This is a genomic window from Streptomyces sp. A01, assembly GCF_059026195.1.
The window spans coordinates 57,672-115,342 of the sequence record NZ_JBWLKN010000022.1 but is presented as its reverse complement, the minus strand read 5'-3'; the positions used below and the strand labels follow the sequence as shown (position 1 = coordinate 115,342).

Sequence of the window (57,671 nt, the reverse complement as noted above, 5' to 3'; positions counted from 1 at the left end):
CCATCTGATCGCGGCGGCCATCGCCAGCAAACTCGGGCGTCCCGTCCCACTCCATGAGATCGGCCTCGCCGACGCGGACCCCGCGCCCGAGGTGGGCCTCGCCTTCCCACGGGATATCGGCCAAGCGGTGCGCGCGGCGACCGATCTGTACCGGCTTGATCTCGCCGGTCGCCGAGGTGGTGGCGGTATCTGGCAGAGTCTGGCCGGATCGTTCGCTGTCACGGCGTACGCCACACCCGCCTCACGCTGGCTCATATCCCCGGCCGACAGCTCTGTCGCACGCGAGCCCAAATCGGCACAGGATCAGACAAATGGGGACGGTGTGCCGCAGCGCGTCGGCCACAGCGACGTGACGAAGTTACGCGAGGCCGCGGACGACGCCCGGCGCTGGGACTCCAAATACGGGGGTGGGGACTGGCGTTCCTCCATGGTCCCGGAATGCCTGCGGGTCGACGCGGCCCCTTTGCTCCTCGGCGCGTACAGCGACGAGGTCGGCCGCGCGCTGTTCGGCGCGACCGCCGAACTGACGCGGCTCGCCGGCTGGATGGCCTTCGACACCGGCCAGCAGGAGGCGGCGCAGCGCTACTACATCCAGGCGCTGCGGCTGGCGCGCGCCGCGGCCGACGTGCCGCTCGGCGGCTATGTGCTGGTGTCGATGAGCCTGCAAGCCACGTACCGCGGCTTCGCCGACGAGGGCGTTGACCTGGCGCAGGCCGCCCTGGAACGCAACCGCGGCCTGGCCACCGCCCGCACCATGAGCTTCTTCCGGCTCGTCGAGGCGCGCGCCCAGGCCAAGGCCGGGGACGGGCCGGCCTGCGGCGCGGCGCTGCGCGCGTCCGAAGGCTGGCTGGAGCGTGCACGACAGGGCGACGCCGACCCGTCCTGGCTCGACTTCTACACGTACGAGCGGTTCGCGGCCGATGCCGCCGAGTGCTACCGCGATCTGAAGCTCCCCCGCCAGGTCCGCCGCTTCACGGAGCGCGCGCTGGCCTGCCCCACCGAGGAGTTCGTGCGCTCGCATGGCCTGCGGCTCGTGGTGTCGGCTGTCGCCGAACTGGAGTCCGGAAACCTCGACGCGGCCTGCGCGGCGGGCACCCGCGCGGTGGAGGTCGCCGGCCGCATCTCCTCGGCGCGGACGACGGAGTACGTCCGCGATCTCCTGCACCGACTGGAGCCGTACGGCGACGAGCCGCGGGTCGTCGAGCTGCGCGAGCGGGCGCGACCGCTGCTGGTCGCCCCGGCGTGAGCCCCGCTCCGTGCCCGTGGACCCCGCTCCGGGAGCGGGGACGCAGTCACGAGCACGGTCACGAGCACGGGGACAGGAACGGCAACGAGAACGGGGACAGCGGCAGAGGCGAGGACAGGAACAGGCCGGGGACGACCACGGCTCGGATACGGCTTGGCCGGGCTCCGTCCCGGGCGGCACACGAGCGCATGCCCCGCACACGACTGGCACGCGCCCCGCGCACACACACTTGCCCCGCACCCGCACCCGTTCCCGCGCACGCCACGCGCACGCACACGTCCCGCACGCGTGCCTCGCGCACGGGGCCTCACGACCGGCGCACGCGCCCCACGCCGCGGGCGGCACAGCAGCCCGGCGATACATCGGCGGCGCATGCGGTACGGCATCCGCCGAATCGTGCGACGTGGGCCACCCCACATGCCCCGGTTTCGTACCAGCCCGCACCGCTCGGCCACACGCGCGACTCCCGCCGCACACCCCTCCGGAACCCAAGCGCCGCTTTGGTTTCGGCCGCTTGTCAGTGGCGCAGGTCATGATGGTGAGCGATGGGGTAGCGGGTGGGTGCCGTGGTGGGGATGGGCGGCGACCCAGCGAACTTTCTGAGCGGTCCGAGAGGTCTGAGGTGTCTGAGGGGGGCGAGCGATTCGAACGGTTCACGCTGTCCAGGCTGTCCAGGCCATACGAGACATCCAGGGCGCCTGAGGCGGCTGAGACTGCCGGGCCGACCCGGACAGCCGGCATGACCCAGCCGTCCGCCCGGGCTCGGATAGCTGAGGTAGCGAGGACGTACGGAAGAAACGAAAGAGACGACACGGACGAAAGAGACGAAGACGTAAGAACGGGAAGAGTCGGAAGGACCGGAAAGACAGGAAACAGCAGAGAGTCCGGCGGACCCGAAGGTTCCGGAGGCGCTGAGGAGGTGACGCGGTGAGGTACGACGCTGATGTGCTGGTGATCGGAGGCGGGATCGTCGGCTTGTCGACGGCGTACGCGATCACGCGCGCCGCCCCTGGCACACGAGTGATCGTGCTGGAGAAAGAAAGCGGCCCGGCCCGTCACCAGACCGGTCGCAACAGCGGTGTGATCCACAGCGGCATCTACTACCCACCGGGTTCGCTGAAGGCCCGCTTCGCGCTCCAGGGCTCGGCCGAGATGGTGAAGTTCTGCGCCGAACACGACATCCCGCATGAGGTGACGGGCAAACTGATCGTCGCCACAGAGCGGTCCGAGCTGCCGAGGCTGCATGCCCTGGCCCAGCGCGGCAGGCAGCACGGCATCCCGGTGCAGGAACTGGGGCCCGCCCAGATCGCCGCGTACGAGCCGCGGGTGCGCGGCCGGGCCGCGATCCACGTCGGTACGACGGGTGTGTGCGACTTCGGCGCGGTCTCCGCGCAGCTGGCCCGGCTCGCCCAGGACGCCGGCGCCTCGGTGCTCTACGGGTCTCAGGTCCGGGCCATCGGGCGGCGCGACGACGCCGTGGCGGTCCGCACGGCGGCGGGGGCCGTGCTGCGGGCTCGCGTGCTGGTCAACTGCGCCGGGCTGCACAGCGACCGGATCGCCGGGCTCGCGGGCGATGACCCCGGTATGCGGATCGTGCCCTTCCGCGGTGAGTACTACGAGCTGGCGCGCGGCCGCGCCGATCTCGTACGCGGCCTGGTCTACCCGGTTCCCGATCCCGCCTTCCCCTTCCTCGGCGTCCACCTCACCCGGGGCAGCGACGGCGGCGTCCACATCGGCCCGAACGCGGTGCCCGCGCTGGCCAGGGAGGGGTACGACTGGCTGACGCTCCGCCCCGGCGAGCTGGCCGGGACCCTGGCCTACCCGGGCGCCTGGCGGATAGCCCGCCGCCACTGGCGCTACGGAGTGGGCGAGCTGCGTCGCTCGCTCTCCCGCCGAGCCTTCACCGAAGCGGTGCGCAGGCTGCTCCCGGAAGTGACGGCTGACGATCTGATACCGGCCCCCGCGGGCGTCCGCGCCCAGGCGCTGTTGCGTGACGGCACACTCGTGGACGACTTCCTCTTCAAGGAGTCGGCCCGGATGGTGCATGTGCTCAACGCTCCCTCACCAGCGGCGACGGCTTCGCTGGTCATCGGACGCGAGGTCGCGCGGCGCGCCCTGAAGCAGCTGTAGGCAGGCGGCGAGGGCAGGGCGGAGGAGGGCCGCCGCTGGAGGAGGGAGCGGTGGGGGAACAGCGCGGGAGGCAGCTCAGGCGTTGCGGGCGAAACCGAGGGTGCGGGTGAAGACCGTGTCCTTCCGCACCAGTACGGAGACGTACAACATGTTCACGTCCCAGCCGAAGGCGTAGGGAAGACCACTGGCGGAAGCGGCCACCGCCTCGCCGCGTGCGCCGCCGCGTGCCGTGTCGACACCGGGCTCACCATGGTCGGCGGGCTGCCGCTCAAGGGCCTTCTTCCCGACGGTCTTCTCCCCGACGGTCTTCTCCCCGGCGGTCTTCTCCTGGAGAGACGGATTCCTGGGGACCGCTTCTCGCGGGATCGGGGCCACACCTTCCAGCGTCACGTCGCCGGTCCTGATACGGATCTTCGAGAGACGGACCACCACCCGCTGGTCCACCGTCTCGCTGTGGACGGCCAGCGCACTGCCGTCCTCGACCCCGAGGAGCCGGGTGTCCGAGGGCAGCTCGCGCGCCCACAGCCGCTTGCCAGTGGCCAGGTCGTAGGCGACGTAACCCCGCGCGTTCACGGCGTCATCTCCCTCGAAGTACCTCGCGACCAGCACGGAACCAGTGACGAGGGAGCCCTTGCGGGGGTCGATCCGTCGGCCTTCGCTGTCCTTGAGCGGAATGGTCCGCTGGATACGGCCCTTCGGCGAGTACGTGACCAACTCCGAGGCACCGCTCCCGTACAGCGTCAGCGGCTCCTCGGCGACGATGTGCCTGGGCATGGCGTCACAGGCGGCCTTCCCAGGACGTACGCGACCCAGGTGAACCGGGACCATACGGGCCAGAGCAGAACGGGCCGGGCTCACATGTACGGAACTCGCGCATACGGAATTCGCACGGGCCGAGGTCGGGCCGACCGAATCGGCGCGTGCCGGACTCAGGTGTACGGGGCTCGGGTGTACGGGGCGCGAAAGTACGGGGCTCGCGCCTACCGGACCGTGTGCCGGACTGGGGTGTTCCGGGCTCTGGCGGACCGTGCCGCGTGTCCAGCGCTGGTCGCCCGTCTCGGTCTCGTACACCGTGAGGACCGGCTGGTCGCCGGTGGCGGCGCAGCTGTTGACGACCGTGACGGTGACCGCGCTGTGCGAGGTCGGCGCCTGCTCACACCCGTCGTCCGCACCACGTGGCGGTCTCAGCGCGGGCAGTTCCTTCCCCTCGCGTGCCGAGAAGCGGTGGAACCGCGTCCCCACCTCGACGGCGAGCACCCGCGCGCCAACCGTGACCGTGACGTCCCCCGCAGCCACCTTGCGGTCCGCGCCCGGGTCCGGGTCCGGGTCCGGGTCCGGGTCCGGGTCCGGGTTGGGGTCCGTCAGATCCTCGGACCAGAGCACGGCACCGCTCTTCGTATCGATCGCGGCGACGACCGAGCAGTCTCTGAGTCCTGAGCCGGAGCCGGAGTCGGTGGTGGGGGTGGGGTCGGTGCCGGAGTCCGCAGCGGCGGCGTCGGGGCCCTTCAATGGGCTGTAGACCACGGCGCCGATGCCCCTCGCGTTCGTCTCGGGCGACATGGCACAGGGCTCGTCGGCACCCTTCGGGGTCTCGGCTTCCCACCTCTCCTCACCAGAAGCGATGCCATAGCCGCGTACTCCGCCCCTGGTGACGTGCGTCAGCGTGGTCCCATCGACCCATGTGCCCGCCGAGCCGCGCGACGCGCCGCCGATGGCCGGGCCTGCGCCGGCATCCGGGGTCTGCCAGCGCCGCTTCATCACGTCCCCTGGGAGATAGGTCTGGTGGCCATACGGCGGACCGCCGCTCGCAGGAGCGTCGTCCTCGTCCGGTCCACCGCCGGAAACATCTCCAGCGACGACAAGCAGGCCGGTCGCGATCGACCCCGCGACGAGCCCCGTGAGGAATCGGGTACGGCGGGGCCGCGACGGTGACAGGGCAGGCACCGGGCGCCGCTCGGGCGAGGGACTGAACCAGAGAGCCCCGCGCCGCCCGCCCCTCGATGACTGGTCCCGCTGCTGCCAAGCCATGCCTGTCCCCCGTACGCCCTGCTCCTCGCCACGCTTTTCGCACGTGCTCCTGACAAGCGCACGCATCGGGCGTCAGTTCACCTCACAAGCGCGTATTTGTCATAGGGGTCGTACGAAAACGGGTCGGGACGGCGCCCCGGCACTGGTCTCCGGTCACGCGGGCGGCGGCGGACTGGCGCCTTCCTCAAGACGGAAGCCGGGACTGCGGCCGGGGGCCGGGACAGCGGCCAGGGACCGGGACTGCGCGCGGGGGCCGGGGCTGAGGGCCGCAACCTTGAGGCCCGAAGGCTCAGGGCTCGGCCCGGGTCCGCCCCGCCCGCACCAACCCCCGCTCGCACCCCTCGGCAAGCCACCTGCTTCTCCCGAGGGCAACGGCGCTGAACTGCGCATCCGCCGGGCAACCGACCTCTCCCCAGCGCCGCGTGTGCCGCGTTCCATGGCCCGTAGAATCGAACCATTGTGTCCGAGAACCACACCGCCCCTGACGAGCGCGCGCCACACGACCCGCACGTGCTGAACGAGCCGAGCCGCGCCGACGACGTGCGCACTCCGGATCTGCCGACCGGCCCGGACGGCTCAACCGGCCCGGACGGCTCGACCAGCGCGCACGGCTCGACCGGCTTCGCCGCGCCAGCTGGCTCGCCGGCCCCGAAGGGCGCGACCGCCGCAGACGGTCCGACCACCCCGGCCGATCTGCGTCTGAGCCCGACCGACGAGGACGACGCGCACGGAGGGGACGGCGCGCCTGGACCGGTGGGACAGGCGTCGCAGGTCTCGGGACAGCTGTCACAGGTCTCCGGGCGTGTCCCCCGCTTCCCCGACGGCCCGGCCATCGACCCGGCTGGTTCACATCATGAGCGCCGCATCCGTTCCTTCCGCCCTCGTCGCGGCCGGGTGACCATCGGGCAGGGCGGGGCGCTGCGCCGCCTGTGGTCGACATGGGGCCTCGACATCGACGGACTGCACCACATCGACCTCGGCGACCTCTTTGGCGATCCCGATCTCCCGATCGTCCTTGAGATCGGCTTCGGCATGGGCGAAGCCACCGCGCAGATGGCGGCCGCGGACCCCGGTACCGGCATCCTGGCGGCGGATGTCCACACCCCGGGCCAGGGCAATCTGCTCGCCCTCGCCGAGCGCAACGGCCTGACCAACATCCGCGTGGCCAACGGCGACGCGATCATTCTGCTGCGCGAGATGCTCACTCCCGACTCGCTCTCCGGCCTGCGCGTGTACTTTCCGGACCCATGGCCCAAGAAGCGGCACCACAAGCGCCGGCTGATCCAGCCAGAATTCCTGGCGCTCGCCGCCGCCCGTCTGAAACCCGGCGCGCTGCTCCACTGCGCGACCGACTGGGAGCCGTACGCCGAGCAGATGCTGGAGGTCCTGACCGCCAGCCCCTACTTCGAGAACACCCAGGCCGACGGCGGCTACGCCCCGAGGCCGGACTTCCGCCCGCTGACGAAGTTCGAGGGCCAGGGGCTGGACAAGGGCCACCGAGTCCACGACGTCCTGTTCCGGCGCGTCCCTGGCGTGGAGGTCGTAGAAAGCACCGGGGCGCACGCCACCCGCGCCGGATCACACCTCCCACGTGCCGGTCGCACTGACACAGGCGCCGGGCACACCACGGCGGGTGCTGCGGAAACCGCCACGCCGGGCCCGGCCACCGGGAGCACAGGCACCTGGGCAACGCCCACTACGCACAGCCGCACAGTCACCGGCCACACAGGCGCCGATGACGCAGCCGCCGACGGCGCAGCCACGGACCGCGAGAACACCGATTCCGGACCGGACGGTACCGACGTCGGGGATGACACATAACGACTGCGGCCGTCCGGGCATAATCCCGAGAGTCACCACTGCTCCCTTCGTTAGGGTCGCCGAGTGCACCAGTCCCCGTCCCCTCAACAACCCGCTGAGCCGAATCCCGGAGGCCATGGGACCAACGCGGCTCACGCGACACGCGTGACCAGCGGGGCCGATGAACAGTACGGGGACTACGAGGAACACGGGGACTACACGCGGAACGGAGCGCCCGGACCCGGCGGGGCGTACGGTTCCCACAGCGCGCCCAGGGCGCCCGGCGGCGCAGCGCAACCAAGCAACTCCGGTGCCCCTCACAGCACCCCCAGCGCACACAGCGGGCCCGCCCCAAGCACCCCATACGTCGCATACGCCGCTATGCACGCCCCACCCGCCACACCGCCCGCCCACGGTTCACACGGCTCAGCCCACACCCACCCGGTGCCGACATACGAGCAGCAGCCACGCTTCGACGCCGTGCCCGAGCGCTCCGGCTGGCACTACCACCCACGCCGCGCGCTCCTGGACAACAAGCCTCTGCGCGCCACCGCGCTCGTCCTTCTGCTCTCCCTCTCCGGGCTGGTGATTTTCGCCCTCGTACGAGAGCAGACAGGCACCAAGGGGTTCCTGGTCGGCCTGGGACTCGCGATCCTGCCCGTCCCGTTGCTCATAGCGGCGTTCCGTTGGATGGACCGCGTTGAGCCCAAACCATGGCGGAACCTGCTCTTCGCCTTCGCCTGGGGCTCGTGTGCGGCAACGCTCGTCGCTCTGCTCGCGAACGGATTCGCGACCGACTGGGTGATGACGACGGTCGCCGAGTCATCCTCGGCCGACCGGGATACGTGGGGCGCGACGCTGGTCGCGCCCGTGGTCGAGGAGAGCGCCAAGGGTGCGGCTGTTCTGCTGCTCTTCCTCTTCCGGCGCCGCGATTTCAACGGTGTCGTCGACGGCGTCGTCATAGCGGGCATCACCGCCACCGGTTTCGCCTTCACCGAGAACATCCTCTACCTGGGCAACGCCTTCGTCAGCGACCAGGCGTTCGGCTACTCGGGCCTGCAATCCGTGACTGCGGCGACATTCTTCATCCGTGCCGTCATGTCCCCGTTCGCGCACCCACTCTTCACCGCGCTGACCGGTATCGGCTTCGGCATCGCCGCCACCCGACCGCCGTGGCAACGCACCCGCCGCGCGCTGATCCCGGCCGCCGCCCTGCTGACCTCGATGGTCCTGCACAGCGTATGGAACGGTTCGTCCACCCTCGGCGGCCACGGCTTCCTGGCGGTCTACGGCCTGTTCATGGTTCCGCTCTTCGGGCTGCTGACCTGGTTCACCATCTGGTCCCGCAACAACGAGCTGCGCACCGTACGCACCCACCTCCCGGCCTACCAGGCAGCGGGCTGGCTCACGCCGCCCGAGCCCACCGCCCTTTCCTCGATGCGAGCGCGGGCCATAGCGCGCGACCTGGTCCGGCGCTCCCAGGGTCAGGAGGCGGCGCGGGCAGTCGCGGAGTACGCCTCGTTCGCCACTTCGCTCGCCTTCCTACGCCAACGCGCCTACCGGGGCACGGCGGGACCGGACTTCATCGCACGCGAGCAGGAACTCCTGCACCACCTCTGGCAGCGCAAGGACATCGCCCAGCCGGCCCTCGCCCACGCCGCTCTGAGCGTCCCCCCGCCGCCTCCCCCGCCGTACTGGGGCCCGCGCCCGCCATACGACCCGCGCGCCCCGTACCCGCCCCAGTTCGGATACGGGCAGCAGATTCCGTACGGGCACCAGCCGCCCTACGGACAGCACGGTTGGTACGTCCAGCACCCCCCTCAGCACGCCCGGCCACACAACACCCACCCCACGCAACACCCACAGGCCACGCAGACGGCACAGACCCCACCCCAGCCACTCTCACCGCCGCACCCCCCAGGGGGCCATCCGTCAGGGCAACAGCCGTACGGACAGCAGCCGTCAGGGGATCAACAGGCAGGGCGTCAACAGGCGGGTCACCAACCAGCGGGTCATCAACCGGCGGGGCCGCCTCCGGAGCAGCCGCCGCGGCAGTGAACACGGCAAGCAGAGCAAGCAGACACAGGTCCCCAGGCCCGTTATGCACCGAAGATGACCGTTTCCCCCAAGCACCCCGTCAGTCTCCGCGAAATCGTCTGTAACCTTCCGCAGTCCCCAGGCGTGCTCAATACAGAAGTGGGGAGCACACGGGGGCAGCGGGGGACAAATGTCAGCACCATCGACACCATCACCATCACAACCAACTCAGTCACCACCATCAGCAGCACCACCGACAGCGCCACCAACGGCAGCACCAGCAACACCATCTGACTTCGACGAGTTCTACGCCGCCACGGCAAAGAAACTCGTGGCCGTTGTGTACGCCGCGACGGGTGACGTCGCCGAGGCCGAGGACGCGGTCCAGGAGGCATACGCCCGGGCATGGCAGCGCTGGGACCGCCTCACCTCCGAAGGTGACCCCACGCCCTGGGTCCGCACCGTCGCCCTGCGACTCGCGGTCAGCTCGTGGCGCCGGACCCGTAACCGCATGCTGGCCCACTTCCGTGATGGCCCGCCTGCCGATGTCTCCGACCTGGCCCCGGACCGGGTGGCACTGATCCATGCCCTACGTGGCCTCAAATCGGAGCAGCGCACCGTGATCGTGCTGCATCACTTGCTCGATCTGCCCATCGAGCAGGTCGCTCGCGAGACGGGCGCTTCCCAGGGCGCGGTCAGGACCCGCCTCAGCCGCGCCAGGAAGGCCCTGGGCGCCCATCTGTCGGATTCCGCCCCTGCGTGCGATCGCCAGCGCACCACCTCCCCGCGCCCATCCGGACCGCCCACCCATCCCACGAGGGAGGTGCCCACCCATGGTTGACCTGGAAGAACGGCTACGCGACATCGTGCGAGCCGCCGAGCCTGCCATACGGCTCGCGGGCCCTGAGGCCGCACGGGCGCGCGGTCGCCAGCGCCGCGCCCGACGGCTCGCGGCCACCACTGTCACCGCGGTCCTCACAACGGCCGCACTGGCCATCGGTTCTTGGCAACTGCTGCCGGGCGACGACGGGACGCGCACTCTCCCAGCCCACCGACCTGACAACGACGCCCCCCGGCCGTCCGCGTCCAAGCCCGCTCGGGCCACGCCATCGATCGCTGCGGACGCTCTCCTGCCACCGACCGGCGTGCCGTTCGCCGCTGAGGCCCACTGGCAGACCGCGAAGTCGTCCAAGGACCCTGCAGGCCGGACCAGTCCAGCCATGGGGCAACAGCTCCATGAGCAGGGGGAGCCACTCCTCGACATCTCCGCCGCCTGTCGCTTCGATGACGCCACCACCAAACACCTCGCACAACGCACGCGTTCCTACGCGGGGCGGGACTCGGAGCGGGCTCGGCACACGATCAACACGTATGCCAGCGAACGCGAGGCGAGCCAGGTGTTCAGAGCCCTGCAATCAGCCGTGGAACAGCACTGCACCCAGTCCGGCGCGGGTCCGACAGGCACACGGACACCAGGCTCACACACGCCGAACACACCGAAGACGGGGACGAACTCCGGCGAGGCGGCCTCCGGTCAACCGGGGACTGCCGGGAAACCACCCGTCAAGAAACCACCCGTCAAGAAGCCAGTCATCAAGACGTACGTCTGGCGGTCCGATAGCCAGCCAGCCGGCGCCCAGGTCTCTTTGATGCGCACCGGCACCCACGTCTCAGTGCTCCAGGCCCAAGGGATAAGCGATATGGGCTTGGAGTACTCGGATGGACCCGCCAACTACTGCATGAACGTCTCCCTCTGGCGGCTCAACCGCTCCGCCGCCCCCTCGCCGTCGCCCTACGAGAACAATCCGGAACTGGCGGAGAAGCGATGCTGACCCGCCCTTCCCTCATCACTCACAAGAGGCCCACCATGCCCGCCATCACCCGCTCCCGAGCCACCCGCCGCCTGCTCCCTCTCTACACCGTTGCGGCATCAACGCTGACGGTCGCGCTGCTCGCAGGCTGCCAGTCGGGCAGCCACTCCGACGGCAAGGCGGGAGCCGAGCTGGACGCCGCCAATGCCAAGCCCGCCCGAATATCCGTGACGAGCGCCAACGGCGACAAGCCAGTGGACCCGGACCACACCATCAAGGTGAACGCGACACACGGGACCCTCACCTCAGTGAAAGTCACCCCGACCGCCACCAACGCCGGCGCCACAGACACGGACACGGACACGGACACGCGAGCCAACGCCGTGAACGTGACGGGCGACTGGAACAAGGCCAAACAAGCCTGGACGTCCAACCGCACCATGACCCCGGGGATGACCTACTCCATCCGCGCCACAGCCAAGAACGCGGCAGGCAAAGAGGTCAGCCACACCTCGACGTTCCGCACCCGCGCCGCGCAGCTGTTCAACGGCGTCACCGTGACCCCGTCCAAGAAAGCGGTCGTCGGCACTGGCCAACCGGTCTCCCTGGCCTTCGATCACCCCGTCACCGACAAGGCCGCGGTCGAACGGCAGCTGTCGGTCTCCACATCACCCAGAACGGAAGGTTCCTGGGGCTGGGTGAAGGACCCCCTCACCGGTGTCGAACGCGTCGACTGGCGCCCCGAGAAGCACTGGGCCAAGGACACCAAGGTCACCCTCAAGGCGCGTCTCAGCGGCGTGAACACGGGGGCCGACCGCTACTTGCGCCGTGACATATCCACCACGTTCACCATCGGCAAGGCCCGCGTCTCCAAGGTCGACCTCAAGAAGCACACGATGACCGTCTACGAGGACGGCGAGAAGCGTCGCGTCATCCCCATCTCCGGCGGCAACCCCAGCTATCCCACGTGGAACGGCACGATGGTCGTCCTCGGCAAGGCCCCCATGGTCAACATGACCAGCGAGTCCGTCGGCATAGCGGACCCCTACGACAAGGACGTCCCCTGGGCCGTCCACCTCACCACCTCCGGCACCTACGCCCACGCCGCCCCCTGGAACGAAGGCAAGGGCTACTTCGGCCGCGTCAACATGAGCCACGGCTGCATAGGCATGTCCCGCGCCGACGGCAAGTGGTTCTACGACCAGGCCACCCGAGGCGACCTCGTCCAGGTCACCGGCTCCACCCGAGCCACCGTCGCCACCGGCAACGGGCTCGGCGACTGGAACCTCTCGTACCCGGAGTGGAAGAAACTCAGCGCGCTGAGCTAACCCTCCACTTCACGCACACCGGCAGTGCGGCTCCTCTTCGGACCGCAGCGTGACGCAGGCAGCCAGCCCTTCTGGTTCGAGCAGGAGGGGCTGGGCTGCCGGTGGAGTGATGAGAGCAGCGTCGAAGCGATGGAGGCGGGATGGCAGGGGTGTTCCGCTGAGGGTGGTGGTGCCTGAGAGGGCGAGGATGAGGAGTGTCTGGCCGGGGCTTGGGGTCAGAGGGGTCTCGGTATCGAGCAGGGAGACGGTGGCTGATGCCTGGCCTCTGCGGGTCATGACGTTGAAGTTGGTGATCGGGCCCCGGGTGAGGTGGCAGTGCGTGGGCGCGTCGCCCGGGAAGGTGAAGGGGACGTGTGGCCTGGTCAAGGAGTGAGGGGTGCCGTCGACGGTCAGGGTCATGCCGTGGCCCTGGACGACGGTGAGGGTGCGCTCGACGCCGGGCAGGGCGGAGTAGGGGCCGTCGCGGGTGACGTCGGCCAGGCTGATGCGCCAGGTGAAGTCCGTGAGGTTCGCGCCTGGCGGAGCGGCGGCGATCTCGCGGGTGATGCCGCCGCCGTTGCTCCAGGGCATGGAAGTGTGGTCCTCGGCCCGGAGGATCTGTACGGGCAACGCCGCTCTCCTACCTTCCGCCCCCTCCGGAGCGGAGTCGGGGCTGTGTCAGCTGTCTGTGCCAGGTGGCTCTTGGAAGATATTGCCGGAGGCTGTGTCGCAGGAATGAGCATGGAATGCGCAGTCATGAACTCTTCCGCCCGCGAGGCCACCGAAAACAGCGTGGCAAAGCTCTGGCGAGTGAATTGCGGGAGAGCCGGCCACAGCGAGCGTTGACCGTCCCCGCCGCAAGCCCAATGATCTCCGCATCCCGGGACCCGGTGCGCCACAGCACGCCACAGCACGCCGCCGCTCACCACCGCGGACCTCCATCGCACCACCGGATGAACGAGAGCGCCCGAGAACGAGAGAAGCGACTGCGCCAGCGAGCGAGCAGAGCGGAAGGCCAGAGACCGGAAGGCCGGAAAACTGGAAAGCCAGCGGCCGGAGGGCTAGAGAGGCTGCATGGCGCGAGCAGCCGTGTTGTAGGTGTGGAATACCGCCGCCAGTTGGGCCCGGCTACGGCAGCCGAGCTTCCGGAGGACGTTCGACACGTGGAACTTCACGGTGCTCAGTTCCACGCACAGCCGGTCGGCGATCTCCGGGTTGGAGAGCCCCTCCGCCACGAGCAGCGCGACGTCCTCTTCACGGCCGGTGAGCTTTCCCGAGGCGGGAGGAGGTGGCGTCGGGGCCTGAGGTCGCCCCGATGAGTGGGACAGCACCCAGGGCACCAGTTCGGGGGAGATCCAGCCGCGGCCGCTCAACACCTCGCGTACGGCTGAGACATAGCCGTGGTCGGGATCGTCGCGGTCCACGACGCCCGCCACCGAATGCCGCCACGGCGAGCGCCAGAACGGGTCGTGTTCGCCGTGGACCAGCGCGATCACGCGCATGCCAAGGCGGGCCAGAGACGGTTCCGCGGCCAGGGCCCGGGACTCCACCACGGCCACGTCGACGGCTGGCGTCGTGCGGCCCTTCTGGGCCCGGGTCCATGAGGCGACGCCCCAGCCGGGGGCGGACAGAGCGTCGCCCACGCGGCGGTGGAGCGACGGAGAACTGATGACAAGAACGATGCGACCCACGGCTTCCCCTTGCCTGCTGGAGTCAGGTCGGCGGCAGTGCCGCCGATATGCCTGAACAGGAGCTGCCGAGTAGTCGGACACTTCCATGAAGTAATCGCGCAATGGTCAGCCGACGTTGGTCAGACGCCGGGCATCACCAAGTACTGCGGCAGCCCAGTCGAGTAGCCGGAACTTAGCACATCCACTTGACACAGATCAGTGAGCCGACGCACTCCTCTGAGGCGGTCTACCCCACGCGTGTGCGCAATGCAGTAAATCTCGGCCGTAGACACGGGCAGCGATCGACGCAGGGTAATGACGCGGTAAGGAACGGGTAATGGCGAGGGGCCGCCCACCGGCTATGGACCAGTCGGCCCCATTTCGTGTGCACGCAAAGGGAATGCCCGGACCATTTCGGGTAGGTGCGCCGCTGCCTGAACGCCCGTCACCGCGCCGGTGCCCGGCTGAGCCCGCTCACGTGCCCCTCCGCGAAGCGGCTTCGTGGCGGTCGCGCGCGAGCCGGTGCTCTTCTGCGCGAGCGCAGCCAGCGAGCGCAGCCGGGTGGCGCTCAAGCCGTGTCTCAGGCCGAAGCCTCGGTCAGCGTCGCCAGTTCCGTAGCCGAGAGGGTGAGCTCTGCGACGGCCAGCAGGGCGGGCAGCTGCTCCACGGTGCGGGCGCTGGCGATCGGCGCGACGACCGTCGGCTGCGCCGCCAGCCACGCCAGTGCCACCGTCGCGAGTTCGGCGCCGTGCGCCTCGGCGACCGCGTCCAGGGCCGCGAGCACCCGCAGGCCACGCTCGGTCCGCAGATGCTTGGCGGCGCCCTCTGCCCGCACGCTCTCTACGCCTTCATCACCCGGCCGGTACTTGCCGGTGAGGAAGCCGGAGGCGAGCGAGTAGTAAGGAACGGCTGCCAGCCCGTGCCGCTCGGCCACGGCGGCCAGCTCACCCTCGTACGTGTCGCGGGAGACGAGGTTGTAGTGCGGTTGCAGCGCTACGTAGCGGGCCAGATTCTCCCGCTCGGAGAACTCCAGAGAAGCGTTGAGCCGCTCGGGGGAGATGTTGGAGGCAGCGATCTGCCGGACCTTGCCCTCGCGCACCAGGCCGTCGAGGGTCGTGATGATCTCCTCCACCGGCACCGACGTGTCGTCGTAGTGGGTGTAGTAGAGATCGATGTAGTCGGTACGCAGCCGAGCCAGGGACGCCTCGACACCGGCCTTGATGGCGGCCCCGGCCAGCCCGCGCCGCTGCGGATGACCGGCACCCACCTTCGTGGCGATGAGGACGTCGGAGCGGTTGCCGCGCGCCGTCAGCCAGTTGCCGATGATGGTTTCGGACTCGCCGCCCACGTTGCCCGGCACCCACGCCGAATAGACGTCGGCGGTGTCGATGAAGTTGCCGCCCGCGGCCGTATAGGCGTCGAGGACGTCGAAGGACTCGCGCTCGTCGGCACTCCAGCCGAACACGTTGCCGCCGAGCGCCAGCGGAAAGACGTCTGCCTCGCCGATGCGGCGCGAACCTGTACGCGTGATGTTTCCATGATCCGCCATGCGTAGATCAACGAACTCACGACGCCACATGTTCCAGCCGATCATCGCCGCGTTTCAGCCACATGGCACATGCCGCTCGCCGCACGCCACGTGGCGCATACCGCATCTGGCGGCGGCCGCTGCCCAGCCCCTACGGCTGCAAGCCGTGCTCGCGCAGCCAGGCCATCGGGTCGATCGGAGCTCCGCCGCCCGGCCTGACCTCCAGGTGCAGATGCGCCCCGGTGACATTGCCGGTGGCGCCGACCCGGCCGATGACGTCGCCTGTGGTCACCTCGCCGGACGTCCGCGTCATCGACGACAGGTGGCAGTACCAGACCTCGGTACCGTCCTTGAGCGTGAGGACGATGCGGTATCCGTACGAGCCTGCCCACCCGGCCTGCGTGATGGTGCCGCTGTGCACCGCCTTCACCGGAGTGCCGGTCGGGGCGGCGAAGTCCTGGCCGGTGTGGTTCGCCGACCACATGTCGCCCGCTTGGCCGAACGACGAGGTCAGCGTGTACGAGCCGACGGGGAGCGAGTAGCTCGCGGCGAGCTTGGCACGCCGCTCCGCCTCGGCCTTCCGCTTGGCCTCCGCTGCGGCCTCGCGCTTGGCCTCGGCCTCGGCGGCCTTCTTCTTCTCCGCCTCGGCGGCCTTCTTACGCGCCGCTTCCGCCGCCGCCGACTCCTGCGCCGCCTTCTCGGCCGCCGCCCGTTCGGCCGCCTCGGCCGCCGCCTGCTGGGACTCGGCCTGCCGCAGGATGCGGGTCCGCAGCGCCTCGCCCGCGTTGGCGGTGCCGTTCGCCGACTCCTCGGTGGTGAGGCCCGCCTGGGTCAGCGGGGTGCCCGCCGTGGGGTCGGCCTGACCGGGAGAGTCGCCGGAGTCGTCGGACACGAACGACCCGACGCCGGGAAGCTCACTGGCGTCGGGCACGGTGTCCATGACCTCGTCGGCGACGTGCGCGAGGTCGGGCATGGATATGGGGGTGTTCGGGCGTTCCTTGGCGGACGCCATGCCGCCCGCGCCGACCGCCGCGATGACGCCGACACCGAGCACGGCTCCGCTGCGCGCCATGGTGCCGCCGCGCTGCTTGGCCACGCGATGCCTGCCGCGAACGGGGGCGATGGATTCCGCGGTGGGATTCCACTCCTCCCAAGAGTCTTCGCCAGGGGGGCCGTCAAAACCGTCGTAGACGGGGGAAGTCTCTTCCAGGGCAGACGTGTTGGACGCCACGGGGGCGTGCTCCTTTCCTTCCTTCTCGCCTACCGGGTTAGCTGACGGGTTCGGAGCAGGAAGGTCTCCTACGGGCCTGGTTCAGCCCGATTCACCCCAAGGTGTGGTTCCCCGGTTCCCTTGGCACAGCTCGTGTGACCCATGTGCTGGTGTGACACATGTGGTGTGACACGTGGTGCTGCGCCCGCGGGATTCGGCGACGGCGCACGGTGCCGCCTCTTGCGACGACAGTGACAACCGCGCTGCGTTATCGAACGTTAATAGAGAGCACGGCGTGTTTCCAAGCGCTTCTCAGGAATAAACCACTCCCTTGACTGCACTACGGCATCGGTCTAGCGGAGGGGTCAAGATCGACTACACAACGCGACGGATAAAGCCTCGGGGTAGCCGAACTCACCGCAGTCGCCGTACCCGCCACCGCCGCAGCCGTCGCCGCACCCACCGAAATCTCCGTACCCGCCGAAGTCCCCGTACCCGCCGCAGTCCCCGTATCCGCCGCGCCCTCTCCCGTCGCAGGGCCCGCTCCAGTCGGTCGGCCAGTCCCTCAAGGGTCTTCTCCCGCTCCGCCGCCTCCCGGAAGGCGCCGATGACGACCGCGACGGCCTCCACCGCGCCCAGCCCCTTGCCCCGGACGCCCCCGATGAGGAGCCGGACCCCATGCGGGGTCTCCTGGACCGCGAACAGGTCCCCACCGACGCGCGCGTCAGTCTGCGCCGCCACATACCGGGCCGCGGTCCGCAGGCCACCGATCCGGGCCGGAGGACGAGGGCGTCGGCAGCACGGGGCGGCGACGAGTGGAAGGCCGGAAGAGGCCAGGGAGAGAGTCGTAGAAAGGGAGACTCATGGAAGGAGAGACTCGTACTAGAAAAGAGAGACTCGAAGAAAGGTTGAAAGGGACGCGGCGCCGCACTGCTACAGCCGCTCAGCTCGCGCGCCGCTACAGCACTCGTTCTACGCCGCTACAGCTCGACACCGAGGGCGCGGGCGTGCCGGTCGGCCGCCAGTTCGGCGGCCGCCTCGTCGAGGTAGACCTCGCACACCAGGCGGCCGTCCGGCGTCAGGTTGTGCTCAAGCTCCCACAGGACGAGTTCGTCACCGCCGACGAGCAAAAACGCGTGCTCGTAGAAGCGGCACCAGGTGGTGTCAGCGCCGCCGCTGCGGTGCCGGGGCTTGGAGGCGAGGGCGATGTCGTGCGCGAGAGCCGTCGTGAGCAGTTCGCGGACGTCATCACCAGGGCGGTCGGGATTCTCCGCGCGGCGCAGTACGCGGCGGGCGTGGTCGGGGGAATCGTCGATCGCGTACGCACGGCGCGGCGCGAAGGAACCAACGGGCGAACGAAGTTGCTCGGGCAACCAAAAGGGAATGCTGTCGATCTCGTCCCACATGGCGCCACCGATCCGCTCGTGCACCCGCCGCTCGGCGATCTCCAGTGCCCGCTCATCGGCGTACAGCTCGTACAGCACCTCGTCGTCGGACCACCCGTCGGACCACCCGCCGGACCACCCGCCGGTCCGGCCGTCGGCGGACGGCCACCCTTCGACCGGTCTCTCAGCACTGGACTCCCCAGCCGCCTCAGCCGCCGGCGCACCTCCGGAGGGCGCGCCTCCGCCCAGGCCCGTGTTGTGCTCCAGCTCCCACAGCAACAGGCTGCTGCCATCAGCGAGCAGGAACACATGCCGGTACGTGTTGCAGCCGACCGGGCTTGAGCGAGTGTTGGACTGGCGGCATGAGCGCAGCTCAGACTGGTGCATCAGTGCAGTACGCAGTCGTTCGAGCATCGCGTCGCCGATGTCGAAGCCGTTCTGGGCGCGGGCGAGCAGCCCCGCAAGCTGCCCGGCGGGAGTATCCCCGCCCAGTGGTGAATGCCTCATGTCTTCTCTCCTCCCGGCCATGTCCCGCCGCGCCCCCCAGCGACCAGCTCGTGCACTTACCGTAGCGGCACGAACACGGCACACGTGGGGCGTTTGCGGGAAGCCATCGCCGGAAGTCGCTCTTCCTTGGCCGCCACGCCCGCCGCTGACAGCCCCGGAGTGGGCGAGAGCCCGGCCGTACGCGAGGGCCGCACGCACTCAGGCGGCGGCCCCGGCGACGGCTCCGGCGGCCTCGCGGCAGGGCGCGGGACAGGTGTTTGCCCGTATCCTCGCGCAAATTATCAGCGCGGCGCGACGTAGAGGAGACACCTCCGCGGAGCTGACCGGCTCTGCGATCAACTCTGCCGATCAGCTCGGCCGTTCAGCTCTGCCGATCAGCTCCGTGGGCCTGTGTCGATCAGCCCCAGGTCGTACCGGCTTGCTCCTTGATCGTGACGTTGATGCGGTTGAAGAAATTGATCGTAGCGATCGTGAGAATGACGCCGGCGAGCTGCTGCTCGTCGAAGTGCTCGGCGGCCTCGTCCCAGATCTCGTCGGGGACCGGGTCCGCCCTGTCGGAAAGCCGGGTCGCCGCCTCGGTGAGCGCCAGCGCGGCCCGCTCGGCATCGGTGAAAAAGGGCGCTTCCCGCCAGACCGCCACGGCGGCCAGTCGCTCATCGCTCTCGCCCGTCTTCTTGGCGTTCAGTACGTGGCCGTGGACGCAGGCACTACAGCTGTTGATCTGGCTGGCGCGCAGCCCGATGAGCTCCTGCGTCCGCTCGGGCACCCCGGCCTTGTTCACGGCCTTGAGCAGGTGCTGGACACCCGTCATCGACTCAGGGATGACTAGTGCGGGGTTCTTCATCCGTGTCTGCATGATCATTCTCCTTCAAGGGCCAGTTCAAGGGCCAGTTCAAGGGGCCAAGAGGTCACGAGGTCAGGGATCAGGGATTCAGACCGTCAGGCGATCAGGCGGTCCGAGAGCCGTCGGGGTGCTTGTCACATCGGCCTGATCTGATCCGTCACCCCCCTGACGGAACGCGACGAGGAGATGTGACCGATGGACGACAACGAATTTCTGGCGCAGCACTTCGAGGCCCACCGCGGCCATCTGCGGGCGGTGGCCTACCGGATGCTCGGCTCACTCAGCGAGTCGGAGGACGCCGTCCAGGAGGCGTGGATCAAGGTCAGCCGCTCCGGTACCGACGGGGTCGAGAACCTGGGCGGCTGGCTGACCACGGTCGTCGGCCGGGTGTGCCTCGACATGCTGCGTTCTCGTACGTCGCGTCGTGAGGAGCCGCTGGGCTTCCATCTGCCCGACCCGGTCGTCAGCGGCGCGAACGGCCCGACCCCGGAGCACGAGGTGCTGCTCGCCGACTCGGTCGGCCTGGCGCTGCTCGTCGTGCTGGAAACCCTGGCTCCCGCCGAACGGCTCTCCTTCGTCCTGCACGACTTGTTCGCCGTGCCCTTCGACGAGATCGCCCCCATCGTCGGACGCACCCCAGCCGCGGCGCGCCAGCTCGCCAGTCGTGCCCGCCGCCGGGTGCGGGGAGCGGCCCCGTCCCCCGACGCCGACCTGACCCGGCAGCGTGAGGTTGTCGACGCCTTCCTGAGCGCCGCGCGCGGCGGCGACTTCGACGCGCTCGTGGCGGTTCTCGACCCGGACGTGGTGGTGCGGTCCGACGGTGGCGTGCTGAATCCGGGCGGCGTCGTCCGCGGTCGCGAGACCGTGGCCGGAGGGGCGATCCTCTTCGCTCAGCTCGCCGAGCTGACCCGGCCCGCGCTCGTCAACGGGGCTCCGGGAGCGGTGGCGTTCTCGGCCGGCCGGCCGATCTCGGTCGCGGCGTTCACGGTCGCGCGCGGGAAGGTCGTCGCCCTCGACATCCTTTCCGATCCCGAGCGCGTGCGCCGCCTCGATCTGACCGTGCTCGACAGCTGACGCCTTGACCGCCACCCCGCCCGCGGCACCGCCCCGGCGCTCCTCCCCCAGCCCTCCTCCGCTTTTTCCGTCCTACGGGCGGGTTTGTCCCGTCCTACGGGCGGGCCTCCGCCGAGCGGGCGGACATGACAGCCGGGTCGTCCGCGGCGGCGGGACGGCCCGTCCGGCGGGCATCGGCGAACGGACCGCCTGGGCCGAAGGCGAGCCGGGCGAACCGCTCGCCGACGCGCAGTTGCCCCGCCTCGTCCGGGTGCAGCTGGTCAGGGAGCGGCAGCTCGGCGAAGTCCTGCTCGCCGTACAGGTCAAGGCCGTCGAGGTAGGACAAGTTCCGGTCCCGAACCGCCCGTTGGGCGACGATGCGACGCAGTTCCTCACGGACCACGGTGAGCGTCAGCGCGCCGGTCGCGATGTCGTCAGGATCGCCGCACCCCCGGAAGCTGAGCTCGCTGATGTCGGGGTCCGGGTACATCGGGCCTGGGATCTCCTCGACGACGGGGGTCAGGAGCGGCGAGACGACCAGCAGCGGCGCCGTGGGATGCCCCTCCCGCACGGTGTCCAGGAAGCCGTGTACGGCAGGCCCGAGCGTCCGCAGCCGGAAGGCGTCCAGCCCGACGATGTTGATGCCCGCCTTCACGCTGATCAGGTCCGCCGGGGTGTCCCTGATCGCGCGGGCTGTGAACGGGTCGAGCAGCGCGTTGCCGCTGAGGCTGAGATTGACCAGCTCGGCCCCGGCCAGCCGGGCGGCGACGGCGGGCCAGGTGCCGGTCGGGCCGACCGCGCCCGCGCCCTGGCTGATGGAGCTGCCGTGGTGCACCCAGCGCGGCGGCGGGGGCTCGACGGGACGCGGCGGCCGTACGGGCGCGTCGGCGCGCAGCGCGACCAGTTCCACCACCGCGGCGTGCGGCAGCCACAGCTCGACATCCTGGTCGCCGCCGGGCAGCCCGTTGAACCCGTCGAACCGTACGACGCGCACCTCGTGGTCATCCCCGCGCCCGGCGCCCTCGCGCGGCGTGATGACCCGCCCGGCGGCCCTGCCGTCCACCACCAGGTCGTACACACCGGCGGACGGACCATCCGGCCCGGCCCCGGCCTCCCCGTCGTCGGCGCCGTCCAGCAGCGGGCCGCTGGGGAATCCGGCGAACGGCACCACATCGAGTTCGATGGCGGTGGCGGCCGTACGGAACGCCAGCCGCACCCCCGACGGCTGGGCCTCGGCCAACGCGCCGAAGTCATCGGGAAGCTGAGCCCGCGCCGCGGCGGGCAACCTGTGCGGCAGGACGCCCCGCCTGGTGGTCTCCAGCTCCAGCGCACCCCGGATGGCGACCGGCCCTTCGCCGGTGAGGGCGGTTGTGGTCCACATACTCAACGCTGCGCTCCAGTCTTCCCGCGAGGGCTCCCTGCCGAGCCGTAAGCCCTGTGCGTTCCAAGACAAGCCGGAGAACGGCACGGGAAGCAAGGAACACCGGAGTAGTCAACCCCCATGCGGCGAGGCCCGCGCACGCGCACGCGCGCGCTTTCGTCGCCAAGCTCAATCCGAACGCTGTAAGCGAGGCCCGCGCACGCGCACGCGCGCGTACAAGGCCGTCACCCAGCGTCTCGATCCGGGCCGCGTTCACGCGCACGCGCACGCGTACGAGCTCGTGGCCGGGCGCACGGGCCCCAAGGGCAGGAGGAACGAAGGCCGAAGGGAAGGAAGCAACGGTCACGCCAACGGGAAGGGAAGGCGACGGTCACGAAGGGAGGCAACAGACACGGCGAAGGCCGGACGCACACAGGCGTCCGGCCTCCGGTGTCCGAGTCACGCAGCGCCAGCAGCGAGGATAAGGACGGTCTCCACGCTACGGCCAGGCACTGACAACGCACGCGCCCTCAGCGGGCCACGGTCACCGTCATGAGGCAGACGTTGCACCACCAGACCCGGCCGTCGGCGTCCACGTCATCGCCTCCGCACGCCATGCACGGGTCCGTGGCGAAGTTCGCCGATACCCAGGCTCCCGACGACGATGCCCGGCGCGCCGCGGCCGTGCGCTCTTCGCCGTAGCAGTGAACGCACAACCAGACCTCTCGGCCGCGCAGCTTGATCGTCCGGGCGTCGCACTTCGGGCACAGCGCGAGTCCGAGGGGAACGTCCTCCGGAGCCATGCTCGACGGCAGCACGGTTGCCATCGCGATCCTCTCTACGCCGGTACGCGCCCAGTGCCCACACATCCGCTGCGACTGGTCCCGACCGGATTCCCCTGGAGGCTCCACCATTCGGCCTGTCCCGTTCCGTCGCAGTCGCCACATGGCCGTTCTGGGGGCATCTGGTCCTCGCTCGTGGTTGCCTCCCTATCTTGTCGGCGGGTGCGACGTCTGGGGGCTGATCTCGCGAAATGACTCATAAGTGGGGCCCGGACGGGCGGCGGGGCCACGCTGGGCCCGGCGGGTGGAGCGGTAGCGGCGGCCGACCCGCGCGTACGACAGCGCGACGGCTAACCGCGACGGGCCCCGGCGCGCGATGCCTTCCGGTGCATCGGTGTTCCGCGGGTAGTCGACCGCCTGCACCGGCGATGTCAGTGCGCTCGGCCATCCCTGGCTGCGTTCTGACCCGTCACCAGGACGGTACCGCTGCGTTCGCCGCAGGGTCAGCGATCGGCTCTCCACCGCTACGGTCGGGGGCCGTTGTGCTGTCCGGATACGGCGAAGCCCCCCTCCGCAGGCCGAAGGCCGACCATGCGGAAGCGCGGTGATCGGCGAGTGGGCATGGCTCGCCGGGGTGGACCCGGTGCGGGGACCCGGTGCGGCGCAGCAAGACGCCCCGGCCGCTGAAGTCCAGCCGGGGCGCCTAACGCGGGTCAACAGGGGGTTCCTGCCACCCGCATCGGTGGGCCATCAGGGGCTCGAACCCTGAACCAATGGATTAAAAGTCCACTGCTCTGCCAATTGAGCTAATGGCCCGCACCACGCAGCATAGCCCGGCGATCCCCTGAGCCCCGAGCGCATAAGGCATCGACGCTCGTTCACCGTCCCACCAGCAGCGGCTTCCGCGCACCGTGGGCGGCTCGCCGGGCCGCCGGTGGCCGCCCGGGAGCGGTCTCGCCCGCTCCTCGGCGGGCCTCGGGCACCTGTACGCGCGGGCGCACGCGTGCCCGATGTCACAGCCGCCGCCGCACCGCGCCGTCGCGCTGTCGGCGCTTCCGGTGCCCGGAGCGCGGCGCGAGCCCACGGAAAACAGGCAGGGCCCGTACGACACCACTGTGCCGTACGGGCCCTGCCGGACCATCAGAGGTCAGCCGTTGCGCTTCCAGCGCGGCTTGTCGTCGCGGCGGCCGAAGGAGCCGGTCTGGGTGCCGGTGCCTCGGTGCTCGTCACGACGGCCGTACGGGCGGTCGCCGGTGCTGTTGGCGGGACGGTGGCCGCCCGCGGGGCGCTCGTCGCGGCGGTCGCGGTTGAACGGGCGGTCGCCGCCGCCGGAGCGGTAGCCCCCACCGGTGGCGGGCCGGTCGTCACGGCGGACCCCGCCGGACGGACGGTCATCACGACGGAAGCCACCCGACGCCGGACGGTCGTCACGACGGTCGTCGCGGCGGAAGCCACCACCACTGCCACCGGAGGGACGCTCGTCACGACGGTCGAAAGAACGGCCACCCCGGTCATCACGACGGTCACGGTTGAACCCACCGGACGGACGGTCATCACGACGGAACCCACCCGACGCCGGACGGTCGTCACGACGCTCATCGCGGCGGAAGCCACCACCACTGCCACCGGAGGGACGCTCGTCACGACGGTAGCCGCCCGACGAACGGTCGTCGCGGCGCTCACGGCGCTCGAAGTTGCCCCGGTCGTCACGACGCTCGGACGACGCGGGACGGGTCGGGGCCTCGGTCGCGGGCTGCTCGGCCTGCGCGGGGACGGTCGCCGCGGCGGCCTCAGCCGCCTCAGTCTCGGCGGCCTCGGCACGCTCGGCCAGCGCGACGGCCGGGTCCTCGCCACGCTCGCGCGCGGCGCGCGCCAGCAGGCGGTCGGCCTCCTCGCGCAGCTCGGTCGCGCGGCGCTGCACCTGCTCCAGCTGGCGGGTGAGGTCCTTGACGTCGCGCTCGGCCTGCTTGGCCGAGTTCGACGCGGATTCCGCCTGCACCTCGGTGAGGGAGCGCGCGCCCGTGATGGTGGCCACGTCGTCGTCGAACGCGCCGGCGCCGCCGACGATGTGACGCGAGGCGTCGACGCCCGCGTCCTCCATCAGCCGGAAGATCTGCTTGCGCTGGTGCGGCAGGGCGAGGGAGACGACGACGCCGCTCTTGCCCGCGCGGGCCGTACGGCCGGAACGGTGCAGGTAGTCCTTGTGGTCACCGGCCGGGTCGACGTTGAGCACCAGGTCGATGCCGTCGACGTGGATGCCGCGGGCGGCGACGTCGGTGGCGACGAGGACGTTGACGTGGCCGCCCTTGAAGTCCTCAAGCACGCGGGTCCGCGCGCCCTGCGTCATGCCGCCGTGCAGCGCGTCAGCGCGCACCCCGGAGTCGACCAGCTGCTCGGCCACGCGGTCGGCGCCCATCTGGGTGCGGACGAAGATGATCGTGCGGCCCTTGCGGGCGGCGATGGCGGCCGTGACGGGCGCCTTGTCCTTCGGCTTCACGACGAGCACGTGGTGCGTCATGGTCGTGACCGCGCCCTGCGCCGCGTCGACCTCGTGCGTGACGGGGTTCGTCAGGTAGCGCTTGACGAGGGTGCCGATCTCGTTCTCCATGGTCGCGGAGAAGAGCATCCGCTGGCCGCCCGCGGGCACCAGGTCGAGGATCTCGGTGACCTCGGGCAGGAAGCCCATGTCGGCCATCTGGTCGGCCTCGTCGAGGACGGCGATCTCGACCTTGTCGAGCGTGGCGGCGCCACGGTTGATGATGTCGCGCAGTCGGCCCGGGGTGGCGACGAGGATGTCGACGCCGCGCTCCAGCGCGTAGATCTGGTTGCCCATCGACGTACCGCCGCAGACGACCTTCATCTTGAGGCCGAGCACGTCACCGTACGGCTGGAGAGCGTCGGCGACCTGCATCGCGAGCTCACGGGTCGGGGTGAGAATCAGGCCGCGGGGGCGCTTCTTCTCCGTGTGGCCACCGGCGAGTTGGGTCAGCAGCGGGAGACCGAAGGAGAGGGTCTTGCCGGAGCCGGTGCGGCCACGGCCGAGGATGTCCTTGCCCGCCAGCGCGTCCGGAATGGTCGCGGCCTGGATCGGGAACGGGGTGGTGACACCGTTCTGGTTCAGCTTGCGGACGATCGGCTCGGCCAGACCCAGGTCGGCGAACGTGATGGACGCCTCGGCGGCCTCGGGGGTCTCCGTGGCGTCGGCTTCGGCGTCGGCGGCGTCCGGCGTCTCGACGGACGGGGCGGCCTGGACGGACGCGGTGGCCTCGACGGGCACGTCGGTCTTGGTGGTGGGCGCCTCGACGGACGCGGAGGTCTCGATGACGGCCTCTACGGCCTCGACGACCTCAATAGCCTCAACGGTCTCTTCGACCGCGGGCATGACAGTGTGCTCAGCAGAAATGGACATGCGAAATGCGAAACCTTCCGGAGTTTCGGCACGCGCCCAGACTCCGTGTGATTTCGCAAACGACCGCCTCTATGCGGTCAGCCACGGCAAGGAAAGGAACGCGCCACGCGGCACGCTTCGAATCTTTTCCGAAGTCGGCCGGGCAAATGGGATCAAACGATCTACCACCATACGCACCCCTGCCCCCGGAAGGCAAATCCCCCCTCGTCTCACCGCTCCTTCATGGGCCTGGCCTGCGGTTCTTCGCCGGTCGGGGCTGGGCTCGGCGGGGGCTCGGAGGGGGTCGGCTCGCTCGACGGCACGGACGGAGTCGGCTCGGGAGCCGGGCTGCTCGGACGGGGTGGTGCCGGCCGGGGACGTGGCGCCGGGCCGGTCGGTGAGGGTGCCGGGACACCGGGGCGCGACGAGGGCCGCGCCTCCGCCGTCGGCGACGTGCCGGACGGCCGCTTCCCGGCGTCCTGCTGTCCGGCCTCGCGCTTGCCGCCCCGCTTGTCATCGTCCGGCGCGGCGGAGGACTCGTCCTCCGTCTTGCCCTTCCCCTTGCCCCGCTTCGCCTGTGCGTCGGCGTGCCGCGCGCCGTCCGGGAGCACCGCGCCGCCCTCCTGCTCGGCCGCCGCGCCACCCCGCTCCCCACCGCCTCGGCCGGAGTGCGGCCGCCCGGGTTCGGAAACGCTCATGCAGCCACCGAGAGCCATGGCGGCGAGCGCGACGGCAGCGACCCGAACTGGGGTACGAGCCGACGAGTGCAGGATTTGAGCGGAAATTCCGGGCATGAGGTGCTACCTTCCGGCGCGAAGTGCGGGCCTCCTGCCCAACTGGCCCCGCCCCGCCCAGGACACGCGCCGCGTGACGCCCGACACACCACTCTTCCGCCGGAGCAGCCGCGGATCGGCACGGGATCGGCCCGGGATCACCCCGCAAGGGGCGCGGACCACGGCGCCGCACTCCGGCGCCGACGGCCCTCGCCCACCGCCGCCACACCGGCAGCGCCCGGCATGACCGGCCGGGACCGGGCAGTGCCGGGCACTGCCCGGCAGGAATCACCCGTATCCGAGCGCGTGCAGCCTCTCGTCGTCGATGCCGAAGTGGTGCGCGATCTCATGGACCCAGAAGCACCCGCCAGACACCTTATCCATTCGGAACTAAGGTGGTCAGCGGGGTTAGGGGAGGTTTGCATGTCACCACGAGAAGTCTCACGCGCCGTGGACATCCTGCGCGCGATCCTGTACCTGCGGATCTCGGATCTCACGGACACGTCCACGTCCATCCCTCGCCAGGAGAAAGCGGGCCGAAGCCGCGCCGATGACCTGGGCGCCGACGTGATCAAGGTGTTCAAGGACGAGGACAAGTCCGGGTTCCACACCTACGTGGACCGCCCCAACTGGGAAGCCGCCCTCAACATGCTCCGCGAGCGACTGGCGGACGTACTGATCGTTTTCAAGGTGGACAGGGCCACCCGTCAGGGCATCCCCCAGGCGTCGGAGATCATCCGGATCGTCTACGAGACCGAGTGCCGCTTCATCTCAATCGCGGACGGGATCGACTCGACCAACGAGGGCTGGGAGATCCAGCTCACGTTGGCCGCACATCAAGCGCACAAGGAATCCAAGAACACGTCCATCCGTGTCGCGGACCTCCGGGCGGACGAGCGGGACGCGGGGCGCTGGATGGGGTCTCGCCCGTACGGCTTCATCGTCACCCCGGTGAGGAAGCTTGAAGCTCACCCCGAAGAGGCTGAAGTGATCCGCGCCACCGTCGCGAAGCTGCTGGATGGCCAGTCGCTACGGTCGGTAGCGAAGTGGCTCAATGATCAGACGTTCGACTCCCCCAGATGGGCAGGCAGGAAACTGCGAATCGAGCAACTGGAAGCTAAAGGCGAGCCGCTGAAGGCTGCGAAGCTGCGCGAGAAGCCCTTGAAGACGCCTAACTCATGGTCATGGCCAGCCGTCCGCCAACTCGTCCTTTCCCCAGTAATGGCGGGCTACCTCCCACATAAGGGTGAGATCTACCGTCACAGCCTGACGGGCGAGACGGTCCGCGTGGGTAGCGAGATCATTTCACTGGCGGATCACACTCGCTTGCGCGCCATGTTCGGACCGCGCGTCCCGATCCACTGGACACGAGCGGCCATGCCCGGAGGAAAGTCGAAGATCACGGGACGCCCAGTCACCGGGCTTCTATCCGACTTGCTGCACTGCGGAGAATGCGGGGCACGCCAGTCGTATGACGCCTACATGATTCGCGACGGTAAGCCGTGGCCCAGATACCGCTGTGCGCGTCGCCACTTCAGCGGGCGGTGCCCGGGAACGCTGATGAAGGGGCCTATCGCCGAAGCGCTGGTGACAGACGCCTTCTTCCGCCATCTGCATGGTATGGACGACGACGACCCCGGAGCGCTGGCCATAGCGGAGCGTTGGGCGGACCTCCGACACCCCGACCGTGCCGCCCGGCGGAGGGAACTGGCCGCACTGATTCGGGATGAGGAGCAGTTCCTCACGCGGCTGGAAGGCGAGAAGCTTGACGGTCTCTTCCGGGGCACGCGCGGTGACGCACGATTCCGTCAGCGGTACGAGACGAGCCAGGGGCGCTTGGAGCGCTTCGAAGCAGAGCTTTCGGCTATCCCGACATCGATCAGGCTCGACGTGACCCCGTTCCACGAGATCGACCTATTCAAGGAGTCTTGGGAACGCAACGAACTTGCCGAGCGGCGCGAGCTTCTGAGCCTGGCTCTCAATCGAGTGTGGCTGTTCAAGGCGCGCGCGTCCGGAGTCAGGCCAACCATTAAACGCTTCAGGTTCTGGTGGGTCGGCGAGGAGGAGCCTACGGACATTGGTGCGTCGCTGACGCTCTCGGAGGAGCCAGAGGGCGCGTAGCCGCTGCCTGAGCGCCGCTCGCGGCCCGTTGCCGGTAACTCCCCGGCGGCGGGCCGTTCGGCGTTCCTGGGGGCGCGTGGGGCTTGGGGTGGTGATGGAGTGACGAGGTGGCGAATGACGAAGTTGAGCCCACTTCTGCCTTACGTCGAAAGAGATTGTTGTTTGTTGCTCTCTCTTCACCTAAACAGCGTGTGACCTGGTTGTTTGTTAGTCTCCGAGCTCACCTCTTGAGTGGTCATCGGGTCACCTTTGGTCACCTGATGTGATCAGTGGTCGGCAAGACAGCGGGGATGAATTGTCTTCAATGTCTCTTGTTAAGGGGTTTGGGTGAGTAAGTACATAGCCGATGCGTCGGCACGCAGTGCGCTGGAAGTGGCAGCACGATATGCCGACAGGGCGAGTACTCCCGTGCCGTTCCTGTGGAGCGGCGCACAGTGGACAACCCCGGCCGGAGAGTGGCGGGACTGGCCGCTGATCCGGCGGGGCATGGGTGAGTGGCTGCGAGACATGGCAGAGACCTTGCTGACCAATGAGACAAGCGCCGAACGCCGCTACCGCCTGCGCTACGCCATGGATGAAGCGCGGGACGCGATGGCGGACGCGGAGAATGAAGAGGAGGAAGAACGTCAGTCGCAGATCATCGGCACGCTGTACAGAGAGCTTGAGTCCGATCCTCCCCCCACGGACGTGCCGCCCGCCATGGCCCGTACCGTCCGCGCCGTGGCAACAGAGATCGAGTCCGCTTCCGACGCGCGGGCTACGCAACTCCTCTCACTGGCTTCACAGTTCGATGCGTTCCGCGCGGCTCTGAGTGATCCGGCGTCGTGGGTGCGGAACCTGGGCACTGCGCCCCACGGCACACACGTGCGCACTTCTGCGGTGTGGGAGGCGTTCATCACGGCGGAGCCTGTCTTGGCTCGCTCGCTGGGCACGGTGACGGGTAAGCGCGCCGTGTTCGCTGCGATGGACAAGCGCTTTGGTGCGCGCCGGAAGCTGGCGGGGTACGAGGGCTGGCGCGGGGTGACGCTGCCGGAGTGACCCCCAGGGAGGCGCCCCCCGCTTCTTCCTGGCATGAGCGTGTGGGAGAAGAAACTTCCGCATGGCGGAATAGACGGTTTGTGCGGAGCGCCGCAGTCACCCGGACGCCCATGAGGGGCAGGGGGATGGTCCCGTGATCGTCATCCGTGTGACCGTTCAGGTGCTGACCCGCTCGGTTCGTACGGGTCTGGGGATGTGGCGGAGCGTGACGGGTGGCGGTCGTCTCACAATCGATGGTTTGTGAGACGGCTGCCACCCCACCGGACGGGTGTCCGTTTCGCTCCGTTCGCCGGTCTCAAAACCCGTCTCAGAAAGTCTCGGGGTTCAATGGATTACGAGACGCGTTTATGAGACGGTGGGCGCATGACGACGAACACCGCGAACGCCACCTCCCCCGCCGAACTCGCCGAACGTCACGACTGCCCCAAGTGCGACGCTCCCGCCGGTAGCCCCTGCCGCACGGGAGCGGACAGGGTTGCCGCCAGCTACCACACGGGCCGCTTCGCCCTGGTTCCGTCGCTGAAGGCGGAGCTGACGGTCAAGACTCCCGCCGACCGGAAGCCGGGGAGGGCGTGGACGGCTTCAGCGGCCCCTGTGGTGGCCCCCGACGCTGCCCCTGGCGCTCCCATACGGATTGGGTACGCCCGGTGCTCCACGGTCCGCCAGGAGCTTCAGAGCCAGTTGGACGCGTTGGCCCGTGCCCAGTGCTCGCGGGTGTTCTCGGAGAAGATCAGCACGCGCGTCAAGACTCGACCCGAGTTCGAAGCCGCCTTGACGCTGGCCAAGGAGATCAAGACCGCCGCGCCCAATCAAGCCGTGATCTTGGCCGTGCACGAGATGAAGCGCCTTGCGCGCAACGCCGCTGAGCTGATGACGCTGGGGGCTCAGCTTCAGGCGAGCGGCATTCAGCTTGAGATCCTGTCCGGTCCGCTTCAGGGCGTCCATGATCCCCACGGGGCAGGCGCCATCGTGTTCGCCGTGCTGGCGGTCGGGGCGGAGGTAGAGCGCGACTACATCCGCGACAAGACCATGGAGGGGCTGGAGATCGCGGCGAGCAAGGGCAATCACGGCGGACGTCCGACCGTGATGGACGCTGACAAGCTCGCTGCGGCCAAGGCGCGCCGTACCAAGGGAGAGAGCGTCACGGCCATAGCCAAGGCGCTCAGCGTGTCCCGCGCGACGCTGTACCGGGCGCTTGCCGACACGGAGTGATCCGCCCGGACCTGAGAGACCGTTTGCCCGTGCTGGCAGGCGGTCTTTCGCATGTCCGGCCGCAAGGGGGCAGAGCGTGATCAAAGTTCGGGTGAAGCCCCTTCTGGCGATCCCGGTCCTAGCTCGGCACGCGCACGCTAGGTGTGATCCTTTTTCCCTGCCCGCACAGCGCGCTGACGTGCGGGAATCCTGTCAGGCGTGAGGAGAAAGGCAGGGGTTAAGGGGCGGTGAGTGCCCCCTTAGCGCAGAGAGCGGGACCGCTACGTGATAGCGGCTCAGAGTCTGTACGCGTTTCAAGGGCATCGGAGCCCCGGTTCCTTCCGCTGTGAGGGAGCCGGGGGTAGCGGTGCTTGCGGGGCGCTGAATAGCCGTCTGACCGCCTTACGGAGTCGGGTAAGCCCCTTGCTTCACCAGGTCCACGAACGTCCGCCAGGAGGCCACAGGGAAGCTCAGGGCGGGCCCGTCGGGGTTCTTCGAGTCACGGACGGGGACGGCGCCGGTAGCTGCGAGTCCGGGGGCCCACTCGACGCAGTTGCCGCCATTCCCTTCGCTGTAGGTGGACTTCACCCATATCGCGGCGGGGAAGTCGGGGGTGGTGCTCATTGGCGTATTCCTCCGTGACGTGCCGGATGAGGGACAGTGAGTCGTCACGCGACAGAGCGTCAGCGCGCAGACGCTCGTACGCCGCGCGCGCTTCGGCTACCACTTCCGGTGAGTCGTGCACTTGCCCTTGATGGTATGTCTCCTCGTACAGAACGTCGGTGCCGTCCTGTCGCGTCAGCACAATGAACGGCACTCCTCGTGATGGGGTGCCCGCGCTGAAGGGGAAGACTTGAAGGGTGATGTGGGGAGACTCCGCAACCGCTAGGAGGTGCTGGAGCTGCCCCCGCATGACGTCAGCGCCGCCGACGCCTGACCATAGGACCGCCTCATAAAGGATCACCCACAGTGATGGTGGACTGGCGCTATCGAAGAGTTCGCGTCGTTGTAATCGACCTTCAACACGCGCCTTGATCTCGGCTGCTGTCTCAGATGGGCGCGCCGCACGGAAGACGGATTCTGCGTACCCCGGGGTTTGCAGTATGCCCATGATGCGCGTGGTGGAGTAGTCGCAGACGGCTCGCGCGTCGCGCTCAAGATTTAGGTACGGAATGAACCATGTGGGGCTGCCAGCGTCGGCGGCTCGACGGCGCATCCGGGCATAGACGCCCGGCGTACCAAACACCCTGTCGCACTGTTCGGCGAACTGAGGGCTGGCAAGCTGTTGCCCTGTTTCAACCTTGCTGACGTATGGCTGCCCACAGAGCAGCTGGGCGGCAAGTTGCTGTTGTGACCACCCCTGCGCTTCACGGGCGCACTTGATCTCCTTACCGAACTCCTCTGCTGGCGACTCTGGCTCATCGCGCATGCGTTCAACTCCCCAATATTCCAACCCCATTTGGAATGGCTAGAGCCCTGGTCAGCGTAGCGGGGCCGGTGGAACCTGAGCCTCACAGTTAATGCCCGCTCCCCATGAGCGGGACACACGGAGGCTCGAACAGATGACAGGGCAGAAGGAAGCTGCGCCGCAGAAAGCGCGCATGACGCTGCGGGTGTCACGGGATGGTGGGCGCACCTGGGGGCCGACGCGGTACGTACAGGCCGCCGAGACCATTGAGGACCATCCGTTGCACTTCCCGCCGTGCGGGTGTGAGCGGAGCACGGGTGATCGTTGCCGGGCGGCGCGTTCGCTGGTGCTTATGGCCGAGGGGGCGCAGCCATGACCCATAGACGGCACGGGGCGCCCCGTAGGGGCCCGTTAATCGACTGGGCAGACGTGGCTGGAGGTGCGCTGATCTTCGGCGCTCTGGTCGCCCTCTGCGGCTTCACTGCCTGGCTGGCCATCCACGGGACGCCCGGCCACACCTAGCCCCTACCTCCCTGCCGGTTGACCCTCCCCACACCCTTCCCGGCAGGGAGGTAGGCACCAACGCCCGTCCGGTCGATCCTGGGGAGTTTTGGCCGGACGGGTGCACCACCACGCACGACGACACAGGGACGGCCCTTGTGTCGGCACAGGGTTCGTCCGGAAGGAGCACCCGAGAATGGGTAAGAAGGATGACGAGTGGGACCCGAACGAGAACCGGGACCAGGTAACCGACCCCGATACGGGGGTCGCCCAGAACGGTAACGTCCACACGAGCATGGCCGACGACGAGGAGCGCGAAGGGAAGTAGCGCATGATCCACGGCGAGCACCTAGCGAAAGACCTACGGCGCGACCATGGGTTCATACACATCGGGCGCACCAAAGATGGCAATGCCGTGATCATGCGTAAGGGCGACCGATGGACCGTCGTGCCGCTTCGGTGGCTCACCAGTGACGCTGTGGACTCCATTAAGGCTCAAGCCGGGGTAAGCCTCGTTTGAGTCATACGACCGCAGCCCCGTCCGCGCGCTCCCAGTTTCTGTGGCGCATGGGCGGGGCTGACGTCGTTTTCAGCCCCAGCCGAGTTCGTGTAGCCGCTCGTCCTCGATGCCGAAGTGGTGCGCCACCTCATGGACCACTGTCACGGCCACCTCGTGTCTCACAACCTCCCGAATGGTGTTCTTCGTAGTATCGTGCACCACGGTCACCTCTGTTTCCTGCACGACCTCTTCCCGGTCCTCACACATCCGCAGGGTCGGCCCCCGGTAGATCGTGATCCGGTCCGGCAGCACTCCCGCGTACCACTCCCCCCGATCGGTCAACGGCGTTCCCTCGTAGAGCCCAAGCAACTCGGGGTCTTCCGCGGGCGGCTCGTCCTCGACGAACACCGCCACGTTGTCCATAAGCCGCGTCAACTCCGGCGGGATACGGTCCAGCGCCTCAGCGACCAGTTCCTCGAACTCCTCGCGCGTCATCTCCAGCACCCGGCCATTGTCAGGCAGGGACGCCCCTCCGCGCCCAGTCGGCCACGGACCCACCGGTTCCGCGCCCCTGACCCGGCCCCGGCGAGCGGCCACACGCCCCGGCCGCCGCCACGCCCGCCGCCGCGCCGCGGCCCTCACCACCCGCCGGCCCAACGGGGAAAGGGCCGGGATCACCCCCGCCCGACGACCAGCGGGAAACCGTTTTGGCGATCCCCGTCGGCATCCCATATGCTTCTCACGTCCCCGAAGGCGCCGGAAGGCGCCCAGGTGGGCCATCAGCCCTCATCGTCTAGTGGCCCAGGACGCCGCCCTTTCAAGGCGGTAGCACGGGTTCGAATCCCGTTGGGGGCACGCAAGACCATGTGCGAGACTAGTGCTCGCACGTGTGCTTGGTCCTGTGGAGCAGTTTGGAGTGCTCGCCACCCTGTCAAGGTGGAGGCCGCGGGTTCAAATCCCGTCAGGACCGCTGCGGCTGGGTAGCTCAGTTGGTACGAGCGTCCGCCTGAAAAGCGGAAGGTCGCCGGTTCGACCCCGGCCCCAGCCACCGCCGCAATACAGCGAAGGCCCCGACAGATCTGTCTGCCGGGGCCTTCGCTGTGTTCGCTGTACTGGTCCGGCTGTGCTGGTCCAGCCAGAGCGCAGCACCGGCTCACGGCACCGTGACGACCACCTTGCCGCGCGTGTGGCCCTCCATGTTCTCGCGCTGGGCGTCGGCGGCGCGTTCCAGGGGGAAGGTGGCGGCGACTTCCACCGTGATCGCCCCGGACTCGGCCAGGTCGGTGAGGGCTGCCAGGTCTGCCGCGTCCGGGCGGACCCAGAAGTAGCGGCCGCCCAGGGGGACCACGGCGGGGTCCACGATGGAGGCGATCCGGCTGCCGTCCTTCAGCAGGTCGGTGGAGGCGGCCACGGCGTCCCCGCCGACGAGGTCGAAGGCCGCGTCCACGCCGTTCGGGGCGAGCTCGCGGACCCGGTCCCGCAGGCCGTCGCCGTAGACGACGGGCTCTGCGCCCAGGGAGCGCACGTAGTCGTGGTTGCGTTCGCTCGCCGTGCCGATGACGCGGGCTCCCAGGTGGTGGCCGATCTGTACGGCCAGGGAGCCGACGCCGCCCGATGCCGCGTGGACCAGTACTGTCTCGCCCTTCCCCACCTTCAGGATCTTGACCAGGGCCTGGTAGGCCGTGAGCCCGGCCAGCGGCAGGCCCGCCGCCTGCTCGAAGGTGAGGTTCGCCGGTTTGCGGGCCAGGGTGCGTACGGGGGCGGCGACGTACTCGGCGAACGTGCCACCTGCCAGGACGTCCTTGCGTACGTAGCCGATGACCTCGTCGCCCTCGCTGAACTCCGGGGTGTCCAGCCCCAGCCGGGTGACGACTCCGGCGACGTCCCAGCCGGGGACGACCGGGAACGCGGCGTCCACCAGTGAGTCGAGGTGGCCGCCCTGGGCCTTCCAGTCCACGGGATTGACCGAGGCCGCCTTGACCTTGATCAAGAGCGAGTCTGGGCCGACCTTGGGTTCGGGGAGGTCGCCGTACTCCAGGACCTCGGGTCCGCCGTAGGCGCGGTAACTCACAGCCTTCACGATGGTGCTCTCCTTGGAGCGGGTACGTGGGACGGCGGCCGAAGCCGCCGCTTTCACGCTAGTGCGAACCGGCGTGCCCGGCGCGCGGAGGGAGTGCACGAAGAGAGCGCGGAGAAGCGGAGAAGGAGCCCGGAGCGCGGGTGGTGCGCGTATGGCAGACGTGTGGCACGCGTGCGGAGGGCGGCGGGGGAGGCCCTGTCCGGAGCCCTGTCCGTACGTCGCGGACCGCGGGTGCGCCGTGGCTGGTCGCGCGGCTCCCCGCGCCCCTGACGGGGCACCTCCTGGTACGGCCCGGTGCCGGGCGCCCATGATCCGCTGGACATCCCGCTAGCCTCCTGGCGCCGCCGACTCGCCCCCCTGGGCGCTGTCGCGGCCGCCCGGGTGGCGGTGGCGCCAGACCCAGAAGACGGTGCAGGCCACGATCGCCCATCCGGCGAGCACCAGGAACGGGAAGAGGTGCTCGTGGCCGCCGAAGTAGACGGCCGTGTGCTGGGCGTTCACCGAGGCACCGGGCGGCAGCCAGCGGCCGATGTGCCCGAGCACGGACGGCAGGAGGGGCCAGGACACGGCGCCGCCCGAGGAGGGGTTGCCGAGCAGCACCATCAGGCCCCAGGTGGGCAGCATCGCCCAGCGGCCGAAGAGGGTGTTGAACATCGTGAAGACCATGCCCGACGTGAACAGCGTCAGCGCGAGGATCAGCCACGACTCCACAAAGGGCAGGTCGAGCGCGCCCAGCAGCCAGTCCACGACCGCCGCGACGGCGAAGCCGCCGAGCAGCGCGTACGCCGCCGTGAAGATGATGCGCTCGGCGGGGTTGAGGGAGCGCGCGTGGACGCTCAGCTGGATGGCGCCGACGAAGCCGATGATGACGGCGGCGAGTGAGATGTAGAAGATCGCCAGCCCGCGTGGGTCGCCCTCCTGGAGCGGTTTCAGGTCCCTGACGGTGACCGGCACTCCCAGCTTCTTGCCCACCTGCGGTCCCGCCTTGGCGAAGATCTCCGCGACCGAGGCGCCGGAAGCGCCGGAGACGTCCAGTTCGACGCGGTCGTGCCCGGCGCCGGTGTGGTGCACGTTCAGGACGGCGAAGACCCGCTGCTCGTCCACGGCGCGCCGGGCTTCGGCGTACGTCGCGTAGTAGCGCAGCTCAAGGGACGCGTCGAGGGCCTGTTCCATGCCGCGGGTGAACGCCTGGCCGCGCGGGGCGTCGCTCGCGCCGACCACGGCGGTGGGCACGTGGTGCGGGGTGGGGTTGGCCATGACGTACGTATACGAACCGGCGAAGAGTCCGGCGGCGGCCGCCAGGATGAAGATCAGCACGGTGGCGGGGAAGAACGGGGGGTGCTTGAAGAGCGTCCAGCGTTCGCGGCCGGTCATGCGCCGGGCGTGCGCGCCGTGCGGTGACGGGCTGGGAGCATGGTCCAACGCCCCCGGGCGGGCCGCCGGACCCGCCGCCGGGCCGGGAGCTTCCGCCCCCGAAGCCCCCGGTCCGGCAGCCGCGCCGCGAGCGGAGGGTTCCTCGCTCGGGGAGTCGGGCGAGTCCGGCGAGCGCGGTGCGGACGAGCGCGGGTCGGGTGGGGTCTCGTCCGGCGTGGCCTGTTCGCGCGGGTCATTCATGAGGTCACGCTAAAACACTCATCACGGACATTCTCCCCGAGGCGCCCCCGCCTCAGACTCTGGGCGCGGCAGCTGTTCAGGGCACGCGGGACCGCTCCGGGGGCGCCGCTCCGGGCGGGGCGGCGCAAATGGTTCGCCAGCTCTTTCCGGGAGGTGAGATCCTGGGTGCCGTATGTCCACTCAGCCTGCCCCCGCCCTGCCCGCCCTGCTGGAGCGACTGCCCGAGCTGATGCTGCGCGACCAGCAGCGGCTGGGGCGCCGACTCGACGGCGCGCGCCGGATTCGTAAGCCAGAGGCCCGTGCGGCCGTGCTCGGCGAAATCGCCGGTCAGATCGAGCAGGCCGAGCAGCGTGTCGCGGCCCGCCGTGCGGCCATGCCCGAGATCAGCTACCCGGAGTCGCTGCCGGTCAGCCAGAAGAAGGACGAGATCCTCGCGGCCATCCGTGATCACCAGGTGGTGATCGTGGCCGGTGAGACGGGTTCCGGCAAGACCACGCAGATTCCCAAGATCTGCATGGAGCTCGGCCGGGGCGTGCGCGGACTGATCGGGCACACCCAGCCGCGCCGTATCGCCGCGCGTACGGTCGCCGAGCGGATCGCCGAGGAGCTGGGCACCGAGCTGGGTGGGACGATCGGCTGGAAGGTGCGGTTCACCGATCAGGTCGGCCCCGACACCCTCGTCAAGCTGATGACGGACGGCATCCTGCTCGCCGAGATCCAGACGGACCGCGAGCTGCGCCAGTACGACACGATCATCATCGACGAGGCCCATGAGCGCAGCCTGAACATCGACTTCATCCTCGGCTATCTCGCGCAGCTGCTGCCGCGCCGCCCCGACCTGAAGGTCGTCATCACCTCGGCGACGATCGACCCGGAACGATTCTCCCGGCACTTCGCCGACTTCGCCTCGGTGAGCGACGGCGAACCCGCGGCCGGCGCGCCGATCGTCGAGGTCAGCGGCCGTACGTACCCGGTCGAGGTCCGCTACCGCCCGCTGCTCGAAGAAGGCGCGCAGGACAGCGACCGCGACCAGGTCACCGCCATCTGCGACGCCGTGGACGAGCTCCAGCGCGAGGGTGAGGGCGACATCCTTGTGTTCCTCTCCGGAGAGCGCGAGATCCGCGACACCGCGGACGCGCTGGACAAGAAACGGCTGCGGAACACCGAGATCCTTCCGCTGTACGCGCGTCTGTCGCACGCCGAGCAGCACCGCGTCTTCCAGCGGCACCAAGGCAGACGCGTCGTCCTCGCGACGAACGTGGCGGAGACGTCGCTGACCGTGCCGGGCATCCGGTACGTGGTCGACCCGGGCACCGCCCGGATCTCCCGCTACAGCCACCGCACGAAGGTGCAGCGGCTGCCGATCGAGCCTGTCTCGCAGGCCAGCGCCAACCAGCGCAAGGGCCGCTGCGGCCGTACCAGCGACGGCATCTGCGTCCGGCTGTACTCCGAGGACGACTTCCTCACCCGCCCCGAGTTCACCGATGCCGAGATCCTGCGGACGAACCTCGCCTCGGTGATCCTCCAGATGACGGCGGCCGGACTCGGCGAGATCGAGAAGTTCCCGTTCCTCGACCCGCCGGACCGGCGCAACATCAAGGACGGCGTCGATCTGCTGCACGAGCTGGGCGCCCTCGACGCCCAGCAGAAGGACCCCAAGAAGCGGCTGACCGAGATGGGTCGCAAGCTGTCCCAGTTCCCGGTGGACCCGCGGCTGGCGCGGATGATCGTGGAGGCCGACCGCAACGGCTGTGTGCGCGAGGTGATGGTCATCGCCGCCGCGCTGTCCATCCAGGACCCGCGCGAGCGCCCCGCGGACAAGCAGCAGCAGGCCGACCAGCAGCACGCGAGGTTCAGGGAGGAGTCGAGCGACTTCGTCGCCTTCCTCAACCTGTGGCGCTACGTAAGGGAGCAGCAGAAGACGCTGTCCTCCTCCGCCTTCCGCCGGATGTGCCGCTCGGAGTTCCTGAACTACCTGCGGATACGTGAGTGGCAGGACATCTACAGCCAGCTGCGCACGGTCGCGAAGACCATGGGCATCCAGCTGGCCACCTCGGACGACGAGGCCGCCCCCGACCAGGTGCACATCTCGCTGCTGGCCGGTCTGCTGTCGCACATCGGCTTCAAGGAGGTCGCCGAGGACGGCACGAAGGGCGCGGCCAAGACGACCGGCAAGACCCCGGCGAAGAGCGGCGCGAAGAACGAGTATCTGGGCGCGCGGAGCGCGAAGTTCGCGGTGTTCCCCGGTTCCGCGCTGTTCAAGAAGCCACCACGGTGGATCATGTCGGCCGAGCTGGTGGAGACGTCCCGGCTGTGGGCGCGGGTCAACGCCAAGATCGAGCCGGAGTGGGTCGAGCCGCTGGCCCAGCATCTGGTGAAACGCACGTACAGCGAGCCGCACTGGGAGCAGAAGCAGGCCGCGGTCATGGCGTATGAGCGGGTCACGCTGTACGGCGTGCCGATCGTCGCCCAGCGGAAGGTCAACTACGGCCGGATCGACCCGGAGACCAGCCGCGACCTGTTCATCCGCAACGCCCTGGTCGAGGGCGACTGGCGCACCCACCACCAGTTCTTCCACGACAACCGCAAGCTGCTCGGCGAGGTCGAGGAGCTTGAGCACCGGGCCAGGCGCCGCGACATCCTCGTGGACGACGAGACGCTGTTCGACTTCTACGACCAGCGGCTGCCCGACGATGTGGTGTCGGGGGCGCATTTCGACTCCTGGTGGAAGCACAAGCGCCGGGACGAGCCGGAGTTGCTGAGCTTCGAGAAGTCGATGCTCATGAACGAGCGCGCGCAGGGCGTCACCAAGGACGACTACCCGGACGCGTGGCGGCAGGGCGGGCTCAAGTTCCGTGTGACGTACCAGTTCGAGCCGGGCGCCGACGCCGACGGCGTGACCGTCCACATCCCGCTCCAGGTGCTCAACCAGGTCACCCCTGACGGCTTCGACTGGCAGATCCCGGGCCTGCGGGAGGATTTGGTGACCGAGCTGATCCGCTCGCTGCCCAAGCCCATACGCCGCAACTACGTCCCCGCCCCGGACTACGCGCGGCGCTTCCTGGCCCGCGTCACGCCGACCGCCGGGCTGGGGCGCGACGAGCCCGGAAGGCCCCAGGAGGCGCTGACGTCGGCGCTCACCAGGGAGCTCCAGCGCATGGTGGGCGTGCGGATCGACCCGGAGGACTGGGACCTGTCGAAGGTCCCCGACCACCTGAAGATCACCTTCCGGGTGGTCGACGAGCGGCGGCACAAGCTCGCCGAGGACAAGGACCTCGCGACGCTGAAGGTGCGGCTCCAGCCCAAGACGCGGGCGGCCATCTCCGAGGCGTTCGCCTCGTCGAAGGACAGCGTCGGCATCGAGCAGCGCACCGGGCTGACCTCCTGGTCGATCGGCGCGCTGCCGCGCACCTTCGAGACGCGGCGGGCGGGCCAGCCCGTCAAGGCGTACCCGGCGCTGGTGGACGAGGGCGAATCCGTCGCCGTACGGCTCTTCGACACCGAGCCCGAGCAGCAGCGGGCCATGTGGCGCGGAACGCGGCGGCTGATCCTGCTGAACATGCCGTCGAACCCGGCGAAGTTCGCGCAGGGCAAGCTGGACAACAGCGCCAAGCTCGCGCTCTCCCGCTCACCGCACGGCAGCGTGCAGGCCCTCTTCGAGGACTGCGTGTCCGCCGCCGCCGACCGGCTGATCGCGGCGCGGGGCGGCCCGGCCTGGGACGAGGAGTCGTTCGGCAAGCTCTTCGACGCCGTACGGGCCGACCTGACCGACGCGACGCTGGACACGGTCCGCAAGGTGCGGGAACTGCTGGCCGCCTGGCAGGCGTGCGAGCGGCGGCTGAAGGCCACCACGAGCCTGGTGCTCGTGCCGTCCTTGACGGACATCAAGGAGCAGCTGGCCGAGCTGGTCAAGCCGGGCTTCGTGACCGAGCACGGCGTGCGGCGACTGCCGGACCTCATGCGGTACCTGGTGGCCATCGACCGGCGCCTGCAGCAGCTGCCGCACAACGCCGAGCGGGACCGCGCCCGGATGGCGAAGGTCCACGAGATGCGCGACGAGTACGCGTGGCTGCTGGAGCAGCTGGAGCGGGCGCATCCGGGCAGGCCGGTACCCAGTGAGGTGCTGGAGATCCGCTGGATGATCGAGGAGCTGCGGGTCAGCTACTTCGCACACGCGCTGGGGACGGCCTACCCGGTCTCCGACAAGCGCATCGTCAAGGCCGTCGACGCCGCTGCGCCCTGAGTCCGGCAGGAGCGCGCCGTGTCCGGGCGCCGTGTCCGGGCGCGATGGCCGGGCGCGACAATGGGGCAAGGTGGGTCTTTTGCCCGACTCTGGGGTGAGTCCGGGGCGCGTGGGGGACGGGGTCCGGAGGACGGTTCGACCCCACCCCCTGACCTGCTGTAGAGTCTCGTCTCGCAGCCGGGCACGCCAGACAGCGCGGCGCGAACATATGGTCCTGTGGAGCAGCTTGGAGTGCTCGCCACCCTGTCAAGGTGGAGGCCGCGGGTTCAAATCCCGTCAGGACCGCAGTAGTTGACATCGCAGTAACGGACTGAGCCCGTATCCCCAGAGGATGCGGGCTCTTTCGCTTTCGGTGCCGAGTCGGTGACCGCGTCAGCGATGTAGCGGTGAGGGCCGGTGACCGCGTCAGCGCTGCGCCGGTGGGGGCCGGTGGGGCTGACGGCGCTGAAGCGGCGTCAGAGGCCCCGGCGCCCGGCCGGCCCGTCATCCCGCCTCCCCGGCGCCACGAGGCCGCCTGGCGCCGCCAGGCGGCTCGGCTCGCCCGCTCGGCTCGGCTCGCCCGCTCTGGCCCACGAGCCACGCACACAGCCACGCGCAGCACACACAGCCACACACAGCCGCCACCCGCACCCCATCCGCACCGGAGAGGCCAGCACCCACCTGCGAGCGCCCACAGCCCCACAGCCCCACAGCCCCACAGAGGAGCGTCCGGGCCGCCCCAGCCGCCCCGCAGGGCACCCGGAGGCCGTTCCTCCGTGGCGACGACGTAGCGGAAGGCCTGGACCCACATAGCCCTCGCCCCTCGTCGCACCTTGACTGGGGCACGCACCAGCGGTACCTACTCAGGAAGGCGTGGGGGCCGGGAGGTACGCGTATGACGATGTCCGCGAGGCATGAGACGAGGGCGCTGCTGCGCGCCCATCTGTCCGCCGCTACGAGCTACCGCCATCTGACCCGGCACTGCGCGGTGTGCCACCGGCTGCTGAGACTCGCGCAGGAGCAGCAGCGCGCGTCGGCGAGCGGCGCGCAGGAGTCCGCCAGAGGCGCTGAGGGGTCGGCGGGGCTCACGCGGGCGGCCGGAGACGACTGAGCCGCCGACCGGTGATCCATGCGCCGCGGGGCGCGGTTATGCGGTGACAGTGTGGAGGCACCCGGACACGGGGACCGTATATCGCAGTTGAGGCATAGGCGACAAGTGCGGCGCGCTGTGACGGGAGTCACCGAACTGCTTTCCATGTAGGGGGAACTTACAGCCCTCCTACACGCTCTCAATTTAATATGTGCAATTGCACCGCACCTTGGAGAGGCCCGCGAAGGACGGCCATGTCGGGCCGGTTCGGCCGTTATGCCACCCTGCCGGTGCGGTCAAGAGCACCTCGTCAGCCAGCGCGCCGGGGCATAAAAAGATCGCGCTGGACCCGGCGGAGTCCAGCGCGATCAACGACGCACCCAATGTCGAGCGGGCGTGGCACCTGTTGGGGCAGGCACCAGTCGTGTGGAACGGAACGGGCGGCAACCAGGTTGGGGGACCTGGAAATGCCCGGTTATGCGGTTATTCAGGCTTCGCTGCGCTGCTGCGGGATGCCCGCAAGAAGTGCACGGACTTCCGCTTCGCGGTAGCGCCGGTGCCCTCCGAGCGTGCGGATGGACGTGAGCTTGCCTGCCTTAGCCCAGCGTGTGACCGTCTTCGGGTCCACGCGAAACATCGTGGCAACCTCAGCCGGGGTCAGCAGCGGCTCGGCATCAGGGGTGCGAGCGGTCATGAGCGGCCTCCTCGGGAGAACCGAACCATCACGGTTCTTTCCTCTAAATTCTGCACCTTGACCCGCGTTGCCCGAAATGGCGGACGCGGGCCGAGTCGGTTATAGGACGAACGGCTTGTCCTCGGCACTACAACTACACCATCCGTCCAGCCGCGTCGGCCAAACCGATGGAATTGCCCTCTCAGGTGTTCAACCTCGGCGGAAGCCGATGGACCATGCCATAGCGGACAGTCACACCACCGTAACGATCAGTCACAACGGGATCACACGCCACCAGACCCACCAAGGAGGGCAATACCGATCTATCCGCCCTTAGTTGGGCGGAAGGAGCCCTTCCTGGACTCCTTGTCCTATTTTGGCACGAGGGTGGGGCATGACCGCAAGGCCCGAAGTCAGTGCTTTACATCACCCTTGAGGTAATAGCCCGGATCGGGACCTACGTCCCGATGCGCAGGACCCAACGTCCCGAGGCCCGCGCCAGCGGTTCCGGGGTCGTCGCCCTACAGGGCTTCAGATACGCGCGGAGCGCCGTGACTTCAGCTCGACCGCTGCCGGTCGCGCACCGCGCTCCAGCGGTCCGTCAGACGCTCGTACGCCACGCCGGCCCGCTCACCGTCCCCGTCGCGCAGCGCGGCGAGCCCCTCCGCGACATCCGCCGCCGAATGGTCCTCCTCCAACTGCCCTTCCGGCACCGCGTGCACCAGACCGCCGTAGTCCAGTTCGACCAGCGAACGCGGGTGGAACTCCTCAAGCCACCGCCCCACATCTACCAGGCCGTCGATCAAAGGCCCCTCGTCGAGCGCGTCCTTGAGCGCCTTCAGCCCGCGTGCCACCCGCCGCCTGGCCTCCACCATCGGCGTCCGGTAGCGCAGCACCAGGCCGTCCTCGCCCTTGGTGTACTCCCGCTCCGCGTCGGCGAACAGGACGAACCAGCGGACCGGCACATGCCAGGTCGCCGAGCGAATCCACGGCCGGGCGTCAGGATTGCGCTCAAGCCAGCGCTCGAAGTCCGCCGCCGCCTGGCGGCGCACCACGGGCGGCAGCGCCGCGTCCAGCAGCGGCGCCGGAAGCCGCTGGGAGACCTCCTCAAGGGCCAGCCAGCCGCGCAGCCGGGTGCGCCAGGGACACACGCAGGTGACGCCGTCCACCACGGTGACGAAGGCGTCGCTGCTCTCGTGCACGGGGACGGGCACCGGCGGCACGGGCAGCAAGTCCGCCAGCGACCGGCGAAGTTCGTCCTGGGCCCCTGGCGTGTGCTCGCGCTGGGCGTATTCGGCCCAATGGGCGCGCTCCGGCTCGGGAAAAGCGGCCAGCGGCTCATAGACCCGCAGATAAGACGCATACGGGACAATCACCGAAGACGCCAAGGTCACACCCGCTCCCTCAAGCCAGAATCTGTCGCCAGGAATTGCCGAGCCGAGCCTCCTCGGCCGCTCGCATCGTCCCACGCCTCCGCGGCGCGGGAGGGTGATCCTCCGCACCTTGCCGATCCGTTCGGGCGGCAGGTCTTAGTCTCTTGCCAACCGGCCCTCCACCACCCCCAGGAGGGCACCCACCGCGACATATGGGAGTCACCACCGTGACTGACGTACGTCCCACCGTCAGCGTCGACGGTCCGGCTACGAGCCAGCCCCTCAGCCCCCTCTCCGTCCTCTTCCGGTCGGATCGGGGCGGCCACGAGCAAGTCGTGCTCTGCCAGGACCGCGAAAGCGGCCTCAGAGCCGTCATCGCCCTCCACTCCACCGCCCTGGGCCCCGCCCTGGGCGGTACGCGTTTCCACGCCTACGCGTCCGACGAGGAGGCCGTCCTCGACGCGCTGAACCTCGCCCGTGGCATGTCGTACAAGAACGCCCTCGCCGGGCTCGACCACGGCGGCGGCAAGGCCGTGATCATCGGCGATCCGGCCACCGTCGAGAACGGCGGGATCAAGAGTGAGGCGCTGCTGCTGGCGTACGGGCGCTTCGTGGCGTCCCTCGGCGGCCGCTACGTCACCGCCTGCGACGTCGGCACGTACGTGTCCGATATGGACGTGGTCGCCCGCGAGAACCGCTGGACGACCGGGCGGTCCCCCGAGAACGGCGGCGCCGGCGACTCCTCCGTGCTCACCGCCTTCGGCGTCTACCAGGGCATGCGGGCCTCCGCCCAGCACCTGTGGGGCGCTCCCACGCTCAAGGGCCGCCGCGTCGGCGTCGCGGGCGTCGGCAAGGTCGGCCACCACCTCGTGGGGCACCTGCTCGCCGAGGACGCCGAGGTGGTCATCACCGATGTGAGCAGTGCGTCCATCGACCGGGTGCGGGCCAAGTATCCGCGGGTCAAGGTCGCCGAAGACACCTCCGCCCTGATCGCGGCCAGCCTCGACGTCTACGCTCCCTGCGCGCTCGGCGGCGCCCTGGACGACACGACCGTCGCGGCGCTCACCGCGCGGGTGGTGTGCGGCGCGGCCAACAACCAGCTCGCCCACCCCGGTGTCGAGAAGGACCTGGCCGACCGCGGCGTGCTGTACGCGCCGGACTACGTCGTGAACGCCGGTGGCGTGATCCAGGTCGCGGACGAGCTGCACGGTTTCGACTTCGACCGGGCCAAGGCGAAGGCGACCAAGATCTTCGATACGACTTTGGCCATATTCGACCGGGCGAAGTCCGAGGGCATCCCCCCGGCCGAGGCCGCGGACCGGCTCGCGGAGCAGCGCATGGCCGAAGCGCGACGCCGCTAGCTTCGCCGGTCCTTCACCTGATCGCCGCGCGCGCGTCACCGTACCGCCGGGGTCCGGATGGCCGATGGTGACGGGCGGGCAGCGTTCGGGCCGTTTCCGTGAGGTTTTGGGCCGTCGGCGGGCCGAGGGGGAGAGATCCCTCACGGCCTGTCGGCGGGTCGGCGCTCAAGAAGCGTTAAAATCGCAGCTGACCAGCGAGGACGGGGCGCCTCGCCGGTTCTGCCGGGTGGCACGTGCCGTGGGCGACGTACCGTATGGCCAGAGAAGCAGGTACCGTTGAAGCCCTGCGGACCGGTCTCTCCTTCGAGAGTCCGCTCCGACTCATGAACGCGTGTCAAGACTCTGGGGCCGTCGAGCCCCGTCACCGAGGGGGTCGAGCCATGGGGCGCGGCCGGGCCAAGGCCAAGCAGACGAAGGTCGCCCGCCAGCTGAAGTACAACAGCGGTGGGACAGACCTCTCACGTCTGGCCAACGAGCTGGGCGCATCGCCGACGAAGCAGCCGCCACCGAGCGAGCCGCCGATCGACGATGCTGAGCTGGACGACGATCCGTACGCGCAGTACGCGGATCGTTACAACGACGAGGACGATGACGACGAGGAGTCGTCTGATCCGTCCGCGCAACGTCGTCGCGCTTGACGCCCAGCGTCCATGGCACGTCTGCGACGTTCACAGCAGCATCACTGACCCGGTCCAGGGCTTGCCCCGGACCGGGTTCTGTGCTGTCCTCAGCTCGCGTAGTCACCGGTCAGGGCCACAGCCTCACGGTGGTCACCGCGCTCGGTGATCTCGCCGGTGACCCAGGCGTCCACGCCCCGGTCGGCCAGCGTGTCCAGCGCCACGTCCACCGATTCCCGCGGGACGACGGCGACCATGCCGACGCCCATGTTGAGGGTCTTCTCCAGTTCGAGAAGCTCCACCGCACCGGCCCGGCCGACCAGGTCGAACACCGGACCGGGCGTCCAGGCCGACCGGTCGATGGTGGCGTGCAGCCCGTCCGGGACGACCCGGGCGAGATTGCTGGCGAAGCCGCCGCCGGTGATGTGCGAGAACGCGTGGACCTCGGTGGTGCGGGTCAGCGCCAGGCAGTCCAGCGAATAGATCTTGGTGGGCTCCAGCAGTTCCTCACCGAGGGTCCGCCCGAACTCGGCGACCTCGCGGTCCAGCGCCCAGCCGGCCCGGTCGAAGAGCACATGCCGTACGAGCGAGTACCCGTTCGAGTGAAGTCCTGAGGACGCCATGGCGATCACCACGTCGCCGCTGCGGATGCGCTCGGCGCCCAGCAGCCGGTCGGCCTCGACCACCCCGGTGCCCGCACCGGCCACATCGAAGTCATCGGCGCCCAGCAGACCCGGGTGCTCGGCGGTCTCCCCGCCGACCAGGGCGCATCCGGCGAGGACACAGCCCTCGGCGATGCCCTTGACGATCGCGGCGACCCGCTCCGGGTAGACCTTGCCGACGCAGATGTAGTCGGTCATGAACAGCGGCTCGGCGCCGCACACCACCAGGTCGTCCACGACCATGCCGACCAGGTCGTGGCCGATGGTGTCGTAGACGCCCATGCGGCGGGCGATGTCCACCTTGGTGCCGACGCCGTCCGTGGCCGAGGCGAGCAGCGGCCGCTCGTACCGCTTGAGGACGGAGGCGTCGAAGAGCCCGGCGAAGCCGCCGAGGCCGCCGACGACCTCGGGGCGGGTGGCCTTCTTCACCCACTCCTTCATCAGCTCGACGGCGCGGTCGCCCGCTTCGATATCGACACCCGCTGTCTTGTACGAAGCGGACGCGTCGGCGCCGCCGCCAGCAGGAACAGTCTCAGGCATTGCTGGGAACCTTCAGGTCGTGATGAGGGGGTCCGGACTACGGGCGGCGGAGCGCGTCGGCCCCGCCGACACCCGCGGTCAGCGTGCCGACGCCGTCCAGGTCGGGCTGCACCGCTCCGGCGTTCTCCGACTCCAGGAGGTGCTTGCCCAGCAGCTCGGGGTCGGGCAGGTCCATCGGGTACTCGCCGTCGAAGCAGGCGCGGCACAGGTTCGGCTTGGCGATCGTGGTCGCCTCGATCATGCCGTCGATGGAGATGTACGCGAGCGAGTCGGCGCCCAGCGACTTGCCGATCTCGTCGACCGTCAGGCCGTTGGCGATCAGCTCGGCGCGGGTGGCGAAGTCGATACCGAAGAAGCACGGCCACTTGATGGGCGGCGAGGAGATCCGGATGTGGATCTCGGCGGCACCGGCCTCGCGGAGCATCCGGACCAGGGCGCGCTGGGTGTTGCCGCGGACGATCGAGTCGTCGACGACCACCAGGCGCTTGCCCCGGATGACCTCCTTGAGCGGGTTCAGCTTCAGCCGGATGCCGAGCTGCCTGATGGTCTGGCTCGGCTGGATGAACGTACGGCCGACGTAGCTGTTCTTGACCAGCCCCGAGCCGTACGGGATGCCACTGGCCTCGGCGTAACCGACGGCGGCCGGGGTGCCCGACTCCGGCGTGGCTATGACGAGGTCGGCCTCGGCCGGTGCCTCGACGGCCAGCTTGCGGCCCATCTCGACGCGGGAGAGATAGACGTTGCGCCCGGCGATGTCGGTGTCGGGGCGGGCCAGGTAGACGTACTCGAAGACGCAGCCCTTGGGCCTGGCCTCGGCGAACCGGGTCGTACGCAGCCCGTCCTCGTCGATGGCGACCATCTCACCGGGCTCGATCTCCCGGATGAAGCTCGCGCCGCAGATGTCGAGGGCGGCGGTCTCGGACGCCACCACCCAGCCGCGCTCAAGGCGGCCGAGGACCAGCGGCCGGACGCCCTGCGGGTCACGCGCCGCGTAGAGCGTGTGCTCATCCATGAAGACCAGGCTGAAGGCGCCCTTCACCTGCGGCAGCACCCGCTTGGCGGCGTCCTCGACGGTCACCGGCTTGCCGTCGTCGTCGACCTGGCCAGCGAGCAGCGCGGTCACCAGATCGGTGTCGTTGGTCGCGGCGACCTGCGTGGCCCGGCCGCCCTCACGGGGCAGCTCAGCGACCAGCTTGGCGAGCTCGACGGTGTTGACAAGGTTCCCGTTGTGACCGAGAGCGATCGACCCGTGGGCGGTCGCCCGGAACGTCGGCTGCGCGTTCTCCCACACCGAGGCACCGGTGGTGGAGTAGCGGGCATGGCCCACCGCGATATGGCCCCGAAGGGAGCCGAGGGAGGTTTCATCGAAGACCTGGGAAACCAGGCCCATGTCCTTGAAGACGAGGATTTGGGAGCCGTTGCTCACTGCGATGCCCGCGGACTCCTGTCCACGGTGCTGCAGGGCGTACAGCCCGAAATAGGTGAGCTTGGAGACCTCTTCGCCCGGAGCCCAGACACCGAAGACGCCGCAAGCGTCCTGGGGGCCCTTCTCGCCGGGAAGGAGATCGTGGCTGAGTCGTCCATCACCGCGCACAAAAGACACTGTACCTGGGGGAACACCGTCACGCTTTCGGGCTACCCCGCCACCGCCGCCACGGGCTCATGACCCTCCGTGACCGCTCCCTGGTCCTTCGCCCAGGGAGCGGGCTCCCCCACCGGCCACACACCGCCCCGATAGTGACGGGCCTCACTCACGCCCCCTCCTGCTCCCTGTCCGGCGGGGCGGGCTCCCCTGGTTCGCGGGGGCGGGGAAGACGCGACGGAGGGCTTGGCGCCGATCGCCGCCATGGGCGCAGCCCTGCTCGCCTCTGCCTTCATCAGCCGTCAGCGCGCGGCACACAGCCCGCCGGTGCGCTGCGCACCGCACCGGCGGGCCCCGGGTGGACTACCCGGAGGCCCGCCGGCGCGCGACTGCGGCGCGAGGCGGTCCACGACATTGCCGCCGTACGGATCTACGGATCTACGGCTCTACGGCTCTACGGACCGATGACGCTCCTCGGTCAGCGCCTGCCCTGCAAGAGCTGCTCGGCCAGCTGGAGCCTGGCCTGGGCGAGTTCTCGGGCGAGGCGCTCCACCCGGTCGCGGTACTCGCGCGCCGGGGTCTGCCGCCCGGGGGTGCGGCTGTCCTTGGGCGTCAGGTACCGGTCGAGGTCGAGCGTGGACCGCATGTCCCGCCTCTTGTCCAGCGTGAACTGGCTGCGGGCCTTCATGACGACCATGCCGCGTGCGAACGCCTTGGTGCCGGTCGCCCGGTTGAGGTGGTCGGCGGCGCGGGCGGTCATACGGACCTTGGAGTCGAGGTGGATCTGGCGCGCGGCGACGTCCACGGTCTGGCGTGAGATGCGCTGCCGCGGGGCGACACCGATCGCCAGCGGCCCGCCGCGGTTGACCGCGGCCCGGATGATGCCACGGGTCAGGTCGTTCTCGAACTCGCCGATCCGGACGACCTTGTGGGTCCTGATGTTGATCACCGCGATGCCGCGGTCCCGGTACAGCACCCGGCCGCCGACACGGCCGTCGACGTTCCTGATCTCACCGGCCTTGACGGGGAGGTCGAGCGGGGCGCCGGTGGGGGCGGCTTCCCGTGTCTGTCGCTGGGGGTTGATCCGGATGAGCCGCAGGTTGTGTTCGCGGAACTGGGACAGCGCCCGCGGGGTGGCGGTGAGCCGTGTCTTGCCGCCGGTGACCGCGATGGCGCCGCGGGGGGCGGCGCTCGGGGCCACGGCGGCGGTGTCGGCCTCGTCCGAGACGGCGGCGACAGCCACCCCTGGTACGACCGCGAGCCCCATCGCTACGGCGGTGGTGGCGAGGACAGCGGTGGTGCGGCGCGTGCCGCGGCGAACGGGGGTGGAGGTGAGTGAGGACATCGCGTGACGTTCCTTTCTGAACGGTCGATTCGCAATCCCCACATAAAACGACTATCTGTGTTCGCGCGACTCCAGAGGGTGATATCGGGCGTGCCGGTCACCCTCCTGGCGGATTCGCACGGGCCAGGGGGCGGAGATGTCACACGGCACGCGCGGGGACCGGCCGTTGCGGGATCAGCTGAGCACCGGCAGGTAGCCCGAGAGGTCCGCGCGCTCGCCGCTCGCGCTGACCGTGCCCGCGTCGAGCTCCCGCTCCCACGCGGCACGGCCGGTGGCGAGCCTGATCCAGGTCATCGGGTCGGTCTCCACGACGTTGGGCGGGGTGCCCCTGGTGTGCCTGGGCCCTTCCACGCACTGGACGACCGCGAAGGGCGGCACCCGCAGCTCGACCGAGCCGCCGGGCGCCTTCGCCGCGAGCCCGTCGGCCGTCAGCCGCGCCACCGCGGCGAGTGCCCGCCGGTCGTGGGCGATGGCGGTGCCGGTGGCGGCCGTCAGGTCGTCGCCGTGCACCACCATCTCCAGCAGCCGGGTGACCAGGAAGTCGTCCACGGTCATCGCGCCGAACCGGGACGCGATCCGGGTGCCGCCGTCGGCCGACTCCATCGCCGCGGACAGCTGGGCGGCGGCGGAGTCGAAGCGGGCCACGAGTTCGGCGGGCTCGCCCGCCCCGGACAGGTCGTCCGCCTCGGCGACGGTGGCCTGGGCGATCGCGTCCGCCTGAGAGCTCAGCACCTTGAGGTAACCGCCCAGGTCGAGAGGGTCCTGGGCATCCGCCGACCGGGGACTCCCGGACGGCCCCGGCTTCGCGGCGAGCCGGCGCGGCAGCGTTTCCATGGTCACGGCCATGTGCACGATGAGTTGACGTACCGTCCACGCTTCCAGCCGGGTCGGCGCGGCGAGCAGCGGTGTCGCGTCGGACGCGGAGCACAGCACCGCCACCGCGTCGCGCACGGCCCGGATCTGGGCCTCAAGCGCGGCTCGTACCTTGCCGGGATCGTAGCTACGGACACGGGGTTTACGAGAAGCGGAAGCCATGATCCAAAGCCTACGGCTTGGCGCCCCGGTCGCGGCGTCCCCGCGCTCAGACAGTGGCGCGGTCCTGCTCGCCGACGGTGAAGACCTCGTCGTTGGCCGGCACGCCCACCCCGCGCCAACGGAACGGAACGCCCCGCGCCGTATGCAGGTCGGGGCTGTCCATGAGCTGGAAGTGGACATGCGGTTCTGTGCTGTTGCCGGAGTTCCCGCAGCGCCCGAGCAGTTGCCCGGCGCTGACCCGGTCGCCTTCGCTGACGGTCAGTGAGCCGCGCTGGACGTGGGCGTACATCGCGTACGTACCGTCGCCGAGGTCGAGGACGATCTGGTTGCCGGTGATGCGGCTGGGGCTGGCGAGGTCGCGGCACAGGCCCTCGAACATCAGGTAGACCAGGGCGGGGTAGGAATTGCGGCTGAGGTGGTCGCGCTGGGTGTCGGCGGCCCGTACGACCGTCGCGTCGCCGACGGCCAGCAGGGGCTCGCCGAACGCGGGGAAGTCCTGGTTGCGGCGGACCACCGGCGACCAGCCGAACCGCGGGCGGGAGCCCTCGTCGGGCTCGGCGACGATGTCGATGGCGTACGTCTGGCCGTAGGCGTGCACACCGTGGCTGGGCACCTTCGTGGCCGGGCTGTTGAGGGCCCTCCAGCGACCGGTGACCGGCGGGCCGACCTCGACGGCGAGCGAGAAATCGGGCGGACCCTGCTTCGGCTTGTTCCGGGCGGCCGCCCGGGCGGCCCGCCGGTTCAGGCCGAGCGCCAGGACCCCCCAGGCCGCGAAGGCCGCCCACGCCCACCACTTCGGGTAGTCGGCGAAGGACCGGCCGGTGACCAGGACGAGAAACGCGAGCAGGAAGACCCGGCTGGCGATCACCAGCAGCTTGATGAATGACATGACTCCCCCAAGTTCCTGAAACGGTCTGTCAGTTGCGGGCCGCGGTCAGTGCCACGAGCAGCGGCACCACCCGGCCCGCCGGGATCTCATAGCGCCCCCGGGCCGCCGTGTGCAGCCAGCCGGCAGCGGTCAGCTGCCGCAGGTGGTGGTAGATCTGGCCGGTCGTCCCCAGGCCCTCAAGCCCGGCCAGCTCGGCGGCCGTGCAGCGGCCGCCGACAATCTCGCGCAGCAGTCGCAGCCGGACGGGATGACCGAGCGCGGCGAACGCCTCGGCCGCCTCCGGCCAGTCGTCTTCGAGGACGGCCTCGGTGGTCAGCGCGTACTGCCACTCGTAGTGCTGTCCCGTGGGCAGGCGCACGGCGCCGGTGAACAGCACGCCGCCGCCGTCCACCCCGGCCTCGGAGAGCTGCGACTTCAGGCTCTCCAGGGCCCAGAAGTCACCGCTTCGCGACGAGGCCGCCGGGCGGTCACCGGAGCCGGAGGGCGGCGCCGCCCGCTCCAGCGCCGCGATCCGCCGCTCAAGCTCCGCTACGCGTTCCTCAAGACCCATGAGAAGAACATACGTAATTACGTAAGACTTGACAAGGCGAGGAGGTGGCGGGCGTACAGGAGGTGACGGCGGACGAAAACGGCGGCGGCCCGCCCCTGAGGGACGGGCCGCCGCCGTTACAGCGCGTACGGATCAGGCGAGGAGGCCGGGGATCGTGGCCTCGTGCGCCTGCTTGAGCTCACTCAGCGCGATGCTGAACTGGCCCTGGACGTCGATCGCCTCGCCGTCGACGACACCGATACGGGTGGCCGGAAGGCCGCGCGCACCGCACATGTCGTTGAAGCGGAGCTCCTCGCTGCGCGGCACGGCGACGATCGCGCGGCCGGCCGACTCGGAGAAGAGGAAGACGAACGGGTCCATGTCCTCCGGCACGATGACGCGGGCGCCCTTGCCGCCCTTCAGGCACGACTCGGTCAGCGCCTGGATCAGACCGCCGTCCGACAGGTCGTGCGCGGCGTCCACCATGCCGTCGCGGGACGCCGAGATCAGGATCTCGGCGAGCAGTCGCTCCCGCTCCAGGTCCACCTTCGGCGGCAGGCCGCCCAGGTGGTCGTGGATGACCTGGGACCAGGCCGAACCGCCCAGCTCCTCATGGGTGTCCCCGAGGAGGTAGAGCAGCTGCCCCTCCTCGGCGAAGCTGATCGGGGTGCGGCGGGTGACGTCGTCGATGACACCGAGCACGGCGACCACCGGCGTCGGGTGGATGGCGGCCTCGCCGGTCTGGTTGTACAGCGAGACGTTGCCGCCGGTCACCGGGGTGCCCAGGGTCAGGCAGCCGTCGGCGAGCCCCCGCGTGGCCTCGGTGAACTGCCACATCACCGCCGGGTCCTCGGGCGAGCCGAAGTTCAGGCAGTTGGAGATGGCGAGCGGCTTGGCGCCGGAGGCGGCGACGTTGCGGTACGACTCGGCCAGCGCGAGCTGCGCGCCCGCGTACGGGTCGAGCTTGGTGAACCGGCCGTTGCCGTCGGTGGCGACGGCGACCCCGAGGTTGGTGTCCTCATCGACCCGGATCATGCCCGAGTCCTCCGGCTGCGAGAGCACGGTGTTGCCCTGCACGAAGCGGTCGTACTGGTCGGTGACCCACGCCTTCGACGCCTGGTTCGGCGAGGCGATGAGCTTCAGCACCTGCGCGCGCAGCTCCTCCGCGCCGACCGGGCGCGGCAGCTTCGCCGCGTCGTCCGCCTGGAGGGCGTCCTGCCAGTCGGGACGCGCGAACGGCCGGTTGAGCACCGGGCCCTCGTGCGCGACGGTGCGCGGCGGTACGTCGACGATCTGCTGGCCGTGCCAGAAGATCTCCAGCCGGTCGCCGTCGGTCACCTCACCGATGACGGTGGCGATGACATCCCACTTCTCGCAGATCTCCAGGAAGCGCTCGACCTTGCCCGGCTCGACGACCGCGCACATCCGTTCCTGCGACTCGCTCATGAGGATTTCCTCCGGCGAGAGCGTGGAGTCGCGCAGCGGCACATCGTCCAGCTCGACCCGCATGCCGCCGGAACCGGCCGAGGCCAGCTCGCTGGTGGCGCAGGAGAGCCCGGCGGCGCCGAAGTCCTGGATGCCGGAGACCAGGCCCTCGCGGAAGACCTCCAGCGTGCACTCGATGAGCAGCTTCTCCTGGAAGGGGTCGCCGACCTGGACCGCGGGGCGCTTGGCGGGCTTGGCGTCGTCGAAGGTCTCCGAGGCGAGAATGGACGCGCCGCCGATGCCGTCGCCGCCCGTGCGGGCGCCGTACAGGATGACCTTGTTGCCGGTGCCGCTCGCCTTCGCGAGGTGAATGTCCTCGTGCCGCATGACGCCCACGCACAGCGCGTTGACCAGCGGGTTTCCCTGGTAGCAGGCGTCGAAGACGACCTCGCCGCCGATGTTGGGCAGGCCGAGGCAGTTGCCGTAGCCGCCGATGCCCGCGACGACACCGGGCAGCACGCGCTTGGTGTCGGGGTGGTCGGCGGCACCGAAGCGCAGCGGGTCCATGACGGCGACCGGGCGGGCGCCCATCGCGAGGATGTCGCGGACGATGCCGCCCACGCCGGTGGCCGCGCCCTGGTAGGGCTCGACGTACGACGGGTGGTTGTGCGACTCGATCTTGAAGGTGACCGCGTAGCCCTGGCCGATGTCGACGACACCGGCGTTCTCGCCGATGCCGACGAGAAGGGCGTCGCTGGCCGGGGCCTTCTCGCCGAACTGCTTCAGGTGCACCTTGCTCGACTTGTACGAGCAGTGCTCGGACCACATCACGGAGTACATGGCCAGCTCGGCGCCGGTGGGACGGCGGCCGAGGATGTCCTTGATCCGCGCGTACTCGTCTTCCTTCAGGCCGAGCTCGGCCCACGGCTGCTCGGCGTCCGGAGTCTCAGCGGCGTGCTTAACGGTGTCCAGCGTCATGCGTTGACCAGCTTCCTCAGGATCGAGGTGAAGAATCCCAGCCCGTCGGTGCCACCGGTGCCGACCAGCGGGTCGACGGCGTGTTCCGGGTGCGGCATCAGGCCGACGACGTTGCCCGCCGCGTTGGTGATGCCCGCGATGTCGCGCAGCGAGCCGTTCGGGTTGCCGTCCACGTACCGGAAGGCGACCCGGCCCTCCGCTTCGAGCTCGTCGAGGACGCGCTCAGCGGCCACGTACTGACCATCGATGTTCTTCAGCGGAACACTGATCGTCTGACCCTGCTCGAAGTCGGTGGTCCAGGCGGTACCGGCGTTCTCCACGCGCAGCTTCTGATCGCGGCAGATGAAGTGCAGATGGTTGTTCCGCAGCATCGCGCCGGGCAGCAGATGTGTCTCGGTAAGAACCTGGAATCCGTTGCAGATACCGAGGACGGGCATGCCCGCCTTGGCCTGTTCGATGATCGATTCCATCACCGGGGAGAAGCGGGAGATCGCTCCGGCGCGCAGATAGTCGCCATAGGAGAAGCCACCGGGCAACACCACGGCGTCGACTTGGTGAAGATCCTTGTCCCGGTGCCACAGGGGCACCGCTTCAAGTCCCGCGATACGGACCGCGCGCTGACTGTCGCGATCATCAAGGGTGCCGGGGAAGGTGACAACTCCCACGCGTGCGGTCACGACTCGACCTTTACGACGAAGTCCTCAATGACGGTGTTCGCGAGGAACGTTTCCGCCATCTCACGGATACGGGCGAGGGCCGCGTCATCGACGGGGCCCTCCACCTCAAGTTCAAAGCGCTTGCCCTGCCGTACATCGGAGATCCCCTCGAAGCCCAGGCGGGGCAGTGCGCGCTGCACGGCCTGGCCCTGCGGGTCAAGGATCTCGGGCTTGAGCATGACGTCGACTACGACGCGTGCCACTGGCACTCCCGGTGGTGTGGTGCGGCTGTGTCTTCTGGGGAGCGACCCCCAGGGCCCCGAAGGCGATGCCATAACCCTACCCCGCCGCAAAATCTACGCGAGTAGATATGCTAGAGGCCCGGTCACGTTTAAGCATCGGGCCGCAGCCGGGCCTGGGGAAAACCGGGCAGAAAACGTATGGTCCCGATTGCGTCAAGACACGCGGAGATAATTACCAGGGCTTCACAATGCAATGCCTACCGCTGTACAAATGAAAAAGCATTGACCCCAAGCATCCGGTACCCATGCGTCGCGGCACGTCAGCCTCGCGGTGCAGCCTGAAAGGACCGATATCCGTGGCACAACGCGTAGTGGTCACAGTCTCTGACGATCTCGATGGCGGAGACGCCTCGGAGACGGTCACCTTCGGCCTCGACGGTAAGTCGTACGAGATCGACCTCAACTCGACCAACGCCAAGAAACTGCGCGGCGCCCTGGAGCCGTACATGGAGGCCGGGCGCAAGCGGGCCCGCTCCGGCAAGACGTACCGCCGCACCTCCGTCGCGCCCGACCCGGCGACCGTGCGGGCCTGGGCCCAGTCACATGGCATGGAGGTGCCGCCGCGCGGCCGCATCCCCAAGAGGGTCTACGAAGCGTTCAACGCGGCGAGCTGAGCCGACGTGCGGCGAACGGCGGCCTGCTCACGCCGTTCGCGCACCGGAGTTGCCACCCACCCCCATTGATCCGCTAGAGTCTGGAGCACGCCGAAGGGCCGGGCCGAAAAGCCCAGAACTTCGATCATGCGGGTGTAGCTCAGTAGTAGAGCGCCCCCTTTCCAAGGGGGAGGCGCAGTGTGCGATCCCTGTCACCCGCTCCACTGCTCACCTGATCTTTCCGGTCAGGTAGAGTGGTCTCCGCGCCGATTGGTGAAAGCTGGTCGGTAGCAAATGCGGACGTGGCTCAGTTGGTAGAGCATCACCTTGCCAAGGTGAGGGTCGCGAGTTCGAATCTCGTCGTCCGCTCAGCGAAATGACGAAGGCCCCGGTCATCATGACCGGGGCCTTCGTCGTGCTGCGGGCTGTGGATGTCGGCGGGCGCGTTGTCGGTCATTGACCGCTGACGTTGTTGATGTCGTTGACGG

44 protein-coding genes, 7 tRNA genes, 3 pseudogenes and 1 riboswitch (1 of these 55 only partly in view) are annotated in these 57,671 nt (G+C 69.4%); of the genes and pseudogenes, 24 read left to right on the top strand and 30 right to left on the bottom strand.

Annotated elements, in window-relative coordinates; translation table 11 throughout:
- Both AC5P1B_RS26410 and lhgO read left to right on the top strand, forming a co-directional pair.
- Positions 1-1,246: the 3' portion of an NsdA family TPR-like regulatory protein gene (locus tag AC5P1B_RS26410; protein ID WP_493890204.1), read on the top strand. Its footprint begins 188 nt before the window's first position; 1,246 of the gene's 1,434 nt are visible here — the last part of the coding sequence; its start codon lies beyond the left edge, outside the window; the stop codon is at positions 1,244-1,246.
- A 927-nt stretch (positions 1,247-2,173) separates the two neighbouring features.
- Positions 2,174-3,376, top strand: coding sequence for an L-2-hydroxyglutarate oxidase (gene lhgO / locus AC5P1B_RS26405; RefSeq protein ID WP_493890203.1), 1,203 nt, complete (start codon positions 2,174-2,176; stop codon positions 3,374-3,376).
- Positions 3,377-3,451: 75 nt separating this feature from the next.
- On the opposite strand, the gene AC5P1B_RS26400 is transcribed toward lhgO, so the two are convergent.
- Positions 3,452-5,134: a hypothetical protein gene (locus AC5P1B_RS26400; RefSeq protein ID WP_493890201.1), complete on the bottom strand. Its 1,683-nt coding sequence runs from the start codon at positions 5,132-5,134 to the stop codon at positions 3,452-3,454.
- Positions 5,135-6,157: 1,023 nt separating this feature from the next.
- Between AC5P1B_RS26400 and trmB the strand changes: the two are divergent.
- The 6 genes and pseudogenes from trmB to AC5P1B_RS26370 form a co-directional block, all read left to right on the top strand.
- A pseudogene (trmB, locus tag AC5P1B_RS26395) lies at positions 6,158-6,931 on the top strand (tRNA (guanosine(46)-N7)-methyltransferase TrmB); the annotation flags it as partial.
- 654 nt (positions 6,932-7,585) lie between these two features.
- Complete coding sequence (locus AC5P1B_RS26390; protein WP_493890200.1) at positions 7,586-9,262, top strand: PrsW family intramembrane metalloprotease; 1,677 nt, start codon at positions 7,586-7,588, stop codon at positions 9,260-9,262.
- A gap of 54 nt (positions 9,263-9,316) precedes the next feature.
- Positions 9,317-9,535, top strand: coding sequence for a hypothetical protein (locus AC5P1B_RS26385; protein ID WP_493890223.1), 219 nt, complete (start codon positions 9,317-9,319; stop codon positions 9,533-9,535).
- Entirely contained in the window at positions 9,432-10,082 is a 651-nt protein-coding gene (locus AC5P1B_RS26380) for a SigE family RNA polymerase sigma factor (protein ID WP_493890199.1), read from the top strand. The genes AC5P1B_RS26385 and AC5P1B_RS26380 overlap by 104 nt, the downstream gene beginning before the upstream one ends.
- Positions 10,075-11,073: a hypothetical protein gene (locus tag AC5P1B_RS26375; RefSeq protein ID WP_493890198.1), complete on the top strand. Its 999-nt coding sequence runs from the start codon at positions 10,075-10,077 to the stop codon at positions 11,071-11,073. Before AC5P1B_RS26380 ends, AC5P1B_RS26375 begins: the two co-directional genes overlap by 8 nt.
- 35 nt (positions 11,074-11,108) lie before the next feature.
- On the top strand, positions 11,109-12,380 hold the full coding sequence (locus tag AC5P1B_RS26370) for a L,D-transpeptidase (RefSeq protein ID WP_493890197.1): 1,272 nt from the start codon (positions 11,109-11,111) through the stop codon (positions 12,378-12,380).
- Positions 12,381-12,389: 9 nt separating this feature from the next.
- On the opposite strand, the gene AC5P1B_RS26365 is transcribed toward AC5P1B_RS26370, so the two are convergent.
- From AC5P1B_RS26365 to AC5P1B_RS26335, 7 genes and pseudogenes are all read right to left on the bottom strand, one after another.
- Complete coding sequence (locus AC5P1B_RS26365; RefSeq protein WP_493890196.1) at positions 12,390-12,989, bottom strand: HutD/Ves family protein; 600 nt, start codon at positions 12,987-12,989, stop codon at positions 12,390-12,392.
- Positions 12,990-13,420: 431 nt separating this feature from the next.
- Positions 13,421-14,050 carry a helix-turn-helix transcriptional regulator gene (locus AC5P1B_RS26360; RefSeq protein ID WP_493890194.1) on the bottom strand — a complete coding sequence of 210 codons (630 nt, stop codon included), beginning with the start codon at positions 14,048-14,050 and terminating at the stop codon, positions 13,421-13,423.
- Positions 14,051-14,609: 559 nt separating this feature from the next.
- Positions 14,610-15,578, bottom strand: a complete 969-nt coding sequence (locus AC5P1B_RS26355) for an aldo/keto reductase (protein ID WP_493890193.1) — start codon at positions 15,576-15,578, stop codon at positions 14,610-14,612.
- A gap of 130 nt (positions 15,579-15,708) precedes the next feature.
- On the bottom strand, positions 15,709-16,788 hold the full coding sequence (locus AC5P1B_RS26350) for a M23 family metallopeptidase (protein ID WP_493890192.1): 1,080 nt from the start codon (positions 16,786-16,788) through the stop codon (positions 15,709-15,711).
- Between the two features lie 11 nt (positions 16,789-16,799).
- A riboswitch (cyclic di-AMP (ydaO/yuaA leader) is annotated at positions 16,800-16,924 on the bottom strand.
- Between the two features lie 356 nt (positions 16,925-17,280).
- A pseudogene (locus tag AC5P1B_RS26345) lies at positions 17,281-17,550 on the bottom strand (SpoIIE family protein phosphatase); the annotation flags it as partial.
- A gap of 197 nt (positions 17,551-17,747) precedes the next feature.
- Entirely contained in the window at positions 17,748-18,659 is a 912-nt protein-coding gene (locus AC5P1B_RS26340) for a DUF6227 family protein (protein ID WP_493890191.1), read from the bottom strand.
- A gap of 397 nt (positions 18,660-19,056) precedes the next feature.
- Positions 19,057-19,515, bottom strand: a complete 459-nt coding sequence (locus tag AC5P1B_RS26335; RefSeq protein ID WP_493890190.1) for a carboxymuconolactone decarboxylase family protein — start codon at positions 19,513-19,515, stop codon at positions 19,057-19,059.
- Positions 19,516-19,698: 183 nt separating this feature from the next.
- Between AC5P1B_RS26335 and AC5P1B_RS26330 the strand changes: the two genes are divergently transcribed.
- Positions 19,699-20,577: a sigma-70 family RNA polymerase sigma factor gene (locus AC5P1B_RS26330; protein ID WP_493890188.1), complete on the top strand. Its 879-nt coding sequence runs from the start codon at positions 19,699-19,701 to the stop codon at positions 20,575-20,577.
- A 94-nt stretch (positions 20,578-20,671) separates the two neighbouring features.
- Here AC5P1B_RS26330 and AC5P1B_RS26325 read toward each other — a convergent pair whose 3' ends face one another.
- From AC5P1B_RS26325 to AC5P1B_RS26300, 6 genes and pseudogenes are all read right to left on the bottom strand, one after another.
- Positions 20,672-21,937, bottom strand: a complete 1,266-nt coding sequence (locus tag AC5P1B_RS26325; protein ID WP_493890218.1) for a GDSL-type esterase/lipase family protein — start codon at positions 21,935-21,937, stop codon at positions 20,672-20,674.
- A 509-nt stretch (positions 21,938-22,446) separates the two neighbouring features.
- Positions 22,447-22,743, bottom strand: coding sequence for a hypothetical protein (locus AC5P1B_RS26320; RefSeq protein ID WP_493890187.1), 297 nt, complete (start codon positions 22,741-22,743; stop codon positions 22,447-22,449).
- Between the two features lie 698 nt (positions 22,744-23,441).
- Positions 23,442-23,514, bottom strand: a tRNA-Lys gene (locus tag AC5P1B_RS26315).
- 331 nt (positions 23,515-23,845) lie between these two features.
- A complete protein-coding gene (locus AC5P1B_RS26310; protein WP_493890186.1) occupies positions 23,846-26,107 on the bottom strand; it encodes a DEAD/DEAH box helicase in 2,262 nt (753 codons plus the stop codon).
- A gap of 209 nt (positions 26,108-26,316) precedes the next feature.
- Entirely contained in the window at positions 26,317-26,784 is a 468-nt protein-coding gene (locus tag AC5P1B_RS26305) for a hypothetical protein (protein WP_493890184.1), read from the bottom strand.
- A 363-nt stretch (positions 26,785-27,147) separates the two neighbouring features.
- A pseudogene (locus AC5P1B_RS26300) lies at positions 27,148-27,213 on the bottom strand (metallopeptidase family protein); the annotation flags it as partial.
- Between the two features lie 96 nt (positions 27,214-27,309).
- Between AC5P1B_RS26300 and AC5P1B_RS26295 the strand changes: the two are divergent.
- The 3 genes from AC5P1B_RS26295 (at position 27,310) to AC5P1B_RS26285 (ending at position 31,230) form a co-directional block, all read left to right on the top strand.
- Complete coding sequence (locus AC5P1B_RS26295) at positions 27,310-28,980, top strand: recombinase family protein (RefSeq protein WP_493890183.1); 1,671 nt, start codon at positions 27,310-27,312, stop codon at positions 28,978-28,980.
- 327 nt (positions 28,981-29,307) lie between these two features.
- Complete coding sequence (locus tag AC5P1B_RS26290) at positions 29,308-30,018, top strand: hypothetical protein (RefSeq protein WP_493890182.1); 711 nt, start codon at positions 29,308-29,310, stop codon at positions 30,016-30,018.
- 363 nt (positions 30,019-30,381) lie between these two features.
- On the top strand, positions 30,382-31,230 hold the full coding sequence (locus AC5P1B_RS26285; RefSeq protein ID WP_493890181.1) for a recombinase family protein: 849 nt from the start codon (positions 30,382-30,384) through the stop codon (positions 31,228-31,230).
- Between the two features lie 381 nt (positions 31,231-31,611).
- Here AC5P1B_RS26285 and AC5P1B_RS26280 read toward each other — a convergent pair whose 3' ends face one another.
- Together AC5P1B_RS26280 and AC5P1B_RS26275 are read right to left on the bottom strand one after the other, a co-directional pair.
- A complete protein-coding gene (locus AC5P1B_RS26280) occupies positions 31,612-31,797 on the bottom strand; it encodes a DUF397 domain-containing protein (RefSeq protein ID WP_493890180.1) in 186 nt (61 codons plus the stop codon).
- Positions 31,709-32,638 carry a helix-turn-helix domain-containing protein gene (locus AC5P1B_RS26275; protein ID WP_493890179.1) on the bottom strand — a complete coding sequence of 310 codons (930 nt, stop codon included), beginning with the start codon at positions 32,636-32,638 and terminating at the stop codon, positions 31,709-31,711. Before AC5P1B_RS26275 ends, AC5P1B_RS26280 begins: the two co-directional genes overlap by 89 nt.
- A gap of 676 nt (positions 32,639-33,314) precedes the next feature.
- Between AC5P1B_RS26275 and AC5P1B_RS26270 the strand changes: the two genes are divergently transcribed.
- Positions 33,315-33,446: a hypothetical protein gene (locus AC5P1B_RS26270; RefSeq protein WP_493890177.1), complete on the top strand. Its 132-nt coding sequence runs from the start codon at positions 33,315-33,317 to the stop codon at positions 33,444-33,446.
- Positions 33,447-33,707: 261 nt separating this feature from the next.
- On the opposite strand, the gene AC5P1B_RS26265 is transcribed toward AC5P1B_RS26270, so the two are convergent.
- A complete protein-coding gene (locus AC5P1B_RS26265) occupies positions 33,708-34,121 on the bottom strand; it encodes a metallopeptidase family protein (RefSeq protein ID WP_493890176.1) in 414 nt (137 codons plus the stop codon).
- A 278-nt stretch (positions 34,122-34,399) separates the two neighbouring features.
- Between AC5P1B_RS26265 and AC5P1B_RS26260 the strand changes: the two genes are divergently transcribed.
- From AC5P1B_RS26260 to AC5P1B_RS26250, 3 genes are all read left to right on the top strand, one after another.
- Positions 34,400-34,472, top strand: a tRNA-Glu gene (locus AC5P1B_RS26260).
- A gap of 40 nt (positions 34,473-34,512) precedes the next feature.
- Positions 34,513-34,587 (top strand) — tRNA-Asp (locus AC5P1B_RS26255).
- A 4-nt stretch (positions 34,588-34,591) separates the two neighbouring features.
- Positions 34,592-34,665 (top strand) — tRNA-Phe (locus AC5P1B_RS26250).
- Between the two features lie 105 nt (positions 34,666-34,770).
- On the opposite strand, the gene AC5P1B_RS26245 is transcribed toward AC5P1B_RS26250, so the two are convergent.
- Both AC5P1B_RS26245 and AC5P1B_RS26240 read right to left on the bottom strand, forming a co-directional pair.
- Positions 34,771-35,697, bottom strand: a complete 927-nt coding sequence (locus tag AC5P1B_RS26245; RefSeq protein WP_493890175.1) for an NADP-dependent oxidoreductase — start codon at positions 35,695-35,697, stop codon at positions 34,771-34,773.
- A 327-nt stretch (positions 35,698-36,024) separates the two neighbouring features.
- Positions 36,025-37,071: an ABC-2 transporter permease gene (locus AC5P1B_RS26240; protein ID WP_493890217.1), complete on the bottom strand. Its 1,047-nt coding sequence runs from the start codon at positions 37,069-37,071 to the stop codon at positions 36,025-36,027.
- Between the two features lie 412 nt (positions 37,072-37,483).
- On the opposite strand from AC5P1B_RS26240, the gene hrpA reads away from it, so the two are divergent.
- The 3 genes from hrpA (at position 37,484) to AC5P1B_RS26225 (ending at position 42,644) form a co-directional block, all read left to right on the top strand.
- The gene (hrpA, locus tag AC5P1B_RS26235; RefSeq protein ID WP_493890174.1) at positions 37,484-41,554 is read left to right on the top strand and encodes an ATP-dependent RNA helicase HrpA; all 4,071 of its coding nucleotides are present in this window, start codon (positions 37,484-37,486) and stop codon (positions 41,552-41,554) included.
- A 210-nt stretch (positions 41,555-41,764) separates the two neighbouring features.
- A tRNA-Asp gene (locus AC5P1B_RS26230) sits at positions 41,765-41,839 on the top strand.
- Positions 41,840-42,428: 589 nt separating this feature from the next.
- The gene (locus AC5P1B_RS26225) at positions 42,429-42,644 is read left to right on the top strand and encodes a DUF6274 family protein (RefSeq protein ID WP_493890173.1); all 216 of its coding nucleotides are present in this window, start codon (positions 42,429-42,431) and stop codon (positions 42,642-42,644) included.
- A gap of 466 nt (positions 42,645-43,110) precedes the next feature.
- Here AC5P1B_RS26225 and bldC read toward each other — a convergent pair whose 3' ends face one another.
- Both bldC and AC5P1B_RS26215 read right to left on the bottom strand, forming a co-directional pair.
- Complete coding sequence (gene bldC / locus AC5P1B_RS26220; protein ID WP_003949541.1) at positions 43,111-43,317, bottom strand: developmental transcriptional regulator BldC; 207 nt, start codon at positions 43,315-43,317, stop codon at positions 43,111-43,113.
- A 536-nt stretch (positions 43,318-43,853) separates the two neighbouring features.
- Complete coding sequence (locus AC5P1B_RS26215; RefSeq protein ID WP_493890171.1) at positions 43,854-44,690, bottom strand: DUF8083 family protein; 837 nt, start codon at positions 44,688-44,690, stop codon at positions 43,854-43,856.
- 191 nt (positions 44,691-44,881) lie between these two features.
- On the opposite strand from AC5P1B_RS26215, the gene AC5P1B_RS26210 reads away from it, so the two are divergent.
- On the top strand, positions 44,882-46,030 hold the full coding sequence (locus AC5P1B_RS26210; protein ID WP_493890170.1) for a Leu/Phe/Val dehydrogenase: 1,149 nt from the start codon (positions 44,882-44,884) through the stop codon (positions 46,028-46,030).
- 380 nt (positions 46,031-46,410) lie between these two features.
- Positions 46,411-46,668 (top strand): DUF3073 domain-containing protein, encoded by a 258-nt coding sequence (locus AC5P1B_RS26205; RefSeq protein WP_493890169.1) that lies wholly within the window; start codon positions 46,411-46,413, stop codon positions 46,666-46,668.
- A gap of 89 nt (positions 46,669-46,757) precedes the next feature.
- Here AC5P1B_RS26205 and purM read toward each other — a convergent pair whose 3' ends face one another.
- The 9 genes from purM to purS form a co-directional block, all read right to left on the bottom strand.
- Complete coding sequence (purM, locus tag AC5P1B_RS26200) at positions 46,758-47,849, bottom strand: phosphoribosylformylglycinamidine cyclo-ligase (RefSeq protein ID WP_493890167.1); 1,092 nt, start codon at positions 47,847-47,849, stop codon at positions 46,758-46,760.
- Between the two features lie 37 nt (positions 47,850-47,886).
- Positions 47,887-49,443 carry an amidophosphoribosyltransferase gene (gene purF / locus AC5P1B_RS26195; protein ID WP_493890166.1) on the bottom strand — a complete coding sequence of 519 codons (1,557 nt, stop codon included), beginning with the start codon at positions 49,441-49,443 and terminating at the stop codon, positions 47,887-47,889.
- A 466-nt stretch (positions 49,444-49,909) separates the two neighbouring features.
- Positions 49,910-50,776, bottom strand: coding sequence for a hypothetical protein (locus AC5P1B_RS26190; RefSeq protein ID WP_493890165.1), 867 nt, complete (start codon positions 50,774-50,776; stop codon positions 49,910-49,912).
- 174 nt (positions 50,777-50,950) lie between these two features.
- A complete protein-coding gene (locus tag AC5P1B_RS26185) occupies positions 50,951-51,811 on the bottom strand; it encodes a maleylpyruvate isomerase family mycothiol-dependent enzyme (protein WP_493890164.1) in 861 nt (286 codons plus the stop codon).
- Between the two features lie 46 nt (positions 51,812-51,857).
- On the bottom strand, positions 51,858-52,700 hold the full coding sequence (locus AC5P1B_RS26180; protein WP_493890163.1) for a M23 family metallopeptidase: 843 nt from the start codon (positions 52,698-52,700) through the stop codon (positions 51,858-51,860).
- A 28-nt stretch (positions 52,701-52,728) separates the two neighbouring features.
- On the bottom strand, positions 52,729-53,250 hold the full coding sequence (locus AC5P1B_RS26175; RefSeq protein ID WP_493890162.1) for an ArsR/SmtB family transcription factor: 522 nt from the start codon (positions 53,248-53,250) through the stop codon (positions 52,729-52,731).
- 132 nt (positions 53,251-53,382) lie between these two features.
- A complete protein-coding gene (gene purL / locus AC5P1B_RS26170) occupies positions 53,383-55,632 on the bottom strand; it encodes a phosphoribosylformylglycinamidine synthase subunit PurL (protein WP_493890161.1) in 2,250 nt (749 codons plus the stop codon).
- Positions 55,629-56,309 carry a phosphoribosylformylglycinamidine synthase subunit PurQ gene (gene purQ, locus AC5P1B_RS26165; protein ID WP_493890159.1) on the bottom strand — a complete coding sequence of 227 codons (681 nt, stop codon included), beginning with the start codon at positions 56,307-56,309 and terminating at the stop codon, positions 55,629-55,631. Before purQ ends, purL begins: the two co-directional genes overlap by 4 nt.
- Positions 56,306-56,551 carry a phosphoribosylformylglycinamidine synthase subunit PurS gene (gene purS, locus AC5P1B_RS26160; protein ID WP_493890158.1) on the bottom strand — a complete coding sequence of 82 codons (246 nt, stop codon included), beginning with the start codon at positions 56,549-56,551 and terminating at the stop codon, positions 56,306-56,308. The genes purQ and purS overlap by 4 nt, the downstream gene beginning before the upstream one ends.
- Positions 56,552-56,886: 335 nt before the next feature.
- On the opposite strand from purS, the gene AC5P1B_RS26155 reads away from it, so the two are divergent.
- The 3 genes from AC5P1B_RS26155 to AC5P1B_RS26145 all read left to right on the top strand — a co-directional run bounded on the left by AC5P1B_RS26155 (position 56,887) and on the right by AC5P1B_RS26145 (position 57,552).
- Positions 56,887-57,204, top strand: coding sequence for a histone-like nucleoid-structuring protein Lsr2 (locus AC5P1B_RS26155; RefSeq protein WP_493890156.1), 318 nt, complete (start codon positions 56,887-56,889; stop codon positions 57,202-57,204).
- A 128-nt stretch (positions 57,205-57,332) separates the two neighbouring features.
- Positions 57,333-57,407 (top strand) — tRNA-Gly (locus AC5P1B_RS26150).
- Positions 57,408-57,479: 72 nt separating this feature from the next.
- Positions 57,480-57,552 (top strand) — tRNA-Gly (locus tag AC5P1B_RS26145).
- The last annotated feature ends 119 nt before the right edge of the window (positions 57,553-57,671 follow it).

Bases quoted from the DNA above. Each gene is read 5' to 3' on its own strand.
- AC5P1B_RS26400 (WP_493890201.1), bottom strand. From the start codon at position 5,134: ATGAAGCGGCGCTGGCAGACCCCGGATGCCGGCGCAGGCCCGGCCATC.
- AC5P1B_RS26390 (WP_493890200.1), top strand. From the start codon at position 7,586: ATGCACGCCCCACCCGCCACACCGCCCGCCCACGGTTCACACGGCTCA.
- AC5P1B_RS26385 (WP_493890223.1), top strand. From the start codon at position 9,317: ATGACCGTTTCCCCCAAGCACCCCGTCAGTCTCCGCGAAATCGTCTGT.
- AC5P1B_RS26380 (WP_493890199.1), top strand. From the start codon at position 9,432: ATGTCAGCACCATCGACACCATCACCATCACAACCAACTCAGTCACCA.
- AC5P1B_RS26375 (WP_493890198.1), top strand. From the start codon at position 10,075: ATGGTTGACCTGGAAGAACGGCTACGCGACATCGTGCGAGCCGCCGAG.
- AC5P1B_RS26370 (WP_493890197.1), top strand. From the start codon at position 11,109: ATGCCCGCCATCACCCGCTCCCGAGCCACCCGCCGCCTGCTCCCTCTC.
- AC5P1B_RS26355 (WP_493890193.1), bottom strand. From the start codon at position 15,578: ATGGCGGATCATGGAAACATCACGCGTACAGGTTCGCGCCGCATCGGC.
- AC5P1B_RS26340 (WP_493890191.1), bottom strand. From the start codon at position 18,659: ATGAGGCATTCACCACTGGGCGGGGATACTCCCGCCGGGCAGCTTGCG.
- AC5P1B_RS26335 (WP_493890190.1), bottom strand. From the start codon at position 19,515: ATGCAGACACGGATGAAGAACCCCGCACTAGTCATCCCTGAGTCGATG.
- AC5P1B_RS26330 (WP_493890188.1), top strand. From the start codon at position 19,699: ATGGACGACAACGAATTTCTGGCGCAGCACTTCGAGGCCCACCGCGGC.
- AC5P1B_RS26325 (WP_493890218.1), bottom strand. From the start codon at position 21,937: ATGTGGACCACAACCGCCCTCACCGGCGAAGGGCCGGTCGCCATCCGG.
- AC5P1B_RS26320 (WP_493890187.1), bottom strand. From the start codon at position 22,743: ATGGCAACCGTGCTGCCGTCGAGCATGGCTCCGGAGGACGTTCCCCTC.
- AC5P1B_RS26310 (WP_493890186.1), bottom strand. From the start codon at position 26,107: ATGTCCATTTCTGCTGAGCACACTGTCATGCCCGCGGTCGAAGAGACC.
- AC5P1B_RS26305 (WP_493890184.1), bottom strand. From the start codon at position 26,784: ATGAGCGTTTCCGAACCCGGGCGGCCGCACTCCGGCCGAGGCGGTGGG.
- AC5P1B_RS26285 (WP_493890181.1), top strand. From the start codon at position 30,382: ATGACGACGAACACCGCGAACGCCACCTCCCCCGCCGAACTCGCCGAA.
- AC5P1B_RS26275 (WP_493890179.1), bottom strand. From the start codon at position 32,638: ATGCGCGATGAGCCAGAGTCGCCAGCAGAGGAGTTCGGTAAGGAGATC.
- AC5P1B_RS26270 (WP_493890177.1), top strand. From the start codon at position 33,315: ATGGGTAAGAAGGATGACGAGTGGGACCCGAACGAGAACCGGGACCAG.
- AC5P1B_RS26240 (WP_493890217.1), bottom strand. From the start codon at position 37,071: ATGACCGGCCGCGAACGCTGGACGCTCTTCAAGCACCCCCCGTTCTTC.
- hrpA (WP_493890174.1), top strand. From the start codon at position 37,484: ATGTCCACTCAGCCTGCCCCCGCCCTGCCCGCCCTGCTGGAGCGACTG.
- AC5P1B_RS26225 (WP_493890173.1), top strand. From the start codon at position 42,429: ATGACGATGTCCGCGAGGCATGAGACGAGGGCGCTGCTGCGCGCCCAT.
- bldC (WP_003949541.1), bottom strand. From the start codon at position 43,317: ATGACCGCTCGCACCCCTGATGCCGAGCCGCTGCTGACCCCGGCTGAG.
- AC5P1B_RS26210 (WP_493890170.1), top strand. From the start codon at position 44,882: ATGGGAGTCACCACCGTGACTGACGTACGTCCCACCGTCAGCGTCGAC.
- AC5P1B_RS26205 (WP_493890169.1), top strand. From the start codon at position 46,411: ATGGGGCGCGGCCGGGCCAAGGCCAAGCAGACGAAGGTCGCCCGCCAG.
- purM (WP_493890167.1), bottom strand. From the start codon at position 47,849: ATGCCTGAGACTGTTCCTGCTGGCGGCGGCGCCGACGCGTCCGCTTCG.
- AC5P1B_RS26190 (WP_493890165.1), bottom strand. From the start codon at position 50,776: ATGTCCTCACTCACCTCCACCCCCGTTCGCCGCGGCACGCGCCGCACC.
- AC5P1B_RS26185 (WP_493890164.1), bottom strand. From the start codon at position 51,811: ATGGCTTCCGCTTCTCGTAAACCCCGTGTCCGTAGCTACGATCCCGGC.
- AC5P1B_RS26180 (WP_493890163.1), bottom strand. From the start codon at position 52,700: ATGTCATTCATCAAGCTGCTGGTGATCGCCAGCCGGGTCTTCCTGCTC.
- AC5P1B_RS26175 (WP_493890162.1), bottom strand. From the start codon at position 53,250: ATGGGTCTTGAGGAACGCGTAGCGGAGCTTGAGCGGCGGATCGCGGCG.
- purL (WP_493890161.1), bottom strand. From the start codon at position 55,632: ATGACGCTGGACACCGTTAAGCACGCCGCTGAGACTCCGGACGCCGAG.